The following is a 57463-nucleotide window of genomic DNA, read 5'->3' as shown; positions in this document are numbered from 1 at the left end:
CGCATCGCTCACACATTGGGGTGCGCGAAAGTCCATGTCGGCAACCCACATCGGCAGGGGATTGGCAGCCGCCGCTTCCGCCGGAAGGAAGAACCTCGCGCTGTCCCATTTGAGCGAGTTCGAACCGCGACGGTCGGTCGCCTCGTCAAAGTTGACCACCTGAGCAAGCATATTCATGAGTACCTCGTCTCAAAACTGTGGGAGCGCTGGGCAAAGCTTCGCCTCAGTGGCGGAGGATCTGGCTCAGGAACAGCCGCGTGCGCTCGGATTGCGGGTTGTTGAAGAAGTCGTGCGGATTGTTCTCTTCGACGATCTGTCCCTGATCCATGAAGATCACGCGATTGGCCACGGCTTGCGCGAACCCCATCTCGTGCGTGACACAGAGCATGGTCATCCCCTCCTCTGCGAGCTCGATCATCGTGTCCAGCACCTCCTTGATCATCTCGGGGTCGAGCGCGGAAGTTGGCTCGTCAAAGAGCATGATCCGTGGCTTCATGCAGAGCGAACGGGCGATGGCCACCCGCTGCTGCTGGCCGCCCGAGAGCTGGCCGGGATATTTGTTGGCCTGCTCGGGGATCTTGACCTTTTCCAGGAAGTGCATTGCCGTCTCGATCGCTTCCCTCCTGGGGATCTCGCGCACCCAGATGGGGGCGAGCGTACAATTTTCGAGGATCGTCAGATGCGGGAACAGGTTGAAGTGCTGGAAGACCATGCCCACTTCCGAGCGCACCTTGTCGATGTTTTTGAGATCCGATGACAGCTCGATCCCGTCCACCACGATCTTGCCCGCCTGATGTTCCTCAAGGCGGTTGATGCAGCGGATCATCGTCGATTTCCCCGATCCCGACGGACCGGCGATGACGATGCGCTCGCCGCGTCTCACAGTAAGGTTGATGTCGCGTAGTACGTGGAAGGTCCCGTACCACTTGTTCATGTCCTCGATCCGGATCGCGACCTGCTCGGACACCCTCATGCGGCTGCGGTCGATCTCGGTTTCTAAATTGAGTTCCATCAGGTGGGCCTCCTTAACGGTGGTCGGTTTTCAGGCGGCGCTCGAGATGCATCGAGTAGCGCGACATGGAAAAGCAGAAGATGAAGAACAGCCCTCCGATGAAGATGAAGAGCTCCCAATAGATCCCCTGCCAATCGGTCGTCGCCCGGATCGAATTGGAAAGCGCGATCGGGTCCAGGAGGCCGATGAACACAACGAGGGTCGTGTCCTTGAAGAGGCCGATGAAGGAATTGACTATCCCGGGGATCGATATCTTGAGCGCTTGCGGCATGATCACGAGCCGCTGCGCCTTCCAGTAGTCCAGCCCCAGGGCTTCGGCCGCCTCGTACTGGCCCCTTGGCAGGGCTGCCAGACCGCCGCGGATCACTTCGGCCATATATGCGGTGGCGAACAGGGTCACCATGATGATCACCCTCAGGATCAGGTCGAAGTTCGTCCCCGGCGGCAGGAAGTAGTTGAGCAGCAGCGAGGCTGTGAAGAGGAGCGTGATCAACGGCACGCCGCGGATGAACTCGATGAACACGACGCTGACGGTTTTCACGAGCGGCATTGTCGAGCGTCGTCCCAGTGCCAGAACGATGCCGAGCGGCAGCGATAACGAGATCCCGGTGACCCCGATGACGATCGACAGCAGGAAGCCGCCCATCTCGCGCGAGGTGACGGCGGGGAGCGACAGCGGAAGGAGCTGCTCGATCACCGTCGTGACCAGGCCGGAGGCCAAGAACCCCCAGGCGAGCGCCCCGGCGAATGCCAGCCCGACGGCAACGCCGCTTCCGAGCCGCGTCGTGAGCCGCAAAACTACTCCGCCGACGGCAAGTCCAGCGTAGGCCGAGACGGGAAGCCAGAGCGTCCCGCCCCAGATCAGCCAGTACGCGAGACCCGGGAAGACGGCGCTGAACCAGAGCAGCCTGCGCGGCACGGGCGGGAAGAGGATAGGCGCCATCGCCACGAGCATCAGGACGAAAGCAAGCACCGGCCGCCAATATTGAGCCGGCGGATAAAAGCCGAAGAGAAGCTGCGTCCAGCGATCACGGATGACCGCAAGGCACGCGCCCTCCGCGCCACCCAGGATCTGGCGGCACTCACTAAGCGAGTTCGCGCTCCAGACGGAGTTGAAGAGCCATGGCGATAACGACCCCGCAATCCAGACCAGCACGATCAGCGACGCCACGGTCAGGAGCGCACTAAGCCAGTTGTTAAACAGCTTCTCCCGCAAAAGCTTCACAATGCCAAACTGGTTGGTAGGCGGCTCGCGGGCAGGCAGCATCTCGCTGCGGACAAAGGTAAGGTTTCGGTCGCTCATATCAACGCTCCTTCAGCCCGACCCGGGCATTGTAGGCGTTCATCGACCCGGAGATGGTGAGGCTCAGCGATAGGTAGATCAGCATGAGCAGCAGCATGCCCTCGAGTTCGCGGCCGGTCTGGTTGATGGTGATCCCGCCGAGCGTCGAGCGCAGGTCCATGTAGCCCACCGCCAACCCGAGCGAGGTGTTCTTGGTGATGTTGAGGTATTGCGAGATCAGCGGCGGCACGATCACCCGGAGCGCCTGCGGCAGGATCACCAGCCGCATCGTCTTCCCCCGCCGAAGGCCGAGGGCGTGAGCGGCCTCCGACTGGCCTTTGGAGATCGCAAGGATGCCTGCTCGCACATTTTCGGCGATGAAGGCGCCGGTATAGATACCGAGCCCGAGCCACATGGCGATCAGCGCATTGCGAAGCTGGAGCCCGCCCTGGAAATTAAAGCCGCGCAGTTCGGGATAGCCGAGATGAAAGCCCAGCGCCCAGAGAAGCAGGAGTGGCGGACCGGAAAGGACGGTGATGGTCTTCCACCAGGTCACCGGTCTGACGCCGGTCTGGCTCTGTACCCGTTCGGCATGACGCACCAGTCCTCGATGGACGAGCCAACACAAGATCACGACCACGACGATGGCGACGACGCTCAAGCTTGGCTGAATGATCCCGAGATTGAGCGTCCCGAGGTCGCGGGTAAACAGCGGCTCGGGTACGAAGACGCCGCGATTGGTAATGGCCACTGCGCCGAAGATCATGCTGGCCGTGGCATTCTCGCCCTTGAACGCATTCGGCGCGGGCACGGCTTCACTCATGATCGCACCGAAGACCAGGATCCAGAGCAGCAGCGGAATATTGCGGAAGACCTCAACATAGACCGTCATCAACCGCGCAACGATCGGGTTGCCGGACAGTCGCAACACGCCCGCAGCGACGCCGATGATCGTGGCCAGAGCACAGGACAGGACAGCGAGGACCACCGTATTCAAAAGCCCGACGAGCGCTGCGCGGCCGTGCGTCATCTGGGTGTCGTAGTTGATAAGCCTTTGGTTGATGTCGTAGCCGGCGGTGCTCCATAGAAACGAGAAGGAGAAATCCTTGCCTAGAAGCGCGAGATTGCGGACCGTGTTGTCCACCAGCCAGGCGATCCCCAGCATGAGGCACATCAGAACGAAGATCTGGATCGTGTAGGAGCGGTACCGGCTATCGTTGAGCAGCATGCTCAGACGAAAAGCACGGTGCGGCTCGCGGTTGGAAAAAGTGATTGCGTTTGCCATTGGCGAAATCCCTGCAAGTCCGTCGCAACAGTCTTCGCCCGCGCGAAATTCGGGCGGAATGAGCGCTGTCATCGCGTTTCGTCAGGAAGGGCGCGCGGCCTTAAGCCGCGCGCCTCATGGGGTTCTCACCGGAACGGCTGAGAGTACATCAGACCGCCCTTGGTCCAGAGCGCATTGAGTCCCCGCTCCAGGCGGATCGGCGTGTCGTCTCCAAGGTTGGCGGCGAAGATCTCGCCATAGTTTCCGCCGGCCGCGATGGCGCGCCTGGCCCAGTCGGCATCAAGCCCCAGCATCTTGCCGAGATCGCCTTCCTTACCGAGAAGGCGGTTGATTTCCGGATCGTCCGAAGCATCTGCAAGCTGGTCCACATTGGCCTTGGTCACGCCCAGTTCCTCGGCGGCAAAGAGCGCATTCTGCGTCCAGTGCGCGATGTCCGCCCACTGCTCGTCGCCTTGACGGACGATCGGCCCGAGCGGCTCCTTGGAGATGATTTCGGGCAGGATGACGTGGTCCGGCGGGTTCTTGAAGCTGGCGCGGACGGAGGCGAGATTGGAGCCGTCGCTGGTATAAACGTCGCACGCTCCCGCCTGATACTGACGCTCTCCTTCAGCACTCGAGTCGACCGGAACCGGCTCGTAGCTCATCTTGTTGATGCGGAAATATTCGGCGAGGTTGAGCTCGGTCGTGGTGCCCGACTGGATGCAGACGGTGGCGCCGTTGAGGTCCTTGGCGGAGGACACGCCGAGTTCCTTCTTCACCATGAAGGCTTGCCCGTCGTAGAAGTTGGTGCCTGCAAAGGTGAGCTTCAGGTCGGTGTCACGCGAAAAGGTCCAGGTCGTCGCGCGCGACAGCACGTCGATCTCGCCGGAAGCCAAGGCGGTAAAGCGGGTCTGGCCTGTGGTCGGAACAAACTCGACCTTCATCGGGTCGCCGAGCACGGCCGCGGCCACTGCCCGGCAGAATGCGACGTCGAAGCCCTGCCAGATGCCCTTGGCATCGGGAGCGGAAAAGCCCGACGTACCGGAACTGACGCCGCAGTTGAGCTTGCCGCGTGCCTTTACCTCGTCGAGCGTGCCCGCCATTGCCGTGCCGGACAGTAGAGCGACTGCGCTAAGTGTTAGCAGGAATAGAGATTTCTTCATTTTCGTTCCCCATTGGTTTTGTTACCGAACGTGAATTTGAATGCTGTTTCTGTGTTCTGTTCATTCCTCCTGTTTTTGAGTGCCGCATCGCCTATTTCAGACTGACCGCGGCTATTTCCATGCGCGCTTCCGCATCCTTCCTCAGCTTCATCCCGAAGCCCGGCGCGGTCGGCACCTATCGCGACCCGCGCACATAGGTAACGCCAAGCGCGAGAAGGGCCAGCACGAGGGGAATGAAGGACAGCGCGAGGATGGTGTTCCAGCCGTAGGCCGTCAGCAGCCCCCCGGAAAGAAACGAGCCGAGGGTCATCATTCCGAACACGGCGAAGTCGTTGAGCGACTGGACGCGCGCCTTCTCCTCGGGACGATGGCATTCGAGCACCAGGGCCGACGCACCGAGGAAACCGAAATTCCAGCCGACACCGAGCACGATGAGGGTGATCCAGAAATGCGCCACATCCACCCCCGTCAGCCCGACGGCCGCGGAGATGCCCGTTAACACCAGGCCCGTCATGACCACGCGGGGTGCACCGAAGCGCGTGATCAGGCGCCCGGTGAAGAAGCTCGGGGCATACATGGCAACCACGTGCCACTGAATGGCGAGGTTGGAGGACTCTTGGCTCAGACCGCAGAGCTGCATTGCCAAGGGTGCCGCGGTCATCAGGAAGTTCATGAGCAGGTAGGAGACGACCCCGCAGATCACAGCCGTGATGAAGCGTGGCTGCCGGGCGATGACACCAAGGGGGCGGCCGCCCGCGGCCTCCACCTTAGTCGGCGTCGGAAGCCGAACTCCGATCAAAAGCAGCGCCGAGAGTGCCGCCACTGCAGCTTGGGCAAGGTAGCTCGCCGCGAACATGTAGGGCATCCAGAGATACATGGTGTGATTGACAAGCTGCGGCCCGATCACGCCGGCCAGAACACCTCCGGCCATGACGAGAGACAATGCACGTGGGCGCCGTTCAGCCGGAACGCAGTCGGCCGCCGCGAAGCGGAAGGAAAGTACCACTGCGGCGTAGACGCCCCCAAAGAGCGTCGCGGCGCAATAGAGCCAGAAGGAACCGATCACCACCGCGATCGCCGCCAGAATACCGACGAGCACACCACAGCTTGTCCCGACCAAAAAAGCCGTACGGCGACCGTAACGTTGCGCGATTGCGCCTGCGGGCAGTGTCGAGAGCGCCATTCCGACGACGAACATCGATATCGGCATTGTGGCGAGTGCCGGGGTGGGCGCGAGCGTATTGCCGACGATCGCTCCGGTGGAATAGACAACAGCGGAATTCGCGCCGCCGAGCGCCTGCGCAATCGTCAGCCTCGCAAGGTTTCCGCGCGCGGAGTCGTAATGGGATGAGGCAGCAGGTTCGAGGACTTTGCTTGCGGTAATTTCTGACATCCGGCTTCACAAGGCATGAGGACATGGGTCCGGCGCGAGGGTTCCCACGTCGGTCGAGAGGCGATTGGCATTTGATGTGAGGGTAAGTTAGCGGAATTCGATTTGGCTGTATTTCAATGGACCGACATTCGATATAGAATAGCTGCCAAAATTGGAGCGTCACGATGAACTGGCAGCCAATCACGACCCCATCAGGACTTCGCCCTCCTGAGCCGCTCACGGTGCGGGCGCAATCCATCCCGGCGCGCCATTACTTCCCGGAGCACTCACATACGTGGCACCAACTGGTCTATGCCATCTCCGGAGTGCTGACGGTCTATACGGAAAAGGAGTCGTTCGTGATCACGCCGGATCAAGCCGTGTGGCTGCCGACCGGCGTCGTGCATCGGGTCGGTTCGCTTCTCGGCGCGGTTTTTCGCAGCCTCTGGATTGCGGATGAGGCCGGCGCGAACCTGCCGAAAGTGCCGACGATCTTCATGATGTCGCCATTGCTGCAGGCCTTGATCGTCGAGGCAACGGAACTTGAGGGGCAGGAAGATTGGGATGGCTATGCAGGCCGGGTGACCACCCTCATCCTCGATCAGCTTGTGCGGGTCCAGCCGCTGCCGTCGGCTTTGCCGTGGCCGCGAGGCGCGCCATTGACGACGCTTTGCGAGGCCCTCTATTTGGACCCGACAGATAACCGGAGTCCGGAGGAATGGGGGCAGGCGCTCAACATCTCGCCTCGGACATTGGCGCGCCGCTTCAACACGGAGCTGGGCATGAGCCTGCGTTCATGGCGACGGCGTTTGCGGCTCTTTCGGTCTATCGAGCTTCTGGGCGGTGGGCTGGGTGTGACACAAGTCGCCATGGAGCTCGGATACGGTTCGACATCCGCTTTCGTTTACGCATTCCGCACCGAGATGGGCAGCAGTCCCCAGGCTTATATGCGCAGGCATGTCACCGAGGGGGCGGGATCGACAACGACGACCGCGGGGCGAAACGTTCCGGCGTAAGAACGCTCCGCGGCGCGCTACGCCCCCGCCAGCAATCATAGGGGCGGATCAAACGCCCGGACACTCTATGTCAGCTCGACTTCGGCGGGCACAGCTTTGCCTCGAAGTAGTCTTAGCGCCCATCGATCTGGCTGTATCCCAACGGAATGACATTCAGCATCGAATATCCGCCAACTGAGCTTGCCCATGCCATGGTAACCAGCACCAAGGCATCGGGGCGCTTGCCAGCGGCGACGATCTTTTCATGAATTCCCTTCGCGAAGCGGCGCGAAGATGTTGTGTAACGCTGGCGGGGCTGCCGGTTTGCTGTCGCCGCCGCTACAAAGCTGGCGTGCAAGGACGTGCGGCTCCTCCTAAATGTGGAAGTCTGCTTTCATCGAGACAGCGGTAGCTGGTTTTTTGCGGCTTGAACTTCTGCTGTCCACCCAATCCGGTCCTTCCAGGTGTCGCCGTCAGCGGCACAGGTGGGTGGTGACCGGAATTTCACTGCGATGCGACTGGATTGCCGCTTTGCGGAAGGAAGCGGTCATCGGCGGTATCCTTCGCTTCGTACGAGGCCGTCAATGCAGAATAGCGCGCATTCGGAGGGCAGGACGCTGATCTAAGGCGTTCGTTGGCTCCGACGTGGGGGACTGAACCGCTCCTTCTGAGACTTTTCGCGAGGCTGCAGCGATGGCAGCCTTCTCAATCCAAATTGGCCTGAGAAGAATGCCAGGTTCACCGCGTGCGCACACTGTCGGCGCTCGATTCGGTTCACTCGAACTGGTTGCCCCTACGACATGATCAAGCCGCCATCGACATTAATGGTCTGGCCGGTGATGTAGGCGGCATCGTTCGACGCGAGAAAGGCGACGAGCGCGCCGACTTCGGCGGGGGTGCCGGCGCGGCCCATGGGGATGCCTTCGACCCATTCGGCCATGAGCTCGCCGGGTCCGTACTCGCCGAGCATATTCCCCCAGACACGGTCGTTGTAGTCCCACATCTCGGTATGGATGATGCCGGGGCAGATTGCATTCACTGTTATGCCCTCGCGAGCGAGTTCTTTGGCAAGGCTCTGTGTCAACCCGACAACACCGAATTTCGAGGCGGCGTAGTGCGGCGTGTAGATGAAGCCCTGGCGCGCCTGGCCGGAGGCGGTGTTGATCAGGCGGCCCTTCGTGCCGCTGGCGCGGAAGCGACGGATCGCCTCCTGGCAGCAGAGAAAGACTCCCTTTGTGTTGACGTCGAGGTTGAGGTCCCATTCGCTCTCGGTGAGATCCTCGATCTTGGCGATGGTGATGACGCCGGCATTCTGCACAGAGACGGAAATGGCACCGAGCTTCGTCTCAGCCTCGCTATAGGCCTCCTGCACGGCCTTTGCGTCCGTTACATCCAGCGCAAGGCCGATCACCTCGGCACCGGTTTCCTCTGCAATCGCTTCAGCGGCCGCAGGCGTATCCTTCTCGATTGCGGCGATGGCGACCTTTGCGCCCTCGTCGGCAAATCGCTTGGCGATGCCGCGCCCGATGCCCTTGTTCCCCCCGGTGACAAAAACCGTCTGGCCTGCGAAACGTCTCATGTCTGTCTTCTCCATAATACGCAGCAGGCCGAGGGCTGATCTCGGGTAAGATCAGGCCGTGAGCCGAGCTGCAGTGAACTTGTCGGTGACAAGCACATCGATGATGCCGAGCTTCAGGGCGCCGGCGATGGCTTGGGTTTTCGATTCTCCGCCCGCCAGTGCGATAACCCGGTCAGTCTTGCGGAGATCCTCCAGCGAAATGCCGATGACGCGCTCGTTGAGCGGCGTTTCGACCGGTTTTCCGTCCTTGTCGTAGAACCGGTAGGATATCTCGCCAACGGCGCCCGCCTCGTGCAGCATCGCCATTTCCTGACGGGAGAAGACGTTGCCGGAGCGGGCGAGGAGTTCGGACGGCTCCACCGCGCCGATGCCGACGATGGCAAGGCTGAGACATCCGAACAGGTCCATCGTCTCACGTACGACAGGGTCGGCCAGCATGACGAGCTTTGCCTCGCGCGAGGAGGTGATGCCCTGGACGAGGAGGAGCCGCGGCTCACCGCCGGTGAGCCGTGCCAGACGGGCCATGAGCTGTGTGGCATGGGTCTGCACCGAGGCCTCGCCCATGCCGCCGAGGATCTGGACGATGTACTTGGCCTTAGCGTTCTTGAGCGGGTGGATATTGTCCACCATGCGCAGAATGGTCTGGCTCCAGCTCGAGACGCCGACAATCTCGTCCTGCTGCAGGGTGACTTCGAGGAAGTGGGCTGCGGCTTCGCCGATACGGGCCATGATCGCCCCGTCGCGGTCCTCGGAACAGTCGATGACGATGGCTTCCGTTAGGCCATAGCGTTCGCGCAGCGCGGATTCGAGCTCGGTAAATGTCCCGGGCGGCGGGATGACTGTCGTGCGCACGATGTCTTCCTGCTCGGCCCGCTTTAGCATGCGCGAAACGGTGGCTTGCGACATGCGCATGCCCTCGGCGATTTCCGCCTGCCGCTTGCCTTCGATATGGTACATCTGCGCAACTCGGGCGATCAGTCGCAGCTCGTTGAGCCGTCCCATGTGGTCCTCCGGGGGGGTGAATTTTTATTCACTCATAGTTGAAGAACCCCGAACGGTCGAGCGGTAGATCGCGTCCTGCCAAACCCGAAGGCGATCTGCAGCATCGCAAGCACGCGGCGCGATGGGATTACCGCCGCGGCGCAGGGCCGCGATCTTGGCCAGATCGGACCAGATACCCAGCGAAAGGCCGGCGAGGTACGCTGCGCCCAGGGCGGAGGCCTCGGGCGCGTCGCATTGGATGATGACGTGGTTCAGCGTGTCGGCCACGCATTGCATGAGGAAAGTGTTCTGACTTGGCCCGCCGTCGACATAGAGGCGGCCGAGCGGCGTCGGCGACTGATCGGACATCGCCTTGAAGACGTCATGGACCTGAAAGGCCATGGAATCCGTTACCGCTCGGGCCATCTGGGCGCGGGTCGTGTTGAAGGTGATGCCGGAAAACAGTGCTCGTGCATCAGCATACCAGTAGGGCGCACCGAGGCCGACGAAGGCCGGCACGAAGCCCGGCCCGCCAGGCTCAGCGGTTGCGGCGAGATCGGTGAGCGCCTGTATATCCGGAAGGCCCAGCATCTCGGCCACCCAGGGCAGGGCGGCGGCCGAGACGAGAATGTTGCCCTCGAACGCATAGGTTGGTTTTCCGGCGATCGACCACGCGATCGTCGTGGTAATGCCCCGCTTTGGGGCGATGAAGCGGGGCAGGGTCGTCATGATCGAAGAGCCGGTGCCAAAGGTCACCTTGCCATCGCCGGGATTGAACGCCCCGTGGCCGAAGAGGGCGGCATGGCTGTCGCCGATGGCGGAGGCGATGGGAATACCATCCCGGAGGCCCGGCACGTTCTTGGTAGTTCCAAAACGCGCGGCGCTGTCGCGTACCTCCGGCAGGGCGGATTTCGGCACACCGAAAAGGCCGCACAGTTCTTCACTCCAGACCTGTCCGTTGAGGTCGTAGAGTTGGCTGCGGGCGGCGTTGGCGGCATCGCATGCATGAACCGCGCCGTCCGTGAAGCAATGGATCAGCCAAGCGTCGATCGTTCCGAGCCGGACCCTGTGACCGGCGGGCGCGCGGTCGAGCAACCACTTCATCTTCGGGCCTGGGAACATCGGGTCGATGGGAAGTCCGGTAAGCGCCTGAACACGGGCGCCATGACCCGCCGCGATCAGTTCGGCGCATGCCGGAGCGCTACGGCGGCACTGCCAGCTTACCACCGGACCGAGCGGTTCTCCCGTGGCGACATCCCACACCGTCACGGATTCGCGCTGATTGGAGATTGCAATGCCGACGACGTCCACAACGGGGCCTGCTTGCAGGCAGGCGGCGATCGCCTCCTGCACCGATTCCCAAATGCGCAGCGGACTCTGTTCGACCCAGCCGGGCTGGGGATGTTCGATGCCAACAGGAGAGGTGCCGCGTGACAGGATTTCCCCGCTCGTGGAAACGAGCACGGCCTTGGAATTCGTGGTGCCCTGGTCGATGGCGAGGATGGCGGTTGTCATGGTGGCTCCGGCAGGCAGAAGTTGGGGGCGCGGCTACAGGGAGGGTTGCCGCGCCCGGCACGAAATCTAAACCGGCACAATCATGCGCGGGAAGATTTGCGTGCAATCAATGCGACGGCCGCCTCGGCGATGGCGGCGGGGGACATGCCGAATTCGTCAAGCAGGAACTCGGCCGAACCGGTGGGGGCAAAGATGCCCGGAACCCCGAGGATCTTCATCGGCACTGGCGCTTCGGCCACCACGAGTTCAGCAATTGCCGAGCCAAGCCCGCCAAAGGTGGAATGTTCTTCGGCCGTCAGGATGGCGCCGGTTTCGCGGGCGGCATCCACCACCGCCTCGACATCAATCGGCCGGACCGTCGCGATGTTGAGGACTCGCGCCTCGATTCCCTGTTCGGCCAAGATATCGGCCGCCTTGAGCATGCGGTGGGTCAGTGTGCCGTTGGCGACAAGGGTGATGTCGCCGCCGTCGCGTAGCAGGTTGGCTTTGCCCAACTCGAATTTGTGGTCCGGCGGAAGGAGATCCGGGACGCCGACGCGCGACAGGCGAAGGAAGACCGGACCCTCGTAATGAGCCGCCCATTCCACGGCCGCGGCCGTTTCGATCGAATCACAGGGCGCAATCACGGGCAGATTCGGCAGCACGCGGGTCCAGGCAAAATCCTCGATGGAATGGTGCGTCGGACCGAGTTCGCCATAGGCCATGCCGGAAGAAATGCCGATGAGCTTTACGTTTGCGTTGGAATAGGCGATGTCGGCCTTGATCTGCTCCAGGGAGCGGCCGGTCATGAAGCAGGCGGCGCCGCAGACGAAGGGCAGCAGCCCGCCATTGGCAAGGCCCGCGCCGACGCCCACCATGTTCTGTTCGGCGATGCCGACATTGACCAGCCGCTCCGGCCATTTGGACTTGAAGCCGCCGAGCTTGGACGAGCCGACGGAGTCGTTGCAGACAGCGACGATCCTGGGGTTGTCCGCGCCGAGGCGCTCCAGCACCGCAACGAAGGCGTCGCGGCAATCGTGCAGCTTGGGGGAGGTTATCACGTCCTTCATCACAGGGCCTCCGAAAGCTCAGCCACGGCTATTTCGAATTGTTCCGCATTGGGCACCTTGTGGTGCCAGTCGACCTTGTCCTGCATGAAGGAAATGCCGTGGCCCTTATTGGTATGGGCGACGATGCAGTGCGGGCGTTCGCCGCGGTGCTCCAGCGCGGGCACGATCTCGTCCATGGCGTTGCCGTTGATCTCGGTGACATCCCAGCCGAAGGCTTCGAGCTTGGCGGGGAAGGGAGCAAGGTTGTTGGTGTCCTTCAGCGCCGCGCCCTGCTGGAAGCGGTTGTGGTCGATGATCAGGGTCAGGTTGTCGAGGCCGAACTGCGCGGCCGATGCGATCGCCTCCCAGTTCGATCCTTCCTGCATCTCGCCGTCGCCGGTCATGACATAGGTGCGGTAATTCGCGCCGGTCAGCTTGGCGGCCTTCGCCATGCCGACTGCAACTGGCAGGCCGTGCCCGAGCGGCCCTGTGTTGGTCTCGACGCCCGGAACCTTGTTGCAGTTGGGGTGCCCGTTCAGGCGGGAATGTGGCTTGAGGAATGTGCCGACTTCTTCTTCCGGTATGAAGCCACGCTTGGCGAGCGTCACATAGAGCGCCAGCGCCACGTGGCCCTTGGACAGCACGAAACGGTCACGCTCCGGATGCTTCGGCTGGTCAGGCCAGATGCGCAGCACGCGGAAATAGAGCGCCGTCAGAATGTCGATGGCGGACATTTCGCCGCCGATATGGCCGGCGCCGGCTTCGAAAACCGCCTGCAGATCGCGAAGGCGTATCTGTCGTGCGATCCGATCGAGATCGTTCGGCTGCATGTTACCTCTCAATGAATATTTATGCGTTAGTAAATATGTTTGCAGATTGAGCGGCATTGTCAAGCGTCAATCCTCACGCGAGGGCGGCTTCCGTGGGTCCGCGAATATGCGTTGACACGCCGATTAATGCTAATGTATGAATTTGCAAACGAGGCTGAATATTTATGCTAGCTTCAGCGGGAGGAGCCTGCAGGTAGCTGGAGAAGGAGAGCTTATGGCGGCGCTAGTCAAAACACACGATGTGGTCGGCCGAAGAATGCTGCCCTCGTTGCGGGGTGCAACCGGACCCTTGATTGGTCTCATCGCCCTGTGCGTCTTCCTGACCTTCGCAAGTGACAAGTTCCTGTCGGTCCGGAACTTCCTCAATGTGCTCGATCAGATCACGGTGCTTGGCGTCATGGCCGTAGGCATGACATTGGTCATCCTGATCGGCGGGATCGATCTTGCGGTCGGCTCCGTCATGGCGCTGGCGATGATGGTGCTTGGTTATCTGAACATTATGGCCGGCGTGCCGATGTGGTTGGCCATCCCACTCGCGCTGCTGGTTGCCTCACTTAACGGCCTTGTCGCGGGGCTGCTCATAACGCGCTTCAACGTGCCGGCATTTATCGCGACGCTTGCGATGATGTCGATTGCGCGCGGCCTTGCAAACATGATCACCGACGGACAGCAGCTCATCGGCTTTCCCGCCTGGTTTAATACAATGGCGATCGTCCGTTTTGGCGGCTTCCTGACGCTGACTGTAGCCGTGATGCTGGTGGTCTTTATCGTCGGATTGCTCTATCTCCGCTACCGCCATGGCGGCGCTCGCTTTATGCGATCGGCGGCAACGCCGAAGTTGCTCGACTCGCGGGCATTAATGTGAACCGTGCAACCGTGCTCGTCTATGTCGTGTCGAGCTTGCTCGCCGGTCTTTCCGGCATGGTGCTCGCGGCACGCCTCGACTCGGTGCAACCGTCTTCGGGCGTCTCCTATGAACTCGACGCCATCGCGGCGGTTGTCATCGGAGGCACCTCTCTCTCCGGCGGCACTGGGGGCATCGGCGGCACCATCATTGGCGTGCTGATCATCGGCGTTTTGCGCAATGGTCTCAACCTGCTCAGCGTTTCCCCGTTCATGCAGCAAGTAATTATCGGTGGCGTCATCGTGCTTGCCGTGACCGCCGAGACCTACCGCAAACGGAAGTAGCGATTACTCGCCCCGCCTGCGCGCGCGGCTGGGCTTCGAAAAACGGCCAGCAATGGTGCGGGCCGACAAAAAGGGTAGGTGGTCCCTTCTGCCAGGACAGGAAGCCACCAAACAACTCGGAGGAGAAACTATGAAGTTGTCCAAACTACTGACGGCAGCAACCGCGGCTGTGGTGCTTGCGTCTCCAGCCGCCGCTGCGGAGGTAAAGAAGATCGGTCTTGCCGTTCCGAACCTCCAGGCCGACTTCTTCAACCAGATCAAGCTCGGCGTCGAAAAGCATGCCAAGGAAAAGGGCATTGATGTAGTCGTCGTCGACGCGAAGAACGACACGAACACCCAGGTCAGCCAGGTGCAGGACCTGATGACCCAGGACATCAACGCATTCATCTACATCCCGGCCGGCGCCGCTGCCGCTGCCGTGCCGACCCGCATTGCCCGCGAGGCTGGCATTCCGGTGATCAACGTCGACCGCGTTCCGGAAGGCGCGCCGGGTGATACCTTCATTGCCGGCGAGAGCGTCGAATCCGCCTATGCCGTCTGCAAGTACATCATCGAGAAGGCCGGCGGTTCCGGCAAGATGGCGATCATCCATGGCCAGAAGGGCACGACCCCGGAAGTCGACCGCTTCGCCGGTTGCAAGCGCGCAATCGACGAGAACAAGGGCGTCGAGCTTGTAGCCCAGCAGTGGAGCAACATGTGGTCGGCGGACGAGGGCTTCTCGATCGCGCAGAACATGCTGCAGGCCAATCCGGACATCACGATCATCTTCGGTCAGGCCGACGGTCTCGCCATGGGTGCGGCCAAAGCCGTCGACGTCGCCAACCTCTCTGACAAGGTAATCATCGGCGGTTATGACGGCGACGTCTCGGCTCTCGAATATCTCGCCAAGTGCAAGGGTCCGTTCATCGCCACCGCGACCCAGAGCACGCAGAAGATGGGCGTCCTCGCGGTCGAATCCGCGCTTGCCGTCGCCGCCGGCCAGAAGGTCGAGGAGCGCCAGACGCCGAACGCCGTTCTGACGACCTGTGAGAACGCGCCGGAATTCGTGAAGAGCCATCCGTAACCCGGATTCAGACCCGAAAGGCAGCAGCGCCATGACGACCCGCTCTCCCATCCTGTCGCTCCGTGGAGTCCAGAAGGCCTACGGCCCGATCAAGGTTCTTCACGGTGTCGATCTCGACATCTATCCGGGAGAAGTCGTGGCGCTGCTCGGTGAAAACGGTGCCGGAAAATCGACCCTGTCGAATATCATTTCCGGCACCGTTCAGCCCTCGGCAGGAGAAATGACCTGGTTCGGCAAGAGCTACACTCCCGCCGATCCCCGCGCCGCGATGGACGAAGGGGTGGGCATGATCCATCAGGAACTGAAACTGCTTCCGAAACTTTCCATTGCGGAGAACGTGTTCGTCGGCCGCTACCCGATGAAGGCGGGCCGGATCGACCGCAAGGCGATGGAGGATCGGGCACGCAGCGGCCTTCACCGGCTCGGCCTCGATATCTCGCCCGATCGCCTCGTCGAAGGGCTTTCGACCGGCAAGCAGCAGCTTATCGAAATCGCCAAGGCGCTGACGCTCAATGCCCGCCTCCTCATCCTGGACGAACCGACCGCCGCGCTCGGTGGCGAAGAGACTCAGCTTCTCTTCCAGCAGATCGAGCGGCTGAGGGCGGATGCGGTCGGCATCATCTACATTTCACACCGCCTCGAGGAAATCCGTCAAATTGCTGACCGTATCGTCGTCATGCGTGACGGCGCCAAGGTGCAGGAGTTCGACAGCGGCGACGTGCCGATCCGCACCATTGTCGAGGCGATGGTTGGCCGCTCCCTGGAGCGCATGTTCCCGGCGCTTCCGACACCCACGGATGAGGTGACGCTGGAGGTGCGGAGTCTTTCCTCCCCCTCCAACGCTTTTCGCGACATCAACTTTTTCGTACGCAAGGGAGAGGTCTTCGGCATTGCCGGCCTCATGGGCGCCGGGCGCACCGAATTGGTTCGCGCCATCACCGGCGCCGATCCCATTTCCGGCGGGGAAGTGCTCCTGCGCGGCAAGGCCATTACGCCTCGCTCCCCGATCGACGCGATCCGCAATGGCATCGTTCTCGTGCCGGAGGACCGCAAGCTTCAGGGAGTGGTGCTCGATCATTCGATTGCGGAGAATATCGGCTACGCCAATCTCGGCGAGATCGCGCCCAGCGGTTGGCTCTCCTCGCGCCGCATCCAACAGTTCGCCGAGGGCTACATCAGAAGGTTCGGCGTCAAGGGCCGCGGCGGCCAGAATGCGGGCGAGCTTTCCGGGGGCAACCAGCAAAAGGTGGTGCTTGCCAAGTGGCTGGCCCGCAAGCCCCAGGTCGTCGTGCTGGACGAGCCGACGCGCGGCATCGATGTGGGCGCCCGATCATCGATCTATAATCTCATCATGGACCTCGCCCGGCAGGGCGTCGCCGTGATCGTGGTCAGTTCGGACCTCGAGGAGGTACTCGGTGTATCCAGCCGTGTCATGGTCATGGCCAAGGGAAAGCAGGCGGGCATCCTGAACCGTGAGGACGCAAACGACGTCTCCGTCATGGAACTGGCGACGATCTGAACAGGGGAAGAATGTTTATGTCTGAGATCACTCTCAACGCGCCGAGATTGTTCGATCTTTCCGGAAACATCGCTTTCGTGACCGGTGCGGGCAGCGGCATCGGCCAGCGCATCGCCATAGGCCTCGCACAATGCGGAGCGGATGTCGCGCTGCTCGACCGCCGTACCGACGATGGCCTCGCAACCACCGCCGACTTCATCGCAAAGGCTGGGCGCCGCAGCATCCAGATCGCCGCGGACGTGACCAGTGGCGCCGCACTCAACGAAGCGGTCACCCGAACCGAGGCGGAACTTGGTCCGCTCAGCCTCGCCGTCAATGCGGCCGGCATCGCCAATGCCAACCCGGCGGAGGAGATGGAGGAAAGCCAATTCCAGACGATGATGGACATCAATCTGAAGGGCGTTTTCCTCTCCTGCCAGGCGGAGGCGCGCGCCATGCTGAAGAACGGCCGCGGCTCGATCCTCAATATCGCCTCGATGTCCGGCGTGATCGTCAATCGTGGTCTCCGCCAGTGCCATTATAACGCCTCGAAAGCCGGCGTGATCCACATGACGAAGTCGATGGCGATGGAATGGGTCGGGCGCGGCATCCGCGTCAACGCGATCAGTCCCGGCTATACGGCCACGCCGATGAACACCCGACCGGAAATGGTGCACCAGACCAAGCTGTTCGAGGAGCAGACACCGATGCAACGCATGGCGACGGTCGATGAAATGGTTGGACCAGCAGTATTTCTGCTCTCGAACGCTGCAAGCTTCGTCACCGGTGTTGATCTACTGGTCGACGGCGGCTTCTGCTGCTGGTGATCCCAATGCGCAGGAAGCTGGTTGCGGGAAACTGGCAAATGAATGGCCATCATTTGCGTAACGTACTGACGGACAAGGGCCTTGAGCGGTTCACAAGGACTGGGCCGCCACCGGTCAGTCGATTGTGTAAGCCATCTATCGGCATCCGGGATAGGCGGCCGAGAACGACGCAATGGTTTCGATTTCCGCCAAGCAAATGAACGCCGCCTACATCACCGGTCAGACCATAAATGTCGACGCGGACTGATCATGTCGTGAGTTTTAGACCTATCCGGGATGCTTTTGCGCATTCCGGATAATTGTTGGCGGATTCATTCTTGAAATTCCATGCGCGTCGCGCCTATTTTCGACTTGTTCTCAGGGCGGGGCGAAATTCCCCACCGGCGGTATCAGGAAGTTCCTGGAGCCCGCGAGCGCTTTCGTCGCTAGACGAAGGGTCAGCAGACCCGGTGAGATGCCGGGGCCGACGGTATAGTCCGGATGGAAGAGGACAACGTGGCTGGTGCCCCCGTTATGGGGGCAGTGTCACTTGTTCGCCCAAGGGAAAATTGGGCGCATTTCCGAATGCGCTGACCAGTGCCGCGAAAGCGGCATACCCTTGAAAGGCAGAAGAATGACCTTTGCGAAAATTGAAGATGCAGTTCAGGCAATCGTCCGAGGTGAAATGGTCGTCGTGGTTGATGATCAGGATCGCGAGAACGAAGGCGACATCGTTGTCGCTTCGCAGGCCGTCACACCCCAGCATATCGCCTTCATGATGAACCACGCTCGTGGACTTGTCTGTGTGGCCATGGAGGGTGAACAGTTGGATGCTTTGGATATCCCTCTGATGGTCAGCAACAACACAGACTCGCTGAAGACTGCTTTTACGGTTTCGGTCGATTACATCCCTGGCACAACGACTGGCATCTCCGCAGCCGACCGCGCTGCCACCGTTCAAGCTCTCCTGAACGAAAAATCCCGTCCTGAAGACTTCGCGCGTCCAGGACATATTTTTCCGCTGCGTGCTCACCCCAGGGGTGTTGTCGCGCGTCCTGGGCACACCGAGGCGGCTGTAGAACTTGCACGACTTGCGGGACTGAAGCCTTCTGGTGTCATCTGTGAGGTCGCAAATGACGACGGTACAATGTCGCGTTTGCCCGATCTGGTCCGGTTCGCGGAGAAGCACAATCTGCTGCTCGTGACCATCGAAGACCTGATCAGCTACGTGAGCCTTCAAAAGGCCGCGTAACTACCCTGACCAACGACTTATCGCTGATCGAGATTGGGAATGAAAAGAGAGGCGGCACCGCATCATACTCGTGGGAGGGTCAGAATAGATCCTGAGATCGACTGCTCTTGGCGGATGGTGTTGAGAAACTCTTTGCGGGGACCTTCGAAACCCGCCCATTGAATTAGTTTTGCGTAACATCGCGGCGCTCTCCTATAGCGTAAATCAATTTCGCAGGGCGCCTTCGAGAATTTCCATTTCAGCGGAAGTTGCACGGACTGTCGTTTCGTGGAGTTTTTCGACACGTCGGCGCATTGGAGGCTTGAGGTCGGCTCCTGTTGGCGCAATCCCCGCAGTTCGACCTTTCGCCGGATGTAGGGAGCAAAAACAAATCATCGCGCCAGCGCGTCTTCCGGAAATCCGGCAGCCAGACAGTCGATGAACTTGCGCACCGCAGGTGGCAGGCCACGGCGCGTCGTGAACACGAGATGCACCAGACCTCGTACGCCACGCCATGGGGGCAGGACGCGCACGAGCTTGCCTTCATCCAGCGCTTGGCGGCAATTGTGATCCGGCAGGAGTGCGACGCCAAGTCCCGCCACTGCCGCGGCGCGCACGGCCGTGAAGTCGGCGCAACTCATTCTTGGAGCGTGGTTTAGTATATGTCTCTGGCCATCTTCGATCTCCAGATGCCAGTCGACGTCGCCCAACTCGTCGTTGCTCGCGAGTGTCGGATGGTTGCCGAGATCATCGATCCCGGTGATTCCGCTAGCAATCTGGGGGCTGGCAACAAGGATGCGGACAGAGCTGCCCAGCGAGCGCATGGTCAGCGAGGCGTCGCCGTCGAGCGAGGTGCGTACGCGCAGGGCAACATCGATACGCTCCTCGATCAAATCGACCGGTCTGTCAATCGCGATGAGTTGGAGGCGCACCTTTGGGTGCCGCTCCAAAAACTGGTTCAAAAGCCCTGTGATGGACTCGACCAGGCCAGTCGGGCAACTCATGCGGATCAGCCCGTGCGGCTCCGACTGAGCCTCGGCCACCAGCGCTTCCGCCCGCTCGGCTTCCGCGACCAGCGCCTTGCATCGTTCGTAGAAAGACTGGCCGACATCCGTCACACGGAAGCGGCGGCTTGAGCGCTCGATCAGCCGAACGCCGAGCCGCGCTTCGAGTCCCGCAATGCGTCGGCTCAGCTTCGATTTGGGCTCACGCAGGGCGCGCCCCGCAGCGGCGAACCCGCCATGCGCAACCACTTCGGCGAAGTAGACAAAGTCGTTCAGGTCGTATCGCGTCATCGTTCTTCCTTTGGAACGCTGGGTAGCATTTTTGCTCACTGTTTGCATCAGCGTTCTACTGCCATCTTCTTGTCAACGGCAATACGCCGGACACAAGGAGCAGGACAATGACAAAGAAGTTCGAAAACAGGGTTGTGGTCGTAACGGGTGGCACGAGCGGCATTGGCCTGGCCACCGCGAAAGCTTTCTCGGAGGAGGGCGCGTCGGTGTTCATCACCGGGCGCCGCAAGGAGGCGCTGGAGGCCGCCGTCAAGGCGATCGGCGGTCGCGTGACCGGCGTCCAGAGCGACATGGGCAAACTGGCCGATATAGATCGGCTCTATGATGCCGTCCAGCAAAAGCACTCCCACATCGACATCGTGTTTGCCAATGCCGGCGGCGGCGAATTCGCCCCCCTCGGCGCGATTACCGAAGAGCACTACCAGAAGACCTTCGACACCAACGTCAAGGGTGTACTGTTCACCGTGCAGAAGGCGCTGCCGCTGTTGCGCGACGGCGGCTCCGTCATCCTCACGTCCTCGACGACCAGCATCTCCGGCACGCCTGCCTTCAGCGTCTATTCTGCGACCAAGGCCGCCATCCGCAACTTTGCCCGCAACTGGATTCTCGATTTGAAGGATCGCCATATCCGGGTCAATGCGATCAGCCCCGGAGTGACCGACACCGCGGGTGTGGACGAGCTTTTTGGCAATGGCGAAAGCGCCGAAAACACCAAGAACTACCTCGCCAGCCTTATTCCGGCCGGCCGTATCGGCAAGCCGGAAGAAATCGCCAAGGCGGTGATGTTCCTTGCCTCGGACGACGCGTCCTTCGTCAACGGCATCGAGCTTTTTGTCGACGGCGGTCACGTCCAGATTTGAGCCACGAGCGAACCGGAGAACGAACATGGCACACGCCGCTCGCTGGGCCGGAAGTCCATGAGCAGGCGGGGACGGGTGAAGTGGGTGGGTGGCCGGAGAGCCGGGCAAGCCTCAGCTTGGCGAGGAGCTTCGGGGCACGAACATCAAGGTCAATGCAATCCATTGGCTGGGTTCGCAGCGAAATGGGCGGCGTGGTCGCCGACCTCGATCTCACCGAGGGGACCCGCACGACGGTCATCTTCTCGTCACTGCCCGAGGCGGGCCGACTGGAGGCTTCTTTTACCTCAACGAGCGGTTGCTCTGGTGACACCGGCAGGCGCTGAACTTTCATGGAGTTGCAGATGAGCAAAGTATTCGCGGGCAAAGTCGCCCTGGTTACTGGCGGCTCGCGCGGTCTTGGTGCAGCGACGGCGGCAGCCTTCGCGAACGAAGGCGCCGATGTCGCGATCAGCTATGTGGTCTCGGACGATAAGGCGGCTGCAGTGATTGCCGGCCTGGAAGCCAAGGGCGTGCGAGCGCTTGCCGTTAAAACCGATCAGGGTGACCCGTCGACGGCGTCTGCCCTGATTGGAAAGGTCGTCGAGCACTTCGGGAAGCTCGACATTCTCGTCAACAACGCCGCGGTCGCGTGGCAAGGCAAGACGATCGACGATCCGGAAATCGACAACGCGGCAATGGATCGGCAGTGGATGATCAACGTCGCAGGTGTGGTCGCGAACATCCGCGCTGCCGCAAAGGTGCTTCCGGAAGGCGGTCGCATCATCTCGGTGGGATCGGGCGTTGGAACCCGCGCCGGTTTCCCCGGCACGGCAGATTACGCTGGAACGAAGGCCGCCTTGATCGGCTACTCGAAGGGTGTGGCCCGCGATCTCGGTCGGCGGAAAATCACCGTGAACATGGTTCAGGCAGGCATCATGGCGACTGACATGGCGGCTGGATCGGCCGACAAGCTGCCGCCGAGCATCACTGATCTGCATGCGCTCGGCAGGATCGGCACGGTAGACGAGGTCGCCGCCGCGATCCTATTCCTTGCCTCGCCCGGCGCGAGCTATGTCACAGGTGCAGTTCTCGACGCCAACGGAGGGTATCTGGCGTGATGACCTCGGCTGCTCAGATGGCCGAGGAGATTGCGCCGCTTTCCGTATACGATGCGTCTGTATGCGAATTCCTCAGCGGACTCGACGCCCTGCGCGGGCTGCTGACCAGGGCTGAGGAGTTCGTCGCCTTAGGGCGCATGGTGGAACATGACCTGGTCGAGTTTCGCCTGGCGCCGGACATGGATCCCTTCCGCAGCCAAATTCAGCGGGCAAGCGACACGGCCAAGGGCGGCGTAATGGGGCTTGCCGGTCGGAAGGTACCGCGGTTCGAAGATACAGAGGCGACTCTCGGTGAACTGAGGCAGCGCATCGACGTCACGGTGGAATTGCTCCAGTCGATATCTCCGATCGAACTCGCTGGCAGCGAGGCCAGGATCATCAAGATCAATCTGCGCCGTCGCTGGATAACCTTCGACGGTCGGTCCTATTTGTTGGAATTCGCTCTTCCCAACTTCTTTTTCCATGTCACGATCGCATACGCAATTCTTCGGCACAAAGGCCTGAATATCGGAAAGCTCGATTACCTCGTGAGGGTTGGTGAGAGAAGATCAACACTCAAGGACGGAATTGGAGTTTAACCGATGAAGGTAGAGATATTCTCCGACATCGCATGCTTTTGGCGCTACGTCGGCAAGACGCGCCTGGAATGTCGCCTTTTCACCAATGGCATCCGCTAGGCGACAAGCTCGAGAAGTGGCAGCTTTCGGGGTCGCAGCTGTCGGTCTCGAATGACGCACAGCGGTCGTCCGCGAAGCGTGGCGGGAATGACTGGACCGGGCTCAACAGTGCCGATCGCTGCGGGCAAACTGCACGGCCGAAGAGCGGACTTTCCGGACGCTTGGGGATACCACGTCGAACGTCGTGAGTGGGGCCGTTTCAGGACGGTCAGCTATCAGCTGCGTAGGCCGGATAGCTGCCGTTCCGGACCCACACCAAATCTGCATTCCAAGATCACGGACGGCCTCCGAAGCCGCTGTTCCAAAGCGCGCCGATTCCCCCAGGACGCTGGGCGTCTCCAGAAGTCACCTCTAGCATTCAGTCAAACGTCAGGCTCCCGTTTGGGAGCGGGCGGATCAGGCAACATCTTTGGTCAGCTCATGACCGCAGCCGAAAGATCGCACAGCTTTCGAGCAGCCGACGGATGGCTTGATCGAATTCGGTGAGCGGCGGCTTGCGGATGCCGCCTTTTCGCTGCCGCCCGAAAAGCGCAACATGGCGATGGTGTTCCAGTCCTATGCGCTCTGGCCGCATATGAGCGTGGCGGAGAATGTCGGTTATCCGCTGAAGGTGCGCGGCGCTTCCGGCGAGGCTTGCCGCCGGCGCGTCACCGAAGCGCTGGCGCTCGTCAAGCTTCAGGACTTCGCCGAGCGGCGGCCGACCGCACTTTCCGGCGGCCAGCGGCAGAGGGTGGCGCTGGCGCGCTGCCTCGTCACCGAGCCGGACGTCGTGCTGCTCGACGAGCCGCTCGCCAATCTAGACCAGCATTTGCGGAAGGCCATGGAAGAGATCTTCCGCGCCTTTCACGAGCGCTCCGGCACGACGATGATTTATGTGACGCACGACCAGGCGGAAGCGATGGCGCTTGCGACCGACGTCGCGGTGATGGCGGAGGGCCGGATCCTGCAAGTGGCGCCGCCGGCCGAGATCTATGCGCGGCCTGAGGGTAGGGTGGTCGGCGGCCTGATCGGCCGCGGCAGCATCCTGCGCCTGAGACTGCCCGAGAATGCCGGGCGGCAGCTGGACTGGCCGTTGCTCCGCCAGGCGCTCGGCGATCGCGGGCAGGTCCGCGCGGGACCGCTTGCGGACGTGCTGATCCGGCCGGAACATGTGCACGTCGGCACCGATGGGATCGCGATGCGGACGGTCTCCTGCGTCTTCGAAGGGGAGCGCTTCGCGCTCGACCTCGTGCTTTCCGACGGCCAGCGCCTCAAGGCCTATAGCAGCGTGGCGATGGCGGAGGGCACGCTGGCGCCGTTCGTCGTCAGCGGCGGCTGGCGGCCGTAGGGGCTCGCGGGGGCGTCCTCATGCTTACGGGCATGCGGAGAAGAACGCCTTCGATAGGTCGCCGACCTCGCTTTTTCAGCCCGGTGTGGCCGCGGTATAGGCCTGCACGGGCCCGTCGCCATAGGCCTTCGCGATCTGAGGGTTGCAGCCTGGTCTTGTCGGTCATTCGCAGATGAGCATCGCCTACAAGGCACAAACAGCAAAGATAAGCGATGGAGGCGGCTTGAAGGAGCCTCCCGCACCGGCGTGATATATGGCTCTCTTCGCGAGCGTCGGAATGGGTGGTGAGCGGAAGTCCAATTTGGAGAGCCGGACAGCGGCTCTGCAGGACTGAGCTGCCATTCATTCACTACGGACGGGTCGGCGGACGAGTCAAGACAAGCCGATCGCCCGAAAGCTAGGTATTGCCCGGACCCAAACGAGTGGTCCTGTTCGCGGGCAAAAATCCGCCTCCTCCAGGTCGGATCCGTGAGAAATTCTGTTCTGATCGTTCTCAATTCCATCGCTTTGGCCCTGGACGTATAATGGCTAAGCAAAGCGTCTCTCGACTGATCGTCGTTCTCACCACGTTTCGGTACAGCAAGACGATCCAAGGACTTTTTGAAGCGGGGACCAGCTAAGCGCCGTAAGGAGGCACTATTCCTGTGGCGATAGACGAACCAGAAGAGCCAACCAAACGTGATTTTCTCTATTTGGTGACGACCATGGCCGGGGTGGTGGGAGTTGGTGCTGCCTCGTGGCCGTTCATCGATCAGATGCGCCCCGATGCATCGACACTCGCAACGGCCACCATCGAGGTGGACGTATCCTCGCTCGCTGAAGGCATGTCGCTGACAGTCAAATGGCGCGGCCGCCCCGTTTTCGTTCGAAATAGGACCACCAAGGAGGTCGAAGCGGCAAATGCGACCGCCCTTAAGGAGCTCAAGGACCCCATCGCGCGAAACGCCAATCTTGCCGACGACCAGCCTGCGACCGATCTCGCCCGCTCCGCCGGGGAGGGGAAGGAGAACTGGATCGTGATGATCGGGGTCTGCACGCATTTGGGCTGCGTGCCTCTGGGACAGGCGGGTGATTTCGGGGGCTGGTTCTGTCCTTGCCACGGATCGCACTACGACACCGCTGGCCGCGTCCGCAAGGGACCAGCACCGGAAAATCTACCAATTCCTACCTTCGAATTCGTCTCCGAAACGACTGTGCGGATTGGATGACGTCCGATTAGACGCGCGGCGCTGTAGACGGCGACTGATGCGGTTGTCCGTCGCAACTTTCCGTGACCGCCTTACAATGAACGTCGCGCTATGCAAGCATAAGCGCATGTTCGCTGCTGCCGCGCTCCGGCGCTTTCTTTGTCTGTTGGCGTTGCTCGGGGTCGTGCTCGGTCCCGTGAGCGTGAGCACGGCGGCGAGCGCCATGGTGCTTTCATCGGACATGCAAATGGAAGCCATGCCGGGGATGGAACACTCCGACGACATGTCCGGCTGCCCGGAGCAACAACCCGTTCAGAAGAACGAGTGCGGCCACAAGTGTCCCCTGGCGCTGATATGCTCCTCCACGATCCTGGCGCATGACGAGAAGGCGGGCGGTTGGCGCGTTGACCTCTCATCTCGCGAACTGTCGCACCTCATTCTCCAGGAAAACCGTCTGCCGTCTGCCCTCGTCGAACCTCCGGCGCGACCTCCCAAAGCCTGACCTCACCCGTTGATCCGCTGGATTCGCTCCGCCCGGAATGGCGGAGGCATCCGACCATCACATTTTTTCAAGGACGTGGCCGATGCGCCGGTTCCAGGGTGAGATTCCTATGAACCATTTTCCTCCCAACAGAATCTTCGCATCGCTGGCCATCGTGCTGGCCTCGACAACCACATCATACGCCGCTGCGGCGGACTACGAGTTCCAACTCGTCCAGTCCGAGGTCGCCCAAGGGCCGGAGGCGACGATCGCCGTCCGTCTCGTTGACAAGCGAACGGAAAAGCCCGTGTCCGACGCCGTGATCTTCACCACCCGGATGGACATGGCACCGGAAGGCATGGAGGCGATGACCAGCCCGGTCGAGGCGCTGCCGTCGACGGAACCCGGCGTCTACCGCTTCAAGACGAACCTCAGCATGGAGGGCGGCTGGCGCTTCAAGCTCGCCGCGAAGGTCCAGGGCGAAGTCGATACCGTTCAAGGCGAACTCACTCTGCAGGCCACGCCGTGAAGACGTTCAAGTTCCTGCTCCTCTTCAGCTCCTTCGCCGTTGCCGGCGGGGGAGGCTACGTGGCCGGCACGCGCGGCCTCGCCACCAACTTCAACCAGCTTTTCTCCGGGCAGGCGCTCGGGGAAACGATGCCGCCCGCGGCGATCCCAACGGGCAAGGTCATCTACTATCGCCACCCGGATGGGAAGCCGGAGTATTCCGCGGCGCCGAAAGAGACCGCCGACGGTCGTGCGTTCGTGGCGGTGCGGCAGAGCGAGGACGTATCCTTCGAGACGGTGAAGAAGGTAGCCGCCGAAAGCGCGGGAACCGCGCCGAAAGCGGGCGAGCGGAAGATACTCTATTACCGCAATCCCATGGGCCTGCCGGACACCTCCAAGGTGCCGAAGAAGGACTCGATGGGTATGGACTACATCCCGGTTTACGAGGGCGACGAAGTGGACAGCTCCGTCGTCAAGGTTTCGCTCGGCAAGCTCCAGCGGACCGGCGTGAAGACAGCGACGGCGGAGAAAGCCGTCGTCAGCCGCCGGGTGCGCGTGCCGGGGACGGTCACGTTCGACGAGCGGTTGGTGCGGATCGTCTCGATGCGGGCCGACTCCTTCATCGAGGACGTCGCCGATGTCACGACTGGGGACCGGGTGAAGAAGGGGGACGACCTCTTCCACTTCTACTCAAAGGAGATCGCCAAGGCCGGGGCCGAATACGCGACGGAACTGCGCGGCGGCGGCAAGCCGGACCTCGACGCCGGGGGCGCGCTGCAACTGCGCAATCTCGGCGTGCCGGAAGAGACGATAAGAGGAATCGCTAGGGACCGGATAGTGCCCAGAAGCATCGCGTACCTGTCGCCGAGCGACGGCGTCGTCCTCGAGCGCAACGCGACCACCGGCATGATGGCGGAGGCCGGCGACGTCCTGTTCCGGATCGCCGACACGTCAAGGGTATGGGTGATTGCGGACGTCCCCGAATACGATGCCATGTCCATCCGGAAAGGCGCGACGGCGACGGTCAGGGTGCGGAACCTCCCCGGCAAGGTGTTCGAGGGCACCGTCGATCTGATCTACCCCGAACTACAAGCGCAGACCCGCACGGCGAAGGTGCGGATCGAGCTTTCCAACGGCGAGGGTCTACTGCTCGCAAACATGTACGCCGATGTGGAGATCGCCTCGGGCGAACCCAACCCCGTCGTTGCCGTGCCGAACAGCGCCGTGATCGACACGGGCGACCGCCAGGTGGTGTTCGTCGACAAGGGCGACGGCCGTTTCGAACCGCGCGACGTCACCCTCGGTCCGCGCGGCGACGACCGGACGGAGATCACGAAGGGCGTCGAGCCCGGCGAGAAGATCGTCGTCTCCGCCAACTTCCTGCTCGACGCCGAAAGCAACCTCAACGCGGCGCTGAACGGACTCACGACGAGCGAGGTGCAGCCATGATCTCGAACGTCATCGCCTGGTCTGCCCGCAACCTTATACTGATCATCGTCGGAGCCGCGCTCTCGATCGCTGCGGGCGTCTACTCGCTGCGATCTCTTCCGCTCGACGCCATCCCGGACCTCTCGGATGTGCAGGTCATCGTATTCACCGACTATCCCGGCCAGGCACCGCAGGTGGTCGAGGATCAGGTCACCTATCCGCTGACGACGTCCATGCTGACGGTACCGCGGTCGAAGGTCGTGCGCGGCTTCTCGTTCTTCGGCGTCTCCTTCGTCTACGTCATCTTCGAGGACGGGACCGATCCCTATTGGGCGCGCAGCCGTGTGCTCGAATACCTGAACGCCGCCTCCAGCAGGTTGCCCGAAGGCGTGTCGCCGAGTCTCGGTCCGGATGCGACGGGGGTCGGCTGGGTCTACCAGTACGCCCTCGTCGCCAAGGAATTGTCGCTCGCCGAACTGCGCTCGCTGCAGGACTGGGTCGTCCGCTTCGCCGCCTCCAAGTCCGAGGGCGTCGCCGAGGTCGCGAGCGTCGGCGGCTTCGTCAAGCAGTACTCCATCGTCGTCGATCCGGCCCGGCTCCGGGCCCAAAACGTCACCCTGAACCAGGTCGCCGATGCGGTCCGCGCCAGCAACCGCGATGTCGGCGGGCGAACGGTCGAGATTTCCGAATTCGAGTTCATGGTCCGGGGCAAAGGCTATCTGCAAGGCATCAAGGACATCGAGAACATCGTGCTGATGACCGAAGGCGGAGCCCCGCTGCGGCTCGGCGACGTTGCACGGGTGGAGACCGTTCCCGACGAGCGCCGCGGCATCACCGAGCTCAACGGCGAAGGCGAGGTCGCAAGCGGCATCGTTCTGCAGCGGGTCGGCGAAAACGCCCTGAACGTCATCGACAGCGCCAAGAAGAGCCTGGTGGCGATCAAGGACAGCCTGCCAGGCGGCACCGAGATCGTTCCTGTCTACGACCGCTCCGAGCTAATCAAGGCGGCGATCGAGACGCTCAAGGGAACGCTGGTCGAGGAATCGTTAATCGTCGCCCTGGTGACGATCGCTTTCCTCCTGCATGTCCGCAGTGCGCTTGTCGCCATCATCATGCTGCCGATCGGCATCCTGATCTCCTTCATCGCGATGCGCGCGCTCGGCATCGGTGCCAACATCATGAGCCTCGGCGGCATCGCCATCGCCATCGGCGCGATGATCGACGCCGCGATCGTCATGATAGAGAACGCCCACAAGCATCTGGAGCGCGCGCCGCCCGACAAGCCTCGCACCGAGATCCTGATCAGGGCGGCAAGCGAGGTCGGCCCGGCGCTGTTCTTCAGCCTGCTGATCATCACCGTCTCGTTCCTGCCGATCTTCACGCTGGAGTCGCAGGAGGGGCGGCTGTTCGGTCCGCTCGCCTTCACCAAGAGCTTCGCCATGGCAGCCGCCGCGCTTCTGTCGGTGACGCTCGTTCCGGCGTTGATGGTCGTGTTCGTGCGTGGCCGGATCGTGCCGGAACACAGAAACCCGCTCAACCGCTTCCTGATCTGGCTCTACCGCCCGGTCATTGCCGGGGTGCTACGGGCGAAGACGATCACCATCCTTCTGGCGGTGGCGGCTCTCGCCGCGACGGTGTGGCCAGCGCGGCAGATCGGCAGCGAGTTCATGCCGAGCCTCAACGAAGGCACGCTGATGTACATGCCGACGACCTTGCCAGGCCTGTCGGTGACCAAGGCGGCCGAGCTGATGCAGACCCAGGACCGGATCATCAAATCCTTCCCGGAGGTCGAGACTGTTTTCGGCAAGGCGGGCAGGGCGCTGACCGCCACCGACCCCGCGCCGACGGAGATGTTCGAGACGATCATCACCCTGAAGCCGAAGTCCGAATGGCGGCCGGGCGTGACGATCGACAGCCTAAAGCGGGAGATGGACGCGGCGCTGCAGTTCCCCGGCGTTTCCAACGCCTGGACCATGCCGATCCGCGCCCGCATCGACATGCAGTCGACGGGCATCCGCACGCCCGTCGGCGTCAAGGTCTACGGGACCGACCTCAAGGAAATGGAGCGGATCGCGCGCGACATCGAGACGGCGCTGAAGACGATCCCCGGCACGTCGAGCGCCTATGCCGAGCGCGTCATCGGTGGCTACTATCTCGACATCGTTCCCGACCGCTTGGCGCTCGGGCGCTATGGTTTGAGCATCGACGACGTCCAGGACGTGATCGGCACGGCGCTCGGGTCCGAGGTGATCACATCGACGGTCGAGGGCCGCGAGCGCTACGGTGTCGCCGTCCGCTATCCGCGCGCCTTCAGGAGCGATCCGCAATCGATCGCCCGCGACGTCGAGGTCGCGCTCCCAGGCGGCGGTACGGTCCCGCTCGGCGCGGTCGCCGACGTGAAGCTGACGCGTGGTGCCACGACGATACGCACCGAGAACGGCCAGCTTGCCGTCTACGTCTTCGTCGACATCGCCAATCGCGATCTCGGCGGCTACGTCGCGGAAGCGAAGGACGCGGTCGCCAAGAGCGTGGCCATGCCGGCCGGCTACTCGGTCGGCTGGAGCGGCCAATACGAGTATCTCGAACGGGCCAAGGCGCGCCTGGCGATCGTCGTGCCGCTGACGCTCGCTCTGATCTTCCTGCTGCTCTACCTGAACTTCAAGGCGCTGACCGAAACGTTGATCGTCATGCTGTCGCTGCCCTTCGCGCTTGTCGGCGGCATCTGGCTGATGTGGTGGCTTGGGTTCAACGCCTCGGTGGCCGTGGCCGTAGGCTTCATCGCGCTCGCGGGCGTGGCGGCCGAGACGGGCGTGATCATGCTGATCTATCTCGACCAGGCGCTGCGGGAGCGCCGGGCGGCATGTGCGGCGGCGAAGCGAGCGTTCACGCGGGACGACCTCCACAGGGCGATCATGGTCGGTGCGGTCGAACGGGTGCGGCCGAAGATGATGACCGTCGTGGCGATCATCGCCGGGCTGGTGCCGATCCTCTGGAGCACCGGAACCGGATCGGAGATCATGCAGCGCATCGCCGTGCCGATGATCGGCGGCATGATCTCGTCGACGTTGCTGACGCTCGCCGTGATCCCGGCGATCTACGGACTGGTGAAGGGCTGGCGGCTGGCGGCCGACGACCGACCAGCGGTCGAGGCCGCAGAGGAGCGGCTCATGAAGGCGGCCGAATGAAGGGAGGATGCCATGATGGACGATTTGATGGGCGGCGGCATGATGTGGGGCATGGGTGGCATCGGCATCGTCGCGTTTCTCATGATCGTGCTCGTGATTGCGGCCCTGATCAAATACGTGTTCTTCCGCTGAGACGTCCGCTCGCGTCGCGTCACGCAATGTTGACGCGCCGGGTCTCCTCTGGGGCGCATCATGGCTTGTATTTCCGGAGGTTCGGCGCGATTCTCTCCACTATGAAACGCTGGTCTGTCCGAAAGCTAGCCCACTTGCTTCTCGCGGTCTTCCTTGCCGCGGGAATGGGCATTTCGGTCGCCCAGGCGAGCGGGATGGCCGCGATGATGGCGACGATGTCCGACATGGCAATGTCGGCCCAACGAGACTGCCAGGGTTGCCCCGACCAGCCCAGCGATAGCGCCATGAAGGCGATGGGCTGCGGCAGTATCTGCGCCGCACCCATGGTCTCACCGCTTCCAACGGTCGCGTTCGTTCCGCCTGTTGATGATCCGGCTTCCGAGGCGATCCGCGAACCCCTCCTCGTTGGCAGGGCGTTGCAGCCCGACCCCGATCCACCACGAACCTCCGACATCGGCTGATTTCCGGCGGTCGCCTCCAAGCGACAGTGCCGGTCAAGCGAACGCGTGCGCATAGAGGCCCATGCGTTCCGTCATCGACGATGATTGGAAGGATCGAATGTGAATAGCCAATCCCATTGTCTCGTGTCTCGCCGGGCTCTGCTCCAGGCCGGCGCGGGCCTTCTGCTGGCGAGTGCGTTGGCACCGTTCCCGGCGCGGTCCGCTTCGTCCGACGGCTACCGCATCGTCGCCGCGCCCGCCCGCGCACGATTTGCCAGGCCGGATCGGCCGGAAACGGATGTCTGGACCTACAACGGAACGGTTCCAGGCTCGGTCGTGCGCCTTCGCCAGGGCGAGCGCGCTCGCCTCGTCGTCGAAAACCGCCTCGACCAGGAAACGACGGTCCACTGGCACGGCATCCGGCTGCCCAATGCCATGGACGGGGTGCCTGGACTGACGCAGCCGCCGATCGAGCCGGGGAAGAGCTTCGTCTACGAATTCACGCCTCCGGACGCCGGAACCTTCTGGTACCACCCGCACGCGAACAGCCTCGAGCAGCTCGGCCGCGGTCTCGCCGGAGCCATGATCGTGGAGGAGAGCGAGCCCGTCGCCGTCGACCGTGACCTTGTCTGGGTGATTTCCGACTGGCGATTGAACGACGGGGGCGGAATCGCACCCCGCTTCGGCAACCGGATGGAGGCGGCGATGTCCGGCCGTGTCGGCAACACCGTAACGGTCAACGGCCGGGTCTCCGAAGCGGAGTCCTTCCTGGCGGGCGAGCGCGTCCGTCTACGCATCGTCAACGCATCTCTCGCACGCATCATGGCCTTGCGTTTCGAGGGGCATCGACCGACGATCGTCGCCCTCGACGGTCAGCCCTGCGATCCGCACGAGCCGGAGAACGGCCGAATCCTTCTCGGCCCTGCCATGCGCGTCGATCTCGCGCTCGATCTTGGGGGCGAGCCAGGGCGGCGCTACGACGTCATCGACGATTTCTATGACGGGCTGTCCTACCGGCTTACGCAGCTTGCCTATGACGCGCGGCGGCCCATCCGCGATCACTCTGTCGACGCGCCCGTTGCACTGCCCCGCAACCCCTTGCCGGAGCCCGACCTCGCGTCGTCCGAGCGCCACACGCTGACGCTGCAGGGCGGCATGATGGGCGGCGGCATGATGGGCGGCGGCGGTGGAATGATGGGCATGGGCCACGGCGCGGTCTGGGCAATCAACGGCCAGTCGATGAACGGCGACGGCCATGCTGGCATGGAACCGGCCCTCGTTTTTGAGCGGGGCCGCAGCGTCGTGCTGGAACTACGCAACGAGACCGCCTGGTGGCACCCGATGCATATCCACGGGCACAGCCTGAAGGTGCTGAGCCGCAACGGCAGGGCCGTGCCGCACCGCCAGTGGCAGGACACGGTGCTGATGGCTCCGAAGGACGTCGTCGAAGCCGCCTTCGTCGCCGACAATCCCGGCGACTGGATGCTGCACTGCCATGTCATGGACCACCAGATGTCAGGGATGATGACCGTGCTGCGCGTCGCCTGAACAAGCAGAACCGCCCAAGGAGAACTGAAATGAACCCTTCAATCCGTTTCACCAGTCTCGCCGCTCTCATCGCCTTCGCCACGCCGGCGCTTGCCGATCCGCTGCAGGCGACGCTTTACAAGAACCCGCAATGCGGCTGCTGCGAGGGCTATGCCGCTTATCTGCGCGACAACGGCTTCAATGTCGACGTGAAGCCGACCAACGACCTTCTCGAGATCAGTCGCAAGGCGGGCGTGCCGGAAAACATGCAGGGCTGCCACACGATGTTCATCGACGGCTACGTGGTCGACGGGCACGTCCCCGTGAACGTCGTCCGCAAGCTTCTCAAGGAGAAGCCCCCGATCGCCGGCATCACCCTGCCGGGAATGCCGATGGGCTCGCCGGGCATGGCCGGCACAAAGACCGAACCGTTCGTGATCTACACCGTGCCGAAGGACGGCAAGGTACCGGAGGTCTACGCGACGGAATGAACAAGATGGACACCGACACCGCTAGGACCTCTGCGCCGTCTCTCACGCGCCGTCGGTCGCTTCTGCTGCTGGGCGCTGTAGGTCTCGCCGGGCTTGCGGGCGTTATCGCGTTCCAGGGACCACCCTCCCAACCAGCACCTGAGAGCGCGCCGAAAGGCTTGGTGCTGAACGACACGCCCAAGCCGATCCCGGACCTCAGGTTCACGGATGGCGACGGACAGCTGCACACACTTGCCGACTTCCGCGGCAAGGTCGTTCTGCTCAACGTCTGGGCGACCTGGTGTCTGCCGTGCCGCAAGGAGATGCCGACCCTCGATCGACTGCAGGCGGCGCTAGGCGGAGACAGGTTCCAGGTCGTCACCCTCTCGGTCGACCGCCAGGGAGCAGCGGCGGTGAAGGCGTTCTTCTCGGAGATAGGGGTGCGGCGTCTCGCCGTGCACGTCGACGTTTCGGGTCAGGCGCTTTCCGCCCTTGCGGCTGTCGGATTGCCCACGACACTCCTGATCGACGAGGAAGGACGGGAGCTCGGCCGCCTGATGGGCCCGGCCAAATGGGAAGCACCGGACATGATAGCGTTCCTTATGTCGATCGTGGAAGGGAAAGCGGAAGGCGTCGCCGCCTCCATGAACAAGGGGAGTTCGCGATGATGTATCCAGTGCGTATGGTGCGACTGGCACTGCTCGCGGTCGCCGCGTTTTTCGTCTTGCTCACGCCCGCCGCGGCGCACTCGCTCGAGGAGGTCGACCAGGAACTTCGCGACAAGGAGCGGTACTTCCAGCCTGTGGACAGCGAAGCGCATGGCTTCACGCTGCAGGATGCCGACGGCCGCGTCATCGGACTTGAGGCCCTGCGCGGCAAGGTCGTCGTCTTGAATTTCGTCTACACCAACTGTCCGGATGTCTGTCCGCTGCATGCGGAGCGGATCGCCGAAATCCAGAAGATGATCAACGAGACGCCGATGAAGGAGATGGTCGAGTTCGTCACCATCACCACCGACCCGAGGCACGACGCCGGACCGGTCCTTCACGACTATGGCAAGGCGCACGGGCTCGATCCTCACAATTGGATTTTCCTGACGTCCGCTCCTGATAAGCCGGAGGATTCGACCCGCAAGATCGCTGAGGCTTACGGGCTCAAGTTTACCGAAGGCGACGGCGGCATGCAGATGCATGGGATCGTCACCCACGTGATCGACCAGGACGGCCGCCTTCGCGCGCGCTTTCACGGGCTGAAGTTCGAACCCGTCAGTCTCGTCGTCTTCGTCAACGCGCTGACAAACCGGACCCAGAAGCCGCACCCGCACCCCGAACCGGGCTTCTGGGAGAAGCTGAAAGGATCGCTCCCATGGTAACAGAAACGCCCGACAATGCCTCTTCCAAGCAGGAATCCGCTGGAACACGGGGGCGAGGCCTTAGGGTCTTGGCGTTCACCGCCGTTGCGGTGGCGGCCCTGTCGGTCGCGCTTTCCGGACTGGCGCTGCTGTTTGCCGTGGGCGTCCTTCCGCCCCTTCGCAAGACGGACGATCTCGAGCGGCAACTTCATGCCTATATTCTCGCCAACCCCGAGGTGATCCTTGAGTCCGTGAAAGGACTGGAAGCGCGCCAGCAGGCGGCGGCCAACAGCGAAGCGGCCAAGGTGGTCTCGGAGCGGCAAGATGAAATCTTCAACGACCCGGACGCGCCGGTCGGCATGAATCCCCAAGGCGATGCCATCCTTGTCGAATTCTTCGACTACAACTGCCCCTACTGCCGACAGGCGGCACCGCTGCTCGGCAAGCTCGAAAACGCCGACAAGGGGCTGCGTCTCGTCTTCAAGGAATATCCGATCCTCGGCCCCGGATCGGTCTTCGCCGCCCGCGCCGCGCTGGCGAGCCGCAAACAGGGTAAGTACCTTGCCTACCATCAGGCGATGATGTCCTACGAGGGCCGGATCACAGAAACCTCTAGGCTCGACGTTGCCGCCAACGTCGGAATCGACGTCGAGCGCCTGAAGAAAGACATGCAAGACCCGGCCATCAACGCGGCAATCAAGCGCAACATCGCCCTTGCGGAGGCCCTGCGCATCGGCGGCACGCCGAGCTTCGTCGTGGGAAAGGAGGTCGTCCGCGGGCTCGTCGACGAGGCGACCATGAAGCGGCTGATCGCATCAGCACGTGGGAGCTAGCCACCGATGTGGGCGAGGGCGGCTCTCTTTTCAGTGCTGGGGATTGCCGCGGCGGGGTTGGGACTCGTCGGCGCATGGCCATGGCTGGCGGCCCGGATTGCGAACGGCGATGCCTCGATCGAGACCCTCGCGCTCGGCAAGACGCTCTATGCCAAGCATTGCGCCGCCTGTCATGGGCCGAACCTCGAGGGGCAGCGCGACTGGAAAAGCCCGCTGCCCTCCGGGCGCATGCCCGCGCCGCCGCACGATGCATCCGGTCACACCTGGCATCATGCGGACGAAATGCTCTTCCGAATCACCAAAGAAGGGCCGGCGGCGGTTGTCGGTGGTGGCTACCAAAGCGATATGCCGGGGTTCGCGAAAATCCTGACTGATGATGAAATCCGCGTCGTGATCGCCTTCATCAAAGAAACATGGCCGGAACGGGAGCGCGAGTATCAAGCGGAGATGAGCCGCCGCGATCTAGGAGCAACTCAGTAATGGAGGGCATTGGGATCATCGTCATGGCCGTGCGCTGCCGAAAGCCGCCGCGCTCTATCATCGACTGGATCGGCCGGATTAATTTCAGCTTTTGAACCTGCCTATTTTGATCCGGAAAAAGGAACTAACGTTATCTGGCGGGGATTGCCAGGTTCGACCGAGTGATCACCAATGCTTATCGGTCCACATCCGGCGAAATCCGCTCTTCATCCTCGAGCGCTTTTTCGCCTGGTACCAGTGGCGCTCATGATCTCCGGTGAGGTCGGCCCCCGCGTTCCCAGATGTCGTAGGCTTTTTTGTTAGCACCCATAATTTCCCTTGGACATTTTCGGTGGAAGTGCAGAATTGGCTGGCACTGTTTCGTATCGAGGCCCCGATATCAGCGCGCCAGCGTCGGCCGGCCGGCGCTTGAGGAGTGTATCCATGCTATGGAATGTCACGCGAGTACACTTGAGCGTGCTCCTGGGGCTGCTTGTCCACCTTTCCTTCCACGTGAAGGTGGACGCGCATAGCGCCCCTTCAGGATGGTACTACCCTTACCAGTGCTGCAGCGACCGGGACTGTCAGCCGGTCCACGATACTGCCGTAGTTGAAGGGCCCGAAGGATATATCGTGGAAGAAACAGGCGAGATCATAGGCTACCAGGATCCGCGAGTAAAACCCTCGCCAGACGGTGAGTTTCATCTATGTCTGGGTACGGGTAACTTCCTAACGAGATGCCTTTTTGTGCCACCCCGAGCAGTCATGGGTATGGCTCCGAGCCTCAATAGAAATGACGGTTGAGATAAGCACCGCCAGACTGGCATAAGCATATACCGGATTAGCTCACCGCGGCATCATCTGTTCGCGTCGCCAATCACGGTTGCCACAACACCAGCTGACGTCAAATGGCCGTCCAAGCAAGTGCGACAAGCGAGCCGATCGCTTTGTGCATGTGCACGCGATCGGTTTATCGCCTGAGTAGTATTGAAAATGCCTGGGGCTGCGCCATCTCCTTTAGCCGGGTGATCACCTACGTTGTCACAAGGTCCTTTCAAGCAACATGAAAAAACCGCACGTAGTTCATTTGGGGGCAGAACATGCGCTTCGGTGAAGAACTCGAAGTCATTCTCAATGCCATTCCCCAGCCCATCATCATCAAAGACGAGCTTTCCCGCTTCCGGTTTTTAAACGATGCGGCATGTGAACTTCTCGGAAGGGCGCGCAGCGAACTGAGCGGACGTACGGATTACGACATCTTGCCAAGAGCGGAGGCCGATCGCATTCGTAAGATGGACAGACAAGTTCTCAGTTCCGGGGAGGAATTCTCTTTTGAGCAGGAGATACATGCTTCTGACGGGACGATCAGAAGTCTGGTAACCCAGAAACGGCAAGCCGAACTGGCCAGCGGTGTGCTCAAGGAAAGGATGGTGGTGGCGACAATATTGGATGTCACGGCCCGCCGTACAGCAGAGTCAGAGCTTCGCGCCAGCGAAGAACATTATCGTTCTCTGGTGGAGCTTCATCCCCAGGTTCCATGGACGGCCTCCCCGTCGGGGGAGGTTCTCGAAGTAGGGCCGCGCTGGAAGGAGATAACTGGGTTTGACCCCGCTGACGCGCTCGGGACGGGATGGGCGAGGGCGATGCACCCTGACGACCTTGAGAACGTACAGCGCCAGTGGTCCAGATCAGTTGCAACCGGAGATTCGTTGGACGTCGAGTTCCGCCTGGCAACTTCGGTGGACGGATATCGTTGGTTCCGCAACCGCGCTGCCCCGCACAAGGCGGGCGACGGAACCATCATACGATGGTACGGGACAGTTGAAGACGTCGACGACCGCCGCAGAGCGCTGGAGGCTGCCAAGGAAAGCGAGGCCCGTTTCAGGGCCATTGCGGATGATGCGCCGGTGATGATTTGGGTGACCGACGAAAGCGGCGCGTGCATCTACCACAGTCGCCTCTGGCTCGAGACGACCGGGCAGACCGCGGAGCAAGCGCGGGGACTCGGATGGATCGATGCCATTCACCCTCAGGACCGCGAGGAAGCTGAGAGTAGTTTTAGCGAAGCAGCCCGGCTCCGCACACCAGTCCGAACCGAGTACCGCCTTCGACGCGCCGACGGGAGTTACGCCTGGGTCATTGACGTCGGACAACCACGTTTTGCATCGGACGAAGCCTTCCTCGGCTATGTTGGCAGTGTCCTAGACATAACGGAACGGCGGCAGGCCGAACTTGCCCGGGAGGAGAGCGAGGCCCTCATCCGAAGCGTGTTTGAAAGTACGCCCGATTGCATCCGCCTGCTGGACATCGATGGACGTCCCCTGCTTATGAACCGGGCTGGAAGGCAACTGTTTGGGCTCGATGAGAACGCGACACTCGAAGATGTCGCGTGGCGTGATCTGGTGCCCGCGTCGGATGTGGCAAAAGCGGAGGCTGTTTACACCGAAGTTCGGAAGGGCCGGACGACGCGTCTCGAAACGGCGATACACGACAGTGCGGGTTTCAAACGATACATGGACGTCATCACCGCCCCGGTGCTCGGTGCTGCCGGTGAACCCATCCGCATGCTGGCGATTTGGCGCGACGTGACCGAAGCTCGGAAGGCAAGGAACGAGGCGGAATCCGCGCGCCATGAAGCCGAACGTCTGGCTGAACGGCTCTCAGGCGTCCTTGAGAGCACGATGGACAGCGTGCTGGTCGTCGACCGAAGCTGGCGGATCAGCTATTTCAACATCAAAGCCATGCGCCTGCTTCAGCTTGATGAACATGCGACAGGGCTCGATTTATGGAAGGTTTTTCCTGCGGACGAAAACTCGGTATTTGCGATCGAATTCCGGAGGGCGATGACCGACCGCAGCAACGCAAGCTTCGAAGAATATCTGGAGCCCCGTGGGATCTGGCTCGAAATGCATGCTGCGCCGACTTCCGAGGGGATGTCGCTGTTTTTCAGGGACATATCGGAACGGCGCAAGGCGGAGCAGGAGCGCTCCCTCGCGCACAGGCAAATTCATCATATGGCGCGGCACGACGCCCTGACCGGCTTGGCAAACCGTCAGTTCCTGCGCGAGGGATTCGAACGGCTATTGGACGGGTCGCGGGATAAGGCAACAACGGCAATTCTCAACCTGGACCTCGACGGCTTCAAGGCAGTCAATGACGCCTATGGCCATCCAGCTGGCGACCTGTTGCTACGCCAAGTGGCCGAACGTCTGCGTAACTGCGCCGAAGAGAACGACGTTGTTGCTCGGCTGGGAGGCGACGAGTTCGTTGTCCTGAGGACTGACCTCGACAACGAGGAGGAAGCGATCAATCTGGCAAAGAACATCATAGATTTGGTTGGAGCACCCTATGATCTCGATGGAACGCATGTAGATGTGGGAGTAAGTGTCGGGCTTGCCTTCGCCCCGAAAGATGGCCGGTCTGCGGATGAGCTCATCAAGGCTGCCGACATCGCCCTTTACCGAGCGAAAGCAAGCGGCCGCGGCACCTACAGACAATTTGCCCCAGGCATGGACGCTCACCTCCGAGCCAAGCAAGAAATGAAAATCGAACTTCGACGCGCCCTCGAGAGGGGCGAGCTGGAGTTGTTTTATCAGCCGCTGATAAACCTCGGCACTAAGCAGATCACGACCTGCGAGGCGCTCGTGCGCTGGAGACATCCCGATAAAGGATTGATCTCGCCCGTCGAGTTCATTTCGCTAGCGGAGGAAACGGGACTAATCATTCCGCTTGGGGAGTGGACGCTGCGCCAGGCGTGCAGGGAAGCCGCAAAATGGCCGCCGCACATCAGTGTAGCGGTAAATCTTTCGCCACTGCAATTTCGAAATCGTAAACTTTCCGCTCTCGTGGCAGATTCACTTCGAGAAGCCGGATTGGATCCTTCGCGCCTGCAGCTCGAAATAACGGAGTCGGTGTTGCTCGACGAAAGTGACAATAACCTGCATATTCTGCAGGAAATTAGGCAGGTTGGCGCCAAAATCGCGATGGATGATTTTGGAACCGGCTACTCCTCCCTCAGTTACCTGAGAACTTTCCCCTTCGACAAAATTAAGGTCGACCGTGAGTTTATAAGCGACTTGCCTACCGGCAAGGAGTCCCTCGCAATCGTCAGGGCTGTAGCGGGCATTGGACGAAGTTTAGGAATAACCACCACTGTGGAGGGCGTGGAGACACAGACCCAATTAGACGCCGTCAACGCCGAAGGTTTCGATGAGGCACAGGGATATCTATTCGCCCGCCCTCTTTCTGCGGAGCAAGTGTTCGAAGTGATAAAAGCCCGCAGATCGAGTGACAGCGCCCACCCTACCTTCCCCACAGAACGGTGGATCGGGAAAAACCCTTCACTCTAGGAAGCGGCCTCAGCCAATTCCGCTGTTTTGCCTGGAATCGGCACGATGGCTTTGCTCTTGCTGGGCCGAGATCGCCGGCCGGACGCGCGCAAGCTGCTCGACGTCGTTTGCGTGCCCCAGATATTTGGCATAGTCCGAAATCGGGCGGGGCCGGCCCACAAGGTAGCCTTGTACCTGATCGCAGCTCTCCCGGGTCAAGAAGGCAAGCTGGTCCGTCGATTCCACACCTTCAGCGATAATGGGAAGATTGAGGCCGCGCCCAAGTCCGATGACGGCCCGAATGATTGCTGAAGATTGGGAGAGTCCAATGTTGCGCACAAAGGACTGATCAATTTTGATCTTATCGAAGGCGAAGGATTGCAGATACGATAGCGAAGAATAGCCGGTCCCGAAATCGTCCATTGCAATCCGCAAACCCAGCGCCTTAAGTTGACTCAACGTCGAAATGGCACGTTCCAGGTCGTCGATCAAAACGCCTTCTGTGATCTCGAGCTCCAAGCGTTCGGGCTCAAGTCCCGTTTCGATCAGGGCTGACTTTACAAGCCCAGCCAGATCGCCGTGTTTGAATTGCACCGGCGAGAGGTTTACGGCGACCGAAAGCTTCCGCGGCCACGAGGCTGCCTCCCGGCAGGCCTCTCGCAACACCCACTCGCCGATCTCGATCATCAGGCTGCTCTCTTCGGCAATCGGGATGAAGACTGTCGGGGGGATATTGCCACGAGTCGGATGGTTCCACCGCAGCAAGGCTTCGAAGCCGGTGACATCCCCGCCGATGTTAGCCTGCGGCTGATAGACAATAGACAGTTGCTGTTGAGAAATTGCCGCTTGCAGATCACGTTGCAGCTCTCGCCGCTCCCGCAACCACTTGTCCATTTGCGGTTCGAAGAACCGGGCCGTACCACGCCCATCGGCTTTAGCGCGATAGAGGGCTGCATCGGCATTGCCCATGAGTTCGGCGGCGTTGTCCCCGTCCGCGGGAAAAACTGCTACGCCAAGGCTTGTACCCATTCGGATCCGAGTGCCTTCGATCTCTGCGTCCTCGCTCAGAACCGTGATAATCAGGTCGGCTACCTGCGCTGCGGAGCTGGCGTCACCTTCTGCCAAAACCATGAACTCGTCACCGCCGAGGCGCGCTACAAAGGCGCCAACCGCGACAGCGCAAAGACGTTTGGCGGCCAGGCACAGAACCAGATCCCCAACATTATGGCCGAAGAGGTCGTTGACCTCCTTGAACCGGTCCAGATCGAGGCACAGGACTGCAAACGGTGACCCTTGCATACGGTGGTGTTCGAGGAGTGCATCGAGTTTCTGCTTCAGAGCTGCGCGGTTGGGCAGATCGGTGAGAGGATCATGCAGCGCCAGATGTGCTATCTGCCGTTCGGCATCCCGGTGCTGGGTCACATCCTCGTGCGTAGAAACCCACCCGCCATCGGAGGTCCTCTCGTGATGAACCCGAATGACCTTGCCAGACTTCAGCTCCACCGACCAGTCCTGGGGCGATGCCTTGGAATTGATCGCATCGCACCAGGCCAGATATTCGTCGTGCGGCACAACCGGGCAGGCGCCGACCGCGTAACGCAGCTCGGTTATCTCGCTTAAAGTCATGCCTGGCTTGATCATCTCCGGAGGTAGGCCATACACCTCCGCGTACCGCCGATTGGACAGAATCAGCCGCTGGTCCGCATCGAAGAAGCAGACCCCCTGACCGATATTTTCAAGCGTTGTGGCGAACTGCATTTTGAGTTGGGCAAGCTGTTTCTCCGTCTGCAGCAACTCGAGACGGGCTTTTACACGTGACAGCAGCTCTTCGGTCAGCACGGGTTTGACGACGCAGTCCACCGCACCCGCGGCAAAGGCGTGCTCTCGATCGGCGGCAGTGGAAACGAGGTGAATCGTTGGAACAGATTGGAACTCTTCCCGACGTTTTGCATCTCCCAAGAATTCGCCGTCGATACCGCTATCCAGCAATAGGAGGTCCGGCTTTACCAATCGCGCATGTTGCTTAAATGTCCGGTAGTCTGGAGAGCAAACGCATGAATATCCCATTTCCCGAATGCTCCGCGCGACCGACGAGGCCTCCTCATAGCTCCCTCCGGCAAGAATGATCAAAGGAGTCGAAGAACGTGTATGGCTGGCGGAGATCAGCATGGAATGCTCCCTTGCATTCATGAAGTGACGCAGAACCCCATAGGTCGGGGGGAATCCCGTAATCCTAAATACAACGCACGATCTGATTGCTAAGCAATACTACACTTTTAGAGGGTTTCTGTTTGGTCCTTTCCGAGTTTTGGTTAAATTTTAGACGGTCGCGACAAAGCGGCCCTAACCCGCCTCAACGAAGAACGGCGGCCCGCTGAGGTTTTTCGGAGCAATCGGCCTTAGAGAGGTTTTCCCACTTCACACCGTTTAGGCGTGACTTTGTTCTAGAGTGGTAACCGCTGGCTCAGGGATCGGGGCAAAATCCAGCCTCGGCAGAGCAAACTCGTCGATGATTGCGTAGAACACCGGTCTCTGCAAAATGCACAACTGAGGCGACGTCGCGAGTCCCGCCAATCAAGGAGCTGTCGTTCCTGATGATCGGCCGTTAAGCAGTTGAGAGATCGCCGTTACCAACTGCGCCATGGCGAAGGGCTTTTCGAGCATGATGCTGTTTGGAACGCCCTTTGACGCCCAATCGGGAGCGCTGTCTCCGCTAACATAGACGACCGGTATTTCCGGATCGATTTCCCGCGCGACGCGTGCGACATTCCAGCCGTCCGGGGGCTCGCGGAACCGAATGTCGGTGACTATCCCTTGTATGGAAGCATCTCCGGCATTCAAAAGCGCGATCGCCTTCCGTCCGCTCGATACCGCTATGACACTGAAGCCTGCCTCGGCGAGCGCCTGTTCGAAATCAAGCAGCAATAGCGCCTCATCCTCCGCCAACAATATGGGAACCGATTCCACCTCGTATGTCCCCCAACAATCGAAGGCTGATCAACGCAGGGGAAGGCAAACGGTTCCAAACTTTTGGTGGTCGGCTGGCGGCTACGTGCTGCTGCCCTCCCCCAGCATTCGTAAATGCAGCGTCACGAACGTTTTCAAAGCAGAGGATGCAGTCGGCGACCCAAAGGTCATGACTTGCCCGGTGTGATGACGAAGGATGGGGGATTAAAGCAGGTCTTCTTGCCTGAGCAAGGTTCGAGAAGGTTCGTGACGGGAACGTGACTACCTGAAAGTTCCACCGATCGGCGCAATCGTCGGTGACTTTCCTAGAGGGTTCATCTCGCCCCAGCTCGGTCAGCTGGGGCCCTCCAGAAGGTCCGACTGAGCAGCTTTCTCTACACGTAGAACTTCTGGTCGGGACTGTTCACGTCTGATTGTCCGGCGTAGTTAAGGCGACGTGGAGCAAGGCGGCATCGCGCACGCCGCTTTCGAAGAGTTTAATCAGCCTCTTCGCGACTGATTCGGCTTCGTCACTCTCCCGAGATAGCTTTAGTTCTCGCAGAACGTCTTCGAGGACAGCCTGAAGGTCATTGAGCTCTTCGGGGGAGATCGACAGACAGCGTTGGTGGGCGCCCATCACGGTACCTCCTCTATTGGAGAGCGAAGCGAAAATCATCTTCCCGTCATCGGCACGTGCTGGCAACCAACCAGTGATAGAGGCAAATGCAGGGGCGCGTTCTCCTGCCAACGGCTCCATCCGAATCGCGCGGGTAACGCAATCGCGCGAGGTCGGGAGGGACGTAACCGCGCGAGATCTCGCGCTGGCGTTCAGGCTTGGCGAAGGTTTGCAAAGACTGTCAGCATAAATCCGCGGGCGCTTAAGCTCGTGCCGCCGAAGTCCCGCCGTTCAAGCGGCCATTTCTGCACGGCGGGGCGAGACGCACGTTATCGGCCTGCGCTCTCGCCGTGGTCTGACGTGCGTCCTTCTTCTTCGTCGAGCTGCTTTTCCGCTTCGTGCCAGTGGCGCTCATGCCCTCCGTCAGGTCGTCCCTCGCGCTCCCAGATTTCGTAGGCGCGCCTCCGAATGCGCGCTTGCTTTTCGTTGGTGCCTTTACCCGACGGCTCGGTGCCAGTCTGGTTTGGCCTCTCCAGTTCGCGTTCAATCATCTCCCTGGAGCCCTCGACCGGATCTTCGTTCCGTTTTTTGCGCTCAGGCATCATTTCCTCCTTTGTAGATTACTTTTGACCGATACCGTCGAGCAGGAAAAGGCGGGTACGACAGTGCACCGCCAGGTTCAGGAGCTCTCGTCGACACGACAGCAGTGCTCCAAGGCTGCCGACCTCCGATTGCAATGAAGAGCTCAGGCGGGCTCATTCGCATCGGTCAATAGTTTGCCACCACAACGTTGCACAGCCAACATTTAGGTAGGCGTCCAGACCAGGCAGGCCGGTCTTTGTGAACGCATCAGCAACGGCGTCGCTGACGGTAAGTTCGCCTCAAACACGGCCGTCGCCACAGAGGACAGGAAATCACCCTTCGAAGGTTTTCGCAATGGAACGAGTTGAGCTTCCGGCGGGTTATTCCGATTGGAAAGTTCGGGAGGTCCCAATGAAGGAAGCTCTCTGGCGCGTACCCCTTTCGGTAACTCTTCAGAACGGCATGCCTCGCCTATTCCGCGGACCTTATGACGCTCTCGATTTTCTGGAATACGAGTGGCCGAGCCACGGCAAGTGGCACCACCGCGCGATTCGCGACTGCCGTGCCGCCCTTTCGGGGATCGTCGCCGCCGAGGTTGCAAGAGCGTCGTTTGCCGCGGCTTGCGCCGAGGCGTCTTTGTCGCTTAGCGACGCACACGCCGCCGGCGTTGCCGAGACGTCTGCAAAGCCGGCTGCCAAGCGGCAGCATTGAGCCGAGCCGCGGATCGATTCTGCGACGTCTCGTCCGGCGGCAGCTCCCGACATCCCAATGCCACTCGGTCAAGGTGAAGAAAGGAGAAAACCATTTCTGATCCCGGGGAGCATCTCCATGCATGGCTCAGGGACGCGCATGCGATGGAAGAGCAGGCGATCACCATGCTGACGAGCCAATTGGCGCGCTTGGAAAACTACCCGGAACTGAAGGCCCAAATAGACAAGCGCCTCCAGGAGACTCGCGATCTGGCGGCGATGTTGGAGCGCTGCCTGGAACGGGTCAGCGGCGGCACCTCCGGTCTCAAGGATATTGCTGCAAAGATGGTCGCGTTCGGTCAGGGGCTAAGTGGCCTATTCGTCGACGACGAGGTCGTGAAGGGCTCACTCGCGAGTTTACATTCGAGCAGATGGAGATCGCCAGCTACAAGGCTGCAGCCGAACATGTGGGCGACCAGGAGACCAAGCGGGTCTGCGAAACCATCCTGCAGCAGGAAGTCGCGATGGCAGAATGGCTCGACGCAGACGCCACCGCGATCACGCGCAAGTTCCTCGAGTGCGATCAGCAAGGGCTGGCGGCGAAACACTGAGCGAAACGACGCCATACCGCGCGAGAAAGTGGTCTCGCGAAGATGGAGGAACATTCCCGGAATTTCGCGATTTGATGCAGAAATCGCGTTATGCGGGAGCGGCTTATGTTTCTGGTCGCGAAAGACACAATCAAGTTCAGCATTCTTGTCGGACTTGCGGCGATCTTCGTCGATGCCTCCATCGCCCACGGACTACTATGGGAGAACGATCCCTACTGGACCTATTGGGTGACAAAAACCTTCCTGATCACCACGGTGTTCCTGTTCGGCACTGCGTTCATCGGAATTGGCATCGTGCCCGGCCTGGTTCTGACGGCGGTGCATACCCTAATCCTCGAAATCTACTATCAATGGCTGGCGCCGGTTGGCTTACCGCAGGAACCGGAATGGCTCGACTTCAATCATCTCTGGGTCACCGGCCTGCCGGTGCACTTCCTTGCCATTCTTGGCGGATACGCATTGGCGCTCTGGCTGTGGCGCCGCAATCATCCGGTGCTCGAGGCTGAGCGGGGTGAGACATGGCGTTTCGTCGTCTATGGGCTGGTGACGTCCGTGATCATTGTGGCGACCGACGGAATCTTTACCCAACTCCTGCTGCTGCAGGACTTCCCCGGCATCACCTTTTTCGTCCAGCGCCTGCTGATCAGTTTCGTTTTCGTTTGCGTCTGGACGGCATATGCCGGCGCCGGACGCACCGGTGTGGCTTTGGGGGCGCTGATGCTCGCGCTCGTCTGGACGACCTACAGCATGTATCTCGGACCGCGCGGGCTGCCGTTCGAGCAGCCGTATTATTCCGGCTATTGGGACCTGTGGTGGTTCTCGTTTCCGGGTGGCTTCGTCTCCGCGGTGATCGGCTGGTGGGTCGGAGGATGGGCCATGAAGAACCGGCGGATGATCACTGTCTCAAGCGTCGCTATCGCTGGAATGATGATGAGCTTGCCTGCCGACCCGCTATACGCGCAGAGCAGAGGCACCGATGGCTTGGCGGCTTCGGCGCGCGCCTCGGGCCAAGCTGTCCGGGTCGTGGGGCCCGATGCGGTAAACATGAACACCACGCAACCGGTGACCGGCACGATCACCATCCAGGCGGTGGAGATGGGAAACCGCTGGTCGCACGTGCAGAACACCGATGCGATGACGGTCACCGCCCGGTTCACCGGGGGCGAGGCCACCTATGACGTCAAGATCGATAGGCCAATGCCGCGACATCCGCTCGGGCTGTACACAACGTGGTCGGGCGCTGTCCTCGAGCACGAGATGCATGGCGATACGGGCATAGGCACCAGCAAGCTGCCACGGATGCGGCCGAAGATCGCGCTCTGGGGCTGGGCGGAAGTGAGCCGCAACGGCGAGGTGATCGCGCGAGCCGCACCCGCCCATGTCATGGTCCTCACCGATGGGCCCATGCAGGGCGTGATGCTGGAGATCGCCACCGAAGACAAGAGCCTAGCCGCCGAGCCGGATGGCTACATTCATGTCATTTGGCCGAAAGTGGAGGCCCTCGAGATGCCGGAAAACCAAGAGCGCACGCGCCAAATCATCGGCTGGGTCGGGCTCGCGGCGTTCGTGGCGCTGTTCGGTGCATTGGCTGTTACACGAACGCCCGAACATTCACGCCGGGCCTAGTGCTCAACTGCCTCTTGATGCTTTACGGGACAATTGACAACTGGCTTTAACCTCTTCCGCTACATGATTGAGTGACGCCCGTCCTTACTTCCAACCTGCGTCAGATTGAATTGAGATACTCGATCAGTTCACCCTTTTCGTGATCGGTGAGCTTAAGCTCGAGGTGGCGGCGGTCGTAATGGTCAACGCCACGGAGTGGTCTCGCTCTGCTCTGCGGGGTTTTCCTAATAGTTGCAACAGCGTAGTTCCAAATCGTATTGCCGAGGAACTGGACAACCGCGCCGCGCGTTCCGCCAATGGCAAACTCGCAAAGGAGGCAACTAAATGCCTATCTTCTTTTTCTATGTGATGGTTCATGCGCCCCTCGTCATATGGACGGTCGCCATGGAAGAGCACGTTGCGTTTTACCGCGGCTCTGGTTCAGCGTACCAGTCAGCGGCGTCCGTGGACCAGTTGAAAGGGCAGCTACAAGAGGTTTAGCATTCGCCGTCTGAACGGCGAAGGCGGGTCCGACTGCCCAACAAGCGGTTCGACAACTTCTTCAATATTTGCTGTCCGACACCGGAATGCCCCCACAATTCGTGGTCCGCTTCTCGGCGATCGCTCGTCATGGTCACGAAGTCTTCCATAGTTGGACCCCTTGGGTTGCACGCCAAGGCCGGGCCTGACGTATCGTGCGCAGCATTAGATTTGCGCATAGCCACAAAGGAGAGGCCGGGAAGCGCGGCCTTCGTAGCCCCGGCCGCCGCGTTCGCCGTCAATCGGCAAGTCGCCGTCCGGCCGCCGGATCCGTCTCGCTGCAGCGGGTCAGGCGCGTAACCAGGTCTTCAACAGCCGACACAATCCGAAGTGAGCCGGCCCGCTTGCGAGCGGCCGCCGTGGATGGGGAGGGGAGCACGAGGGGAGGGGTGTCAAGGCTGCCCCTCGTTCCGTCCCTGGCCCGCTCGATGCGGGCTGGGACGGCTGGAGCGCTTTGAAGTTCGAGCGGAAATCGCCTATATTGATTTCCGGAGTGGGGACGAGCCTTTCGGCCCGCCCCCGTTTCCTAGATTGAGAATTGGACTCGGATCCGCACTTGCCAGGTGGTCCGGGTCCTTTTCACGTCTAGGGTGATGCTAAGTGGTAGGAACCACATGCAACACCTCCGGTTCGAGGGCGAGGCCGTCGCCTCGGTCGGGGTGGCCCATCCTCCCCGAATGCGCCGCTGGCCCGGCGCTGCTGCTTCCGCCCTCGAAACTGCTGTCGTCCTTCTTACCGCACAATGCCGAGTTGTTCACCAATGCTCGGCGGGCGCCTCGGTCCAACTTCCTTTAGCACTGCCAGCATCATTTTCTGCGTCATGCCGCGCACCTCGTAACCTTGTGCGCGGGCAGCCTCGATGATGGATTCCAAAGTCGGGTATTCCTCAATGAACGCGCCCAACCAAAGGGCGCATTCGTCGGTTTCCGGGTCGGGAAACGCCTGAAGAAAGAACGTCCGCAAGGGCGGATCATAGCCTATCATCCCCTGCTCGTCCGTTTCAGTGCCGTTGGTGATTTGCACGGTGTGTCGGCTCAAGTGCCTGCTCCTCTTGATCGCCTTCCCGGGCCGCGCCGAGAATAGCGCGGCCTATCATCGGTTGTAGTCCTAATAGCGTTTGCACGTTTTCTAAAGCCGGAAACGCGCGACCAACGCCTGATTTGCGCGGTGGCAAGCAAGAGCGTAGGCGACGATTTGCGCGATCAAATCCGGATCGGCCGCGCCCGCCCTCTTTGCCCTGTCGGCGAAGTCCTCCGCGAGCTCGCTGTCCTCCTCGCCGACATGCTTGTTGGCGACTATCCATGAAATCTGTGCGGTTGGCACCTCGAGCCGGGGCTTGACGGGAAGGGCGGAAATCAGTCCCTTGCGAGTGCTCGCTGCGGTTCCGGCCTTCTCTGCCTCGGCGGCAGTCGGGAAGTAGGCCATAACCAACTTGCATCGCTGCGCCTCGGCGGCTCCCATGAAAGCGAACGCACCATTCTCGGTCTTGTAGAGCGCCCAATCGGCGGCAGTGCCTCCAAAAATTGGGTCGCCCTTGCCGCAAAATTCCACCACGGAATAGATCGTCTCGGTCGTCGGAATTGTCCTTTTTCGAGTTGGGAAGAGTGATCAGGCGGCGGTGATCGTCTTCAACACACGCTCAGCGGCGTAGCGTCCGGCCTCGTTCAGGTGCCGTTGCCAAGCGCCTTGCGAGGCGACCAGCGGAAGCCGTTCGCCTTCAGCACGCGCCGCGTCGGGTCATCGGGCTTGTCGGGAAAGATCAACTGGATGCGCGCGATGTCGGCGTTCTCCTTGATCTCGACGGCTCCGGCGCTCGTCTCGACCTCTTGGCTTTGATTGCCGCGCTCCTTCATCCTTGCAAGCGCCGCAAGGCGCTGCTGCAGGCGGCGGAGCTCGGCGCGGCTGTTGGTCGTGCTGAACCCGCGCCGCGATTGCCACGACGCAAACTTGATGCCTCTCGCTGCGGCGTCAGTGGGAAGGCCGGTATGGGCCACAACAGCGGCAATCATGTCCTCTTCGCTGGAAAGGTCTTTCACCATGCGCCGGATGATCGCGTTGGCGGCTTTCATCCGGTCGATGGAAAGCGCCACCTCCTCGATGCGGGTAACGATGCGCTGCATCGCCACCGGATCGCCGGATCGGATCGGTTCATAGTCCGTGCCGTGCGGGAAGGCCTTCCGCTTGGCGGACTTGCGGGCCATTGCCTCGTGCGCCTTCAGATCGGCTCGGCGGGCGTCCGAAATCCGCATGCGCTTTTCGTTGCGAGCCACGGGAAAACGGGCAGGGCCGGTAATAAACCAGTTCATGCAACGGCCTTCCGCCGCCCAATAGCGGCGCGTCAAATCGACATGCCGCCGCGCAAAGGCCTCGATTTCAGCCTCCGGAATCGGCGCGCAAGCCTTGTTCCAAAGCTCAACGACGTGAGCCGCGAACAGATTCAGCCGCTCGGCCAGGTCTGCAAGCTCTGACCTTGCGCGCCGGTCGGGAAAGTGGGTGAGCGCATGAAACTGCGGCTCGATGTCCTCCGCCGCAATTGTTGCGGCGAAGGTTCCTGCGACGATGGCGAGGATGTTGTTTTCGAGGGCCGCGATTTTTATCATGCCTCTCCCTCAACAAGGGTAGGGGCGCGGCGCTCAATGCGGCATTGCAACCCTGCGAGCGCACCGGCGATGATGATACCGCCCGATGAAATCTCGTCTGCCTTTGCGAATACCGGGTCCAGGACCGGGCGGCAGCATTTGAAATGCTTCGCTGCATCCTCAAGGCTGATGAGGGGGGACGTGTAAGGCGTGCTGCCATCGCCGCCGACAAGCACGATCTTGCCTGCGATCGGCTGCGGGAAGCCTTCGAAGATGGTGAAGGCGGTCAACCCGTCCTGCAGACCTTCTTCGTCGACGAAAAGCGTGTGCCGCTCATCGAACCGCACGACCTCCAGCAAGCGGCAGCCGATAATCGCGTAAAGCGGCCGGATGCCCAGATCGACCTGAAGCTCTACCGGCTTAAAGATCGTCGTTTCCGGGTCCAGCACATAAGCGGTGTTTGCTCTTACCATTTTCTAGCCCTTTCCTTTCCGCGAAGCGGTCTAGCTCTTGCCCGAGGGGCAGGAGCCCCGCTCCTGCTCCCCGTGCTCGCGCGGAGCAGCGGGAGAGAGGGAGGCAAGGGAACAAAACGGAGGGGGTTCGCCCGCCCGAGGCCAAAGCCGAAGGGGCGACGCAAAATCCGCGCATGCGGATTGCGTCGCTCCTGCACGGAGCGAGCCGGAGGCGAGGGGAGGAAGGACGGGGAGACCGTTTTTTCCCTTGTGAGGGAGAGAGGGCAGCGCCCTCTTTCCCTCCTTCAGGAAGGCAAAGCCGGCCGTCTGGCGGCCGCCATTTCAGATACGAGAAGGGCCGCCCTGGCTCGCAGATCAGGACGGCCCCGTGGGTGCATGACAAGAAGGGCTAGCGACTTGCCACGACCAACTCTCGATTGTCGTTGCCGGTTGGCAATATGCTGATTTCACCGCGAGCTGTAAACGGCTTTCAGAGGCATTTTGATGCAGTCATGACGTGAAGGCCGCGAGGCGGCTCTTGCGCAACCGATCGTTACCCTATTGGGCGAAGAACGCTTTTTGCGGTCTTCGTGCCGAAGGCATAGAGCGGGGTCGCGTCAGCGATGCGCCAAACTGATACCACCCAAGACGTTTTGAGGGTTCCAAGAACACAACCACTTCCATTAAAGTGGTCTGCACCATGAACAACCACCGGTAGGATGAATGGCAGGACCGTCGCTGGAGCAATGGATCTCGGATCGCGGATTGCAGCAAGTCAATGATCCGGACGTTGACAAACCAGTTTATCGGCTGCCCCCCCCGACGGTCGAATTACACTCAGCGCCGCGCTGGAAGAAAGAATCTCCGCCAGTATCCGGGAAGCCCGCGAGAGGCGAAATCTCTCCCGGTCGAAAACTTGCGCCCCTGCTTGATATCACCGAAGCGGTCTACGCCCGCTACGAAGGAAGCGTTTCCCGCCTGACGGTAAGCCGTCTGATCCATCTCTGCGAGGTGCTTGGAGCAAGTCCGGAAGAGCTTCTAGCGCCGGCAGCTCTCCATCTGTCGGGCGAAAACCAAACCAAAGTGAATCTGCTCCTGGCCCGCATCGACAAGCTGCGAGGCTTTGACGAAGAAACCTTGCAGGACGTTTTCAGCTTGCTCAATCGGCTGGGAACGACAGGCCACGGCGGCAATGGCACGGCGTCAGCCGCGCCATTGCCCCCCGGGCCGCCGAGCGCTTGAAGAGGATGAATGGATATGGCGAAACGTGAGTCTGGGCGGCTTATGTTGGAGAGCGAGATCCCCGCCTTTGTCGGCGCGGTGATCGAGGCCGGCTGTGACATCTGCGCCATCGGCCACGACTGCTACGTTCTCGGCGACCTCGAGGAAATGGACGCCGCGGCCGAGGAGCTCGCCCGCATGATGAAGTGTTCGGGGACCGGGATTTCCTCCTGCTGGAAATTGTCGCATATCTTCGCTCTCTCGGCCGGTACCTGGAGCCAGGCCCATCGCCGGGGCATTGGACTGAAAACGCCGATATTCACTGAAAAACGGGAGTGTCCAGTGGCCTGGTCACGCTGTAGGAGCGTCTCCCAGAAACGGAGAAACTATCAGAACTGCGATAGGGTCGGGGCAGGGGCATCCGTCGCCGAAATGCGGAGAATTCATGCTGACACGTACCCTTGAAAGAAAACAGCCCGCCCCGGTAGATGTGCATGTCGAAGCGACACTTGGCGAGGCGATCGGGGTCACATTCCAGCAAGTGCAGAAATACGAGAAGGGGACCAACCGCGTCGGAGCAAGTCGCGTGCAGCAGATCGCCGACGTGCTGCAGGTCCCGGTCTCGAACTTCTTCGAAGACATGCCCGCTGAAGCCACGAACGGCGCCGGCGGCGCCGGCCGCCCTTCCGCGCTCCATCCGGAGCTGATGCAATTCGTCTCGAGCGACCAGGGGCTTGCCCTCATTCGCGCCTTCTGTCGGATCGAGGACGTGAAGGTTCGTGCCCGGGTCGTGAGTCTCGTGAAGGCGCTCGCCGAACAGGAGCGGTCATGAACCAGTAACGCCGCCTACCCTGAGGTGTCAGATTGACGGGATCATTGCACAATCATGCAATTGCGCGCTGCGAGTTGGCCTGATCTTCTCTCGACATGGACACGAAACTCGCAGACTTGAAACTGAAGCCATGGCTCCTCGCCGAGCTAAATCAGCTCGGATATGAGGTGGTCGGAGATATGCAGCATCTTTCCATCGAAGAGATGCTGCGCATCCCTGGAATGGGCGGTCGGGACTGGCGCGTGATTGCGAAAGCCTTGGGAATCGAGTGGAATCCTTGGCTGAAGAAGCGTCGATGACGACATCCCAGAGTGCCCGTTCCTTGCGTAGGAGCCGAATCTTCACCCTAACTTTTGAGAGTTGTTTAGCGACACGTGCTCGCTAAGATTGTCATCGACTACAACGACGATCGCGAGGCTGGGGAGCCAAAGGCGCGGCGTTCAAGGACATCCCGACAGATATCAGTGCCTAGACAATGTTAGGTCTACGGCACCCCCCTCTATTAGGGGGCGCAGTTTCACTCCTGGATCAGTCCATGCACGAGGAGGAGGCACCCGTGACTGCACCACTTTATCAGCAGACGTTTGCGCATATTACATCATCTGGTTCGATTTCGTTCGGATCTGGGTCCACCTTGGCAGACCTAGTGTTGGATGGCAGTCATTCATTCTCTGTGTGCTTCACCTTCCGGATGGCACAATTTAGCAGCAGCGACACGCTGTTCTCCAAGGGCAGCCAATTCAGCTTTGGGCTACAAAATGGCGTGCTTTTCGCGCAGCTTGCGAATGCGACTGCCGTTGTTGCGGATGCCGCGATGACCTTGCAACCCAACACCTACTATTCGGTAATGTGCACCTATGACTCGGCCGGACCAAATTCGGGCACGCTAACTCTTTCCGTCGCGGGCGCTCAGGCTGCCTCGGCTGCGTTGACGAACGCTGGAATTCCGGATGATGGCAGTGACTTCGTGTTCGGCGGCCAAGTGGATGTTGACCTGGTGGGCTTATGTCTTTGGAATATCGCCGTGCCGATGACAGAATGCCTCACAAGCAAGTGGATGATGCCGGACCCCGGAACGCAGGGACTCGTTTCCTGCTATTGCTTTGCCGACGGGCCACCGTCGGACGACTCAGGCAACAACCACCCGATTACCTTCCTAGGTGGCGGGCAGCAGGTCACGATCGTGCCGGGTTTCCAATTGGAAAACAACGCATACGTTGTACCTGCAACTTCTGATGCCCTTAATCCTGGCGGCGGGGGTAATGTGGCATTCAGCCTCCTTGCATGGGTTTACTGCACGGGCGTTAGCTCTGGTTCTCAGTACAGTGACATCTTCGGCAACTGCGATGCTAACAGCGGCATACAGATGGGCCTCGGTCAAAGTGACGGGTCGCTCACGCTCACAGTATTGTGGAATGGCCTGAATGGCAGCGACATTGTCTCCGCGTCGACGTCTTTCGCCGCGAATGCGTGGCACCATGTGGCGGTCACTTATGACGGAACGACTTTCACCTTGTATGTGGACGGGCAGGAATGCGGCAGTGCCGTGTCGGGTACGATGAACATGCTTTCGACGCCTGCTCCCGTCATCGGTGGGGCGATACCTCTTTCGACCGCCCCCAACAACAACCCATTTCAAGGATACATTGGAGCTTTGCAGGTTTGGTCGACGGCACTGTCTGCCGATGACGTCGCCACCTATATGGCCGCAGATCCTGCCCAAGCGCAGGGCTGTGTCGCCAACTTCCGAGGTCTTGATTCGAGCAACGGTGTAACCGGCACGGTCGCTTCGCTGAACAATGGTGCAAGAGTGAGCTGGCAGTCGACTTCGGGTGGATTGCTTTCCCGCTCTAGTATACGAGCTGCAGCTTCAAATCCGAAGCCCCGATGGCCAGATATTCGGGCGACAGCCGCCCAGGCCCCCGATGAGATGGGCCCTCGACCAAAAAGCAGGATCCTGAGCGAGACTAAAATCGATCAGCTGATTGCCGACTATGAAGAAATCCTAGGTGCCACAGGGGCTGCGCAACCTCAAATCGACCAGCTGCGCAAGGTCTTTCTTAACAATCTCTACAGCGGGATTCGGCATTACGATGACCATAACGGCCGACCACCAGGCTTGGTACTCCACCGGCGCGACGGCGACGATCACGTCTTCGAAGTTGTCGGCGAGGATGGGCTGATCGAAGCTGCGCGTATCGGGGATGCAACGCTTGCGTCATATGGTCAAGATGAGGGGCTCTCGAGCGAATGCATTGCTTGGTACATCCTGCTCATTGCCAACGCCATAATGGTCATCATAGGTGCGATAGGCTTGGGCGCCGTCGGAAGCTCAGTGATTTCCAAGTTCCTCACGGAATGGGCGCCGAAAGTTTTGAGCAATCTTATTCCAGCGATGAGGTTGGCATTGGCGGAGGCGAACAATTTTCAGAAGCTGATCAAAGTAGTTTTCAGTGTCTACATATGTGGCGGCTTAGCATCCGTACTTGCGATCTCTATTTCAGGTTTGCATTGGTGGAACTGGGTGTTCATTGTGGTCGCCGCTCTTGCCGACTTGATTATGCTGTGGGCAACCGGCGGCTGGTACTTGGCTGCCATCGTCGCCAATATGACCGCGTCCATCACTTATTTTGTCACAAGCTTGTTGGCTGAACCGGAGGGAGGGTGCACTCCTGGCCGCCAATCGGCGAACTTTGCGCCAGCTTGAGGGCGTGGGTCCATTCGGCCCCTACGCCTTTTGCAACGAGCGCCCGCTCCAGGGGAAGGAGCGGGCACTCATAACAGGTTGGACCTGACGCCGCTGAGGGACGGCGCGCCTTGATAATTCATCATCTATGTCTTTGTTCCCACGTTTCTCGTGTGTCGCCGCAATTCCTGCAACCGCGGTCATGCGGAATGAGTGCGGCGTTTTCGAGCACTTGTGCGTTAATTGCGGCATGGCGAGAACATCTTCGAAGAAGCCGCCCAATCAGCCGCCGCCAGATCCAATGCCGACGCGCATCGAGCCATGCGTGGCAATGCTCGTCGACAGGCCGCCCAAAGGCCCGCAATGGGCCGTCGAGGTGAAGTGGGATGGATACCGTCTCTCGGTTCACGTAGAGCCGGGGAGGGTGCGCGTCGTCACACGCGGCGGCTATGACTGGACGCGCCGCTTCGCCGCGATCGCGGCCGAAGCGCGGCAGCTTGGGCACGAATCTCTGATCCTCGACGGCGAGGCGGTCGTGCTTGACGAGAAAGGGCGGTCCGATTTCGGCGCACTGCAACGCGCTCTTGGCCGAAAACCAAGTCTTCATGATCCACGCGAAATCCTCTTCTTCGCCTTCGATCTGCTCTATCTCGACGGGCACGATCTGCGGCGGCAGCCGCTTCGCGAGCGCCGACGGCTGCTCGAGCAGATCGTCGCCGGCCGCGAAGGTGTCATCAGGTTGTCGGAGGAGGTCGACGCAGACGGCGACGAGTTCTACCGCATTGCCTGCGAGCATGGCCTCGAGGGAATTATCGCCAAGCACCGGGAAAAGACCTATCACAGCGGCCGCGGCGACTGGTGGCAGAAGATCACCTGCAGGCGTCGCGACAGTTTCGTGATCGTCGGCTATGAGCCATCTACTGTGCCCTGCGCGATCGGACGGCTCCTGCTGGCGGCCCTGAAAAACGATCGGCTCGTCTACGTCGGCGGTTGCGGCACTGGTTGGAGCAATCAGGAATCCGTCAAGCTGCGTGAGCTGCTGGACACGATCAGGGAGGACAAGCCGCCTGTTGCGCTCCGGCGCAAGGGCGCTGTCTTCGTGCGGCCGCTGCTTGTCGCTGAGGTCGAATATCGCGCCTGGACAGAAGACGAAAAGCTGCGGCACCCTTCATTCAAAGGCCTGCGAGAGCGAGCCGACGACGCAACCGTGTTTTTCTTAGATCGCGAGCAGCCGTCGGGCTGAATGTGCATCCAAACATCAGGAGGGAGTCTGTGAAAATTCCGCACCCCAAACGCCCGACAAGGGGTCGGAACAAGAACTGCTCGAAATCGTACGCTTAGATCGAACAGAGCACGAACTGATTCCGCACGGGATCGAAACTCCGCTTACGCTGGCTCTAGATGTGAACACGCACGTTCAGATCCTGACTTGGGTGCCGATCTCGACCACACGATCGGTCGGAATCTGGAAATATTCGGCCGCATCGGCCGCGGTGCGGGCCAGGGCGATGAACAGCCGGTCCTGCCAGAGCGGTAGGCCGGAAGTGGGCGTTGGTATCAGCGACCGGCGGGAGACAAAGAATGAGGTCGACATGATGTCGAATTTCAAACCCTGCTTGCGGCAGAGGGCCATAGCCTTCGGAATGTTCGGCTGTTCCATATAGCCGAATGACAGAGTGACGCGCGTGAAGAGATCGGTGATCGGTTCCATCT

The 57463-nt window shown here is 61.0% G+C and carries 52 protein-coding genes, 3 pseudogenes and 1 riboswitch (2 of these 56 cut by a window edge); of the genes and pseudogenes, 32 read left to right on the top strand and 23 right to left on the bottom strand.

Annotation, left to right across the window (positions count from 1 at the left end; all coding sequences use genetic code 11):
- From J2Z31_RS26210 to J2Z31_RS26185, 6 genes are all read right to left on the bottom strand, one after another.
- On the bottom strand, positions 1-177 hold the 5' portion of the coding sequence (locus tag J2Z31_RS26210) for a MalY/PatB family protein (protein ID WP_209606224.1). It extends 1038 nt beyond the left edge of the window; only the first 177 of its 1215 coding nucleotides appear in the window; it begins with the start codon at positions 175-177; its stop codon lies off the left edge, out of view.
- A gap of 46 nt (positions 178-223) precedes the next feature.
- Positions 224-1012: an amino acid ABC transporter ATP-binding protein gene (locus tag J2Z31_RS26205; RefSeq protein ID WP_328243651.1), complete on the bottom strand. Its 789-nt coding sequence runs from the start codon at positions 1010-1012 to the stop codon at positions 224-226.
- A gap of 13 nt (positions 1013-1025) precedes the next feature.
- A complete protein-coding gene (locus J2Z31_RS26200; RefSeq protein WP_209606222.1) occupies positions 1026-2315 on the bottom strand; it encodes an ABC transporter permease subunit in 1290 nt (429 codons plus the stop codon).
- A 1-nt stretch (position 2316) separates the two neighbouring features.
- Positions 2317-3579: an amino acid ABC transporter permease gene (locus J2Z31_RS26195; protein ID WP_209606220.1), complete on the bottom strand. Its 1263-nt coding sequence runs from the start codon at positions 3577-3579 to the stop codon at positions 2317-2319.
- A 125-nt stretch (positions 3580-3704) separates the two neighbouring features.
- Positions 3705-4721: an amino acid ABC transporter substrate-binding protein gene (locus tag J2Z31_RS26190; RefSeq protein ID WP_209606218.1), complete on the bottom strand. Its 1017-nt coding sequence runs from the start codon at positions 4719-4721 to the stop codon at positions 3705-3707.
- A gap of 175 nt (positions 4722-4896) precedes the next feature.
- Positions 4897-6114, bottom strand: a complete 1218-nt coding sequence (locus J2Z31_RS26185) for an MFS transporter (RefSeq protein ID WP_209606216.1) — start codon at positions 6112-6114, stop codon at positions 4897-4899.
- Positions 6115-6278: 164 nt separating this feature from the next.
- Here J2Z31_RS26185 and J2Z31_RS26180 point away from each other — a divergent pair, with 164 nt between their 5' ends.
- Positions 6279-7109 carry an AraC family transcriptional regulator gene (locus tag J2Z31_RS26180; RefSeq protein ID WP_209606214.1) on the top strand — a complete coding sequence of 277 codons (831 nt, stop codon included), beginning with the start codon at positions 6279-6281 and terminating at the stop codon, positions 7107-7109.
- A gap of 112 nt (positions 7110-7221) precedes the next feature.
- On the opposite strand, the gene J2Z31_RS26175 is transcribed toward J2Z31_RS26180, so the two are convergent.
- The 6 genes from J2Z31_RS26175 to J2Z31_RS26150 form a co-directional block, all read right to left on the bottom strand.
- Positions 7222-7446, bottom strand: a complete 225-nt coding sequence (locus tag J2Z31_RS26175; RefSeq protein ID WP_209606212.1) for a hypothetical protein — start codon at positions 7444-7446, stop codon at positions 7222-7224.
- 435 nt (positions 7447-7881) lie between these two features.
- Positions 7882-8667 (bottom strand): SDR family oxidoreductase, encoded by a 786-nt coding sequence (locus tag J2Z31_RS26170; protein ID WP_209606210.1) that lies wholly within the window; start codon positions 8665-8667, stop codon positions 7882-7884.
- A 51-nt stretch (positions 8668-8718) separates the two neighbouring features.
- The gene (locus J2Z31_RS26165; protein ID WP_209606208.1) at positions 8719-9669 is read right to left on the bottom strand and encodes a sugar-binding transcriptional regulator; all 951 of its coding nucleotides are present in this window, start codon (positions 9667-9669) and stop codon (positions 8719-8721) included.
- A 24-nt stretch (positions 9670-9693) separates the two neighbouring features.
- Positions 9694-11163, bottom strand: a complete 1470-nt coding sequence (locus J2Z31_RS26160) for an FGGY family carbohydrate kinase (protein WP_209606206.1) — start codon at positions 11161-11163, stop codon at positions 9694-9696.
- An 80-nt stretch (positions 11164-11243) separates the two neighbouring features.
- On the bottom strand, positions 11244-12212 hold the full coding sequence (locus J2Z31_RS26155) for a transketolase family protein (RefSeq protein WP_209606204.1): 969 nt from the start codon (positions 12210-12212) through the stop codon (positions 11244-11246).
- Positions 12212-13021: a transketolase gene (locus J2Z31_RS26150; protein ID WP_209606202.1), complete on the bottom strand. Its 810-nt coding sequence runs from the start codon at positions 13019-13021 to the stop codon at positions 12212-12214. Before J2Z31_RS26150 ends, J2Z31_RS26155 begins: the two co-directional genes overlap by 1 nt.
- 214 nt (positions 13022-13235) lie before the next feature.
- Between J2Z31_RS26150 and J2Z31_RS26145 the strand changes: the two are divergent.
- From J2Z31_RS26145 to ribB, 5 genes and pseudogenes are all read left to right on the top strand, one after another.
- Positions 13236-14209: pseudogene (locus tag J2Z31_RS26145) on the top strand (ABC transporter permease).
- Positions 14210-14339: 130 nt separating this feature from the next.
- Complete coding sequence (locus J2Z31_RS26140; protein ID WP_209606200.1) at positions 14340-15272, top strand: substrate-binding domain-containing protein; 933 nt, start codon at positions 14340-14342, stop codon at positions 15270-15272.
- Positions 15273-15303: 31 nt separating this feature from the next.
- Positions 15304-16791, top strand: coding sequence for a sugar ABC transporter ATP-binding protein (locus J2Z31_RS26135; protein WP_209606197.1), 1488 nt, complete (start codon positions 15304-15306; stop codon positions 16789-16791).
- Between the two features lie 17 nt (positions 16792-16808).
- On the top strand, positions 16809-17597 hold the full coding sequence (locus J2Z31_RS26130; RefSeq protein ID WP_209606195.1) for an SDR family oxidoreductase: 789 nt from the start codon (positions 16809-16811) through the stop codon (positions 17595-17597).
- Between the two features lie 349 nt (positions 17598-17946).
- Positions 17947-18093: riboswitch (FMN riboswitch) on the top strand.
- A gap of 117 nt (positions 18094-18210) precedes the next feature.
- Positions 18211-18828, top strand: a complete 618-nt coding sequence (ribB, locus tag J2Z31_RS26125) for a 3,4-dihydroxy-2-butanone-4-phosphate synthase (RefSeq protein WP_209606193.1) — start codon at positions 18211-18213, stop codon at positions 18826-18828.
- 371 nt (positions 18829-19199) lie between these two features.
- Here ribB and J2Z31_RS26120 read toward each other — a convergent pair whose 3' ends face one another.
- Positions 19200-20102 carry a LysR substrate-binding domain-containing protein gene (locus J2Z31_RS26120; protein WP_209606191.1) on the bottom strand — a complete coding sequence of 301 codons (903 nt, stop codon included), beginning with the start codon at positions 20100-20102 and terminating at the stop codon, positions 19200-19202.
- Between the two features lie 107 nt (positions 20103-20209).
- On the opposite strand from J2Z31_RS26120, the gene J2Z31_RS26115 reads away from it, so the two are divergent.
- From J2Z31_RS26115 to J2Z31_RS26070, 10 genes and pseudogenes are all read left to right on the top strand, one after another.
- Positions 20210-20962, top strand: a complete 753-nt coding sequence (locus tag J2Z31_RS26115) for an SDR family NAD(P)-dependent oxidoreductase (protein WP_209606190.1) — start codon at positions 20210-20212, stop codon at positions 20960-20962.
- A 152-nt stretch (positions 20963-21114) separates the two neighbouring features.
- Positions 21115-21285, top strand: a complete 171-nt coding sequence (locus J2Z31_RS26110; RefSeq protein ID WP_209606188.1) for a hypothetical protein — start codon at positions 21115-21117, stop codon at positions 21283-21285.
- Positions 21286-21303: 18 nt separating this feature from the next.
- A complete protein-coding gene (locus tag J2Z31_RS26105; RefSeq protein WP_209606186.1) occupies positions 21304-22059 on the top strand; it encodes an SDR family NAD(P)-dependent oxidoreductase in 756 nt (251 codons plus the stop codon).
- The gene (locus J2Z31_RS26100; RefSeq protein WP_209606184.1) at positions 22059-22637 is read left to right on the top strand and encodes a DUF1993 domain-containing protein; all 579 of its coding nucleotides are present in this window, start codon (positions 22059-22061) and stop codon (positions 22635-22637) included. The genes J2Z31_RS26105 and J2Z31_RS26100 overlap by 1 nt, the downstream gene beginning before the upstream one ends.
- Before the next feature lie 547 nt (positions 22638-23184).
- Positions 23185-24063, top strand: a pseudogene (locus J2Z31_RS26095) (ABC transporter ATP-binding protein); the annotation flags it as partial.
- Between the two features lie 644 nt (positions 24064-24707).
- Positions 24708-25271: a ubiquinol-cytochrome c reductase iron-sulfur subunit gene (petA, locus tag J2Z31_RS26090; protein WP_209606180.1), complete on the top strand. Its 564-nt coding sequence runs from the start codon at positions 24708-24710 to the stop codon at positions 25269-25271.
- A 106-nt stretch (positions 25272-25377) separates the two neighbouring features.
- Positions 25378-25752 (top strand): hypothetical protein, encoded by a 375-nt coding sequence (locus tag J2Z31_RS26085; RefSeq protein ID WP_234939669.1) that lies wholly within the window; start codon positions 25378-25380, stop codon positions 25750-25752.
- A 109-nt stretch (positions 25753-25861) separates the two neighbouring features.
- Positions 25862-26260 (top strand): FixH family protein, encoded by a 399-nt coding sequence (locus J2Z31_RS26080; protein WP_209606179.1) that lies wholly within the window; start codon positions 25862-25864, stop codon positions 26258-26260.
- Positions 26257-27687 (top strand): efflux RND transporter periplasmic adaptor subunit, encoded by a 1431-nt coding sequence (locus tag J2Z31_RS26075; RefSeq protein WP_209606177.1) that lies wholly within the window; start codon positions 26257-26259, stop codon positions 27685-27687. The genes J2Z31_RS26080 and J2Z31_RS26075 overlap by 4 nt, the downstream gene beginning before the upstream one ends.
- Entirely contained in the window at positions 27684-30851 is a 3168-nt protein-coding gene (locus J2Z31_RS26070; protein ID WP_209606175.1) for an efflux RND transporter permease subunit, read from the top strand. Before J2Z31_RS26075 ends, J2Z31_RS26070 begins: the two co-directional genes overlap by 4 nt.
- Before the next feature lie 190 nt (positions 30852-31041).
- On the opposite strand, the gene J2Z31_RS26065 is transcribed toward J2Z31_RS26070, so the two are convergent.
- Complete coding sequence (locus tag J2Z31_RS26065) at positions 31042-31308, bottom strand: hypothetical protein (RefSeq protein ID WP_209606173.1); 267 nt, start codon at positions 31306-31308, stop codon at positions 31042-31044.
- A gap of 235 nt (positions 31309-31543) precedes the next feature.
- On the opposite strand from J2Z31_RS26065, the gene J2Z31_RS26060 reads away from it, so the two are divergent.
- The 7 genes from J2Z31_RS26060 to J2Z31_RS26030 all read left to right on the top strand — a co-directional run bounded on the left by J2Z31_RS26060 (position 31544) and on the right by J2Z31_RS26030 (position 40412).
- Complete coding sequence (locus J2Z31_RS26060) at positions 31544-32971, top strand: multicopper oxidase family protein (RefSeq protein WP_209606171.1); 1428 nt, start codon at positions 31544-31546, stop codon at positions 32969-32971.
- A gap of 29 nt (positions 32972-33000) precedes the next feature.
- Positions 33001-33441, top strand: coding sequence for a DUF411 domain-containing protein (locus J2Z31_RS26055; RefSeq protein ID WP_209606169.1), 441 nt, complete (start codon positions 33001-33003; stop codon positions 33439-33441).
- Positions 33438-34088 (top strand): TlpA family protein disulfide reductase, encoded by a 651-nt coding sequence (locus J2Z31_RS26050; protein ID WP_209606167.1) that lies wholly within the window; start codon positions 33438-33440, stop codon positions 34086-34088. The genes J2Z31_RS26055 and J2Z31_RS26050 overlap by 4 nt, the downstream gene beginning before the upstream one ends.
- Positions 34085-34792 carry an SCO family protein gene (locus J2Z31_RS26045; protein WP_234939667.1) on the top strand — a complete coding sequence of 236 codons (708 nt, stop codon included), beginning with the start codon at positions 34085-34087 and terminating at the stop codon, positions 34790-34792. Before J2Z31_RS26050 ends, J2Z31_RS26045 begins: the two co-directional genes overlap by 4 nt.
- Positions 34786-35604: a DsbA family protein gene (locus J2Z31_RS26040; protein ID WP_209606163.1), complete on the top strand. Its 819-nt coding sequence runs from the start codon at positions 34786-34788 to the stop codon at positions 35602-35604. The genes J2Z31_RS26045 and J2Z31_RS26040 overlap by 7 nt, the downstream gene beginning before the upstream one ends.
- Positions 35605-35610: 6 nt before the next feature.
- Entirely contained in the window at positions 35611-36084 is a 474-nt protein-coding gene (locus J2Z31_RS26035; protein WP_209606162.1) for a c-type cytochrome, read from the top strand.
- A 1079-nt stretch (positions 36085-37163) separates the two neighbouring features.
- Positions 37164-40412, top strand: a complete 3249-nt coding sequence (locus tag J2Z31_RS26030; RefSeq protein ID WP_209606160.1) for a PAS domain S-box protein — start codon at positions 37164-37166, stop codon at positions 40410-40412.
- 9 nt (positions 40413-40421) lie between these two features.
- Here J2Z31_RS26030 and J2Z31_RS26025 read toward each other — a convergent pair whose 3' ends face one another.
- From J2Z31_RS26025 to J2Z31_RS26010, 4 genes are all read right to left on the bottom strand, one after another.
- Positions 40422-42227: a putative bifunctional diguanylate cyclase/phosphodiesterase gene (locus J2Z31_RS26025; protein ID WP_209606265.1), complete on the bottom strand. Its 1806-nt coding sequence runs from the start codon at positions 42225-42227 to the stop codon at positions 40422-40424.
- 738 nt (positions 42228-42965) lie between these two features.
- The gene (locus tag J2Z31_RS26020; RefSeq protein WP_209606158.1) at positions 42966-43358 is read right to left on the bottom strand and encodes a response regulator; all 393 of its coding nucleotides are present in this window, start codon (positions 43356-43358) and stop codon (positions 42966-42968) included.
- Positions 43359-43761: 403 nt separating this feature from the next.
- The gene (locus J2Z31_RS26015; RefSeq protein ID WP_209606156.1) at positions 43762-43974 is read right to left on the bottom strand and encodes a hypothetical protein; all 213 of its coding nucleotides are present in this window, start codon (positions 43972-43974) and stop codon (positions 43762-43764) included.
- A gap of 308 nt (positions 43975-44282) precedes the next feature.
- A complete protein-coding gene (locus J2Z31_RS26010; protein WP_209606154.1) occupies positions 44283-44555 on the bottom strand; it encodes a DUF2934 domain-containing protein in 273 nt (90 codons plus the stop codon).
- A gap of 391 nt (positions 44556-44946) precedes the next feature.
- Between J2Z31_RS26010 and J2Z31_RS26005 the strand changes: the two genes are divergently transcribed.
- The 3 genes and pseudogenes from J2Z31_RS26005 to J2Z31_RS25995 all read left to right on the top strand — a co-directional run bounded on the left by J2Z31_RS26005 (position 44947) and on the right by J2Z31_RS25995 (position 47461).
- Complete coding sequence (locus J2Z31_RS26005) at positions 44947-45246, top strand: DUF982 domain-containing protein (protein ID WP_209606152.1); 300 nt, start codon at positions 44947-44949, stop codon at positions 45244-45246.
- A 92-nt stretch (positions 45247-45338) separates the two neighbouring features.
- Positions 45339-45835 (top strand): annotated as a pseudogene (locus J2Z31_RS26000) (ferritin-like domain-containing protein).
- 105 nt (positions 45836-45940) lie between these two features.
- Complete coding sequence (locus J2Z31_RS25995; RefSeq protein WP_209606150.1) at positions 45941-47461, top strand: hypothetical protein; 1521 nt, start codon at positions 45941-45943, stop codon at positions 47459-47461.
- Between the two features lie 1251 nt (positions 47462-48712).
- Here J2Z31_RS25995 and J2Z31_RS25990 read toward each other — a convergent pair.
- The 4 genes from J2Z31_RS25990 to J2Z31_RS25975 all read right to left on the bottom strand — a co-directional run bounded on the left by J2Z31_RS25990 (position 48713) and on the right by J2Z31_RS25975 (position 51032).
- The gene (locus tag J2Z31_RS25990) at positions 48713-49018 is read right to left on the bottom strand and encodes a hypothetical protein (RefSeq protein ID WP_209606149.1); all 306 of its coding nucleotides are present in this window, start codon (positions 49016-49018) and stop codon (positions 48713-48715) included.
- A 90-nt stretch (positions 49019-49108) separates the two neighbouring features.
- The gene (locus J2Z31_RS25985) at positions 49109-49534 is read right to left on the bottom strand and encodes a hypothetical protein (RefSeq protein WP_234939666.1); all 426 of its coding nucleotides are present in this window, start codon (positions 49532-49534) and stop codon (positions 49109-49111) included.
- Positions 49535-49644: 110 nt separating this feature from the next.
- On the bottom strand, positions 49645-50580 hold the full coding sequence (locus J2Z31_RS25980) for a hypothetical protein (protein WP_234939665.1): 936 nt from the start codon (positions 50578-50580) through the stop codon (positions 49645-49647).
- Positions 50577-51032, bottom strand: a complete 456-nt coding sequence (locus tag J2Z31_RS25975) for a DUF3846 domain-containing protein (protein WP_209606147.1) — start codon at positions 51030-51032, stop codon at positions 50577-50579. The genes J2Z31_RS25980 and J2Z31_RS25975 overlap by 4 nt, the downstream gene beginning before the upstream one ends.
- 702 nt (positions 51033-51734) lie before the next feature.
- Between J2Z31_RS25975 and J2Z31_RS25970 the strand changes: the two genes are divergently transcribed.
- The 6 genes from J2Z31_RS25970 to ligD all read left to right on the top strand — a co-directional run bounded on the left by J2Z31_RS25970 (position 51735) and on the right by ligD (position 56993).
- The gene (locus tag J2Z31_RS25970; protein WP_234939664.1) at positions 51735-52253 is read left to right on the top strand and encodes a helix-turn-helix domain-containing protein; all 519 of its coding nucleotides are present in this window, start codon (positions 51735-51737) and stop codon (positions 52251-52253) included.
- Between the two features lie 9 nt (positions 52254-52262).
- The gene (locus tag J2Z31_RS25965; RefSeq protein ID WP_328243649.1) at positions 52263-52697 is read left to right on the top strand and encodes a hypothetical protein; all 435 of its coding nucleotides are present in this window, start codon (positions 52263-52265) and stop codon (positions 52695-52697) included.
- Positions 52678-53064 (top strand): helix-turn-helix domain-containing protein, encoded by a 387-nt coding sequence (locus J2Z31_RS25960; protein ID WP_209606145.1) that lies wholly within the window; start codon positions 52678-52680, stop codon positions 53062-53064. Before J2Z31_RS25965 ends, J2Z31_RS25960 begins: the two co-directional genes overlap by 20 nt.
- 95 nt (positions 53065-53159) lie before the next feature.
- Positions 53160-53363, top strand: a complete 204-nt coding sequence (locus tag J2Z31_RS25955; protein WP_209606143.1) for a hypothetical protein — start codon at positions 53160-53162, stop codon at positions 53361-53363.
- 257 nt (positions 53364-53620) lie between these two features.
- Entirely contained in the window at positions 53621-55771 is a 2151-nt protein-coding gene (locus J2Z31_RS25950; protein ID WP_209606141.1) for a LamG domain-containing protein, read from the top strand.
- 229 nt (positions 55772-56000) lie between these two features.
- On the top strand, positions 56001-56993 hold the full coding sequence (ligD, locus tag J2Z31_RS25945; RefSeq protein WP_209606139.1) for a non-homologous end-joining DNA ligase: 993 nt from the start codon (positions 56001-56003) through the stop codon (positions 56991-56993).
- 174 nt (positions 56994-57167) lie between these two features.
- On the opposite strand, the gene J2Z31_RS25940 is transcribed toward ligD, so the two are convergent.
- Positions 57168-57463, bottom strand: the final stretch of a protein-coding gene (locus J2Z31_RS25940) for a potassium transporter Kup (RefSeq protein WP_234939681.1). It continues 1537 nt past the right edge of the window; only the last 296 of its 1833 coding nucleotides appear in the window; the start codon falls outside the window, past its right edge; the stop codon is at positions 57168-57170.

The sequence above is a fragment of the Sinorhizobium kostiense genome (genome assembly GCF_017874595.1).
Lineage (GTDB): Bacteria > Pseudomonadota > Alphaproteobacteria > Rhizobiales > Rhizobiaceae > Sinorhizobium > Sinorhizobium kostiense.
This window is presented reverse-complemented; position numbering and strand designations above follow the sequence as displayed.

Coding starts and splice junctions, on each gene's coding strand:
- J2Z31_RS26205 (WP_328243651.1), bottom strand. CDS start 1,012: ATGGAACTCAATTTAGAAACCGAGATCGACCGCAGCCGCATGAGGGTG.
- J2Z31_RS26200 (WP_209606222.1), bottom strand. CDS start 2,315: ATGAGCGACCGAAACCTTACCTTTGTCCGCAGCGAGATGCTGCCTGCC.
- J2Z31_RS26195 (WP_209606220.1), bottom strand. CDS start 3,579: ATGGCAAACGCAATCACTTTTTCCAACCGCGAGCCGCACCGTGCTTTT.
- J2Z31_RS26190 (WP_209606218.1), bottom strand. CDS start 4,721: ATGAAGAAATCTCTATTCCTGCTAACACTTAGCGCAGTCGCTCTACTG.
- J2Z31_RS26185 (WP_209606216.1), bottom strand. CDS start 6,114: ATGTCAGAAATTACCGCAAGCAAAGTCCTCGAACCTGCTGCCTCATCC.
- J2Z31_RS26180 (WP_209606214.1), top strand. CDS start 6,279: ATGAACTGGCAGCCAATCACGACCCCATCAGGACTTCGCCCTCCTGAG.
- J2Z31_RS26170 (WP_209606210.1), bottom strand. CDS start 8,667: ATGAGACGTTTCGCAGGCCAGACGGTTTTTGTCACCGGGGGGAACAAG.
- J2Z31_RS26165 (WP_209606208.1), bottom strand. CDS start 9,669: ATGGGACGGCTCAACGAGCTGCGACTGATCGCCCGAGTTGCGCAGATG.
- J2Z31_RS26160 (WP_209606206.1), bottom strand. CDS start 11,163: ATGACAACCGCCATCCTCGCCATCGACCAGGGCACCACGAATTCCAAG.
- J2Z31_RS26155 (WP_209606204.1), bottom strand. CDS start 12,212: ATGAAGGACGTGATAACCTCCCCCAAGCTGCACGATTGCCGCGACGCC.
- J2Z31_RS26150 (WP_209606202.1), bottom strand. CDS start 13,021: ATGCAGCCGAACGATCTCGATCGGATCGCACGACAGATACGCCTTCGC.
- J2Z31_RS26140 (WP_209606200.1), top strand. CDS start 14,340: ATGAAGTTGTCCAAACTACTGACGGCAGCAACCGCGGCTGTGGTGCTT.
- J2Z31_RS26135 (WP_209606197.1), top strand. CDS start 15,304: ATGACGACCCGCTCTCCCATCCTGTCGCTCCGTGGAGTCCAGAAGGCC.
- J2Z31_RS26130 (WP_209606195.1), top strand. CDS start 16,809: ATGTCTGAGATCACTCTCAACGCGCCGAGATTGTTCGATCTTTCCGGA.
- ribB (WP_209606193.1), top strand. CDS start 18,211: ATGACCTTTGCGAAAATTGAAGATGCAGTTCAGGCAATCGTCCGAGGT.
- J2Z31_RS26120 (WP_209606191.1), bottom strand. CDS start 20,102: ATGACGCGATACGACCTGAACGACTTTGTCTACTTCGCCGAAGTGGTT.
- J2Z31_RS26115 (WP_209606190.1), top strand. CDS start 20,210: ATGACAAAGAAGTTCGAAAACAGGGTTGTGGTCGTAACGGGTGGCACG.
- J2Z31_RS26110 (WP_209606188.1), top strand. CDS start 21,115: ATGCAATCCATTGGCTGGGTTCGCAGCGAAATGGGCGGCGTGGTCGCC.
- J2Z31_RS26105 (WP_209606186.1), top strand. CDS start 21,304: ATGAGCAAAGTATTCGCGGGCAAAGTCGCCCTGGTTACTGGCGGCTCG.
- J2Z31_RS26100 (WP_209606184.1), top strand. CDS start 22,059: ATGACCTCGGCTGCTCAGATGGCCGAGGAGATTGCGCCGCTTTCCGTA.
- J2Z31_RS26085 (WP_234939669.1), top strand. CDS start 25,378: ATGTTCGCTGCTGCCGCGCTCCGGCGCTTTCTTTGTCTGTTGGCGTTG.
- J2Z31_RS26080 (WP_209606179.1), top strand. CDS start 25,862: ATGAACCATTTTCCTCCCAACAGAATCTTCGCATCGCTGGCCATCGTG.
- J2Z31_RS26070 (WP_209606175.1), top strand. CDS start 27,684: ATGATCTCGAACGTCATCGCCTGGTCTGCCCGCAACCTTATACTGATC.
- J2Z31_RS26065 (WP_209606173.1), bottom strand. CDS start 31,308: ATGGGTGCGGCGCAGATACTGCCGCAGCCCATCGCCTTCATGGCGCTA.
- J2Z31_RS26055 (WP_209606169.1), top strand. CDS start 33,001: ATGAACCCTTCAATCCGTTTCACCAGTCTCGCCGCTCTCATCGCCTTC.
- J2Z31_RS26050 (WP_209606167.1), top strand. CDS start 33,438: ATGAACAAGATGGACACCGACACCGCTAGGACCTCTGCGCCGTCTCTC.
- J2Z31_RS26045 (WP_234939667.1), top strand. CDS start 34,085: ATGATGTATCCAGTGCGTATGGTGCGACTGGCACTGCTCGCGGTCGCC.
- J2Z31_RS26040 (WP_209606163.1), top strand. CDS start 34,786: ATGGTAACAGAAACGCCCGACAATGCCTCTTCCAAGCAGGAATCCGCT.
- J2Z31_RS26035 (WP_209606162.1), top strand. CDS start 35,611: ATGTGGGCGAGGGCGGCTCTCTTTTCAGTGCTGGGGATTGCCGCGGCG.
- J2Z31_RS26030 (WP_209606160.1), top strand. CDS start 37,164: ATGCGCTTCGGTGAAGAACTCGAAGTCATTCTCAATGCCATTCCCCAG.
- J2Z31_RS26015 (WP_209606156.1), bottom strand. CDS start 43,974: ATGGGCGCCCACCAACGCTGTCTGTCGATCTCCCCCGAAGAGCTCAAT.
- J2Z31_RS26010 (WP_209606154.1), bottom strand. CDS start 44,555: ATGCCTGAGCGCAAAAAACGGAACGAAGATCCGGTCGAGGGCTCCAGG.
- J2Z31_RS26005 (WP_209606152.1), top strand. CDS start 44,947: ATGAAGGAAGCTCTCTGGCGCGTACCCCTTTCGGTAACTCTTCAGAAC.
- J2Z31_RS25995 (WP_209606150.1), top strand. CDS start 45,941: ATGTTTCTGGTCGCGAAAGACACAATCAAGTTCAGCATTCTTGTCGGA.
- J2Z31_RS25980 (WP_234939665.1), bottom strand. CDS start 50,580: ATGATAAAAATCGCGGCCCTCGAAAACAACATCCTCGCCATCGTCGCA.
- J2Z31_RS25975 (WP_209606147.1), bottom strand. CDS start 51,032: ATGGTAAGAGCAAACACCGCTTATGTGCTGGACCCGGAAACGACGATC.
- J2Z31_RS25970 (WP_234939664.1), top strand. CDS start 51,735: ATGGCAGGACCGTCGCTGGAGCAATGGATCTCGGATCGCGGATTGCAG.
- J2Z31_RS25965 (WP_328243649.1), top strand. CDS start 52,263: ATGGATATGGCGAAACGTGAGTCTGGGCGGCTTATGTTGGAGAGCGAG.
- J2Z31_RS25960 (WP_209606145.1), top strand. CDS start 52,678: ATGCTGACACGTACCCTTGAAAGAAAACAGCCCGCCCCGGTAGATGTG.
- J2Z31_RS25955 (WP_209606143.1), top strand. CDS start 53,160: ATGGACACGAAACTCGCAGACTTGAAACTGAAGCCATGGCTCCTCGCC.
- ligD (WP_209606139.1), top strand. CDS start 56,001: ATGGCGAGAACATCTTCGAAGAAGCCGCCCAATCAGCCGCCGCCAGAT.